Origin of the sequence: Massilia mucilaginosa, from assembly GCF_011682145.1 — a bacterium.
In the GTDB taxonomy this organism is placed as follows: Bacteria; Pseudomonadota; Gammaproteobacteria; order Burkholderiales; family Burkholderiaceae_D; genus Telluria_A; species Telluria_A mucilaginosa.
Window position 1 is genome coordinate 1 of sequence record NZ_WHJH01000056.1, and the last position, 47,599, is coordinate 47,599.

Below are 47,599 nucleotides of genomic sequence, written 5' to 3' on the forward strand. Positions count from 1 at the left end.
TCTTGTCGGACTCGGAAAGCTTGGAAAGGTCGGGACGCGGGAGCTTGTTTGCCATGCCGCTATGATGAACGAAGCGTCCGGCGTTTACAACATGTATATTTCATCGTCACTCAGGCTGAACAGTTACAATCTAAAGAGGGTAAGCCATTCGGCGACATGGGGGTTATTCTTAAGCGCGTCGACACGCCATGAGAATAAACTGAATATAGCTTATTAACAGCCGCATTTTTACTTGTACATCATGGTACGACCTCGTTTGCGCAAGACTGCCCGCTAACAAAACACTCAATATTCCCAAACGTCACCTCCGCAATCTCGCGCATCGCCTCCACAGTAAAGAAGCCCTGGTGCCCGGTCACCAGCACATTCGGAAACGTCAGCAAGCGCTGAAACACATCATCCTCGATGATATCGCCCGAGCGGTCGTGGAAAAACAGCGATCCTTCCTGCTCATACACATCGATCGCCAGAAACCCCAGCTGGCGCGATTTGAGCGCCTCGATCACGGCCGGCGTATCGATCAGCGCCCCGCGCGAGGTATTGACCAGCATCGCCCCGCGCTTCATGCCGGCCAGGCTGTCGCGGTTGATCATGTGCCGGGTCGCGTCCAGCAGCGGGCAGTGCAGCGAGACGATGTCCGACTCGGCCAGCAAGGTCGGCAGGTCCACCGCCGTTCCCAGCGCGGCAAACTCGGGCGCCGGAAAAGGATCGTGCCCCAGCACGCGGCAGCCGAACCCCTTGAGAATGCGCGCCGTGGCGAGCCCGATCTTGCCGGTGCCGACCACACCCGCCGTCTTTCCGTGCAAATTGCTGCCCAGCAGCCCGTCGAGCGCGAAGTTTCCTTCGCGGACACGCGCATACGCCCGGTGCGTGTTGCGGTTGAGCGTCAGGATCAACGCCAGCGTGTGCTCGGCGACCGCCTCCGGCGAGTAGGCCGGCACGCGCGCGACGAAAAATCCCAGCCGGTGCGCGGCCTCGATATCGACATTGTTAAACCCCGCGCAACGCATCAGCACCGCGCGCACGCCCAGCTGGTGCAATGCCTCCAGCACCGGTGCATCGAGCCGGTCGTTGACGAATGCGCACACCGCATCGCAGCCCTGCGCCAGGGCCACCGTATGCAGCGCCAGCGCCGCTTCCTGATATGCGAGCGCGATATGGCGGCGCTCGTCGCGCGCCGCCAGCGCTTCGTCCAGAAAACGCCGGTCGTAGGCCTGGGTGCTGAAAATGGCAATTTTCATGGTGATCGGTTCCCGCTTGATGAAGATGGACCATCATAGCCCGGCCAGGCCGGCATCTCCACTGCGCGCGCGGATAAATAGAATGCTGCATGGCATGCGCTGTGCGCGCATCAGCACGCGTATGATTGGCTGGCTCCCAACTCATCTTCCGCGCCGCCCATGCTGAAAATCGATCCGGAATTACTGAATAATGCCAGCCTGTCGCCGCACCGGCGCGCCCTGGAGCAGGGATATCGCTGGCTGCGTTTCGAAGACGGGTTGGAACAGCAATTCCAGGCATTTTATCTGGAGAGCCAAGCCGCGCGCGTGCGCATGGCCGCGTATGTGTGCATTGTCCTGTTTATCATGTTCGTGATTCTCGACCTGACCACCTTGCCGGCCTTCGTGTCGATCCGCACGGCCAGCATCCGGATCGCGCTGATTATCCCGAGCTTTATCGTGGTGCTGCTGGCCAGCTATCGCGCCGCCTGGCGGCCGTATCTTGGAACGGCAGTGTTTTCGGCAGCGCTGGTCACGGGACTGAGCACCGTGGCGGTCATCGGCAGCGCACTCGATGCCGGCTACCAGATCCCGTACGAAGGCATCTTGCTGGTGGCCTTGTTCATCTACCTGATCGCCTGCCTCGCATGGCGCCGCGCGCTGCTGGCCAATATGGTGACCCTGTGCGCCTTCGTGATCATGGAATTCTGGCTGCAAAAGGATGCCCAGGCGCGCTTGTACCAGATCGTCTTCATGTGCGCGGCCAATGGGGTGGGCGCGTACGGCGCCTACTTCCTCGAACACAGCATCCGCACCACCTTCCTGGTCAATACGCTGCTGCACGAACTGGCCGCGCTCGATGGCCTGACCGGATTATCCAACCGGCGCACCCTGAATATCCATCTGGAGCGCGTCTGGCGCCAGGCCCTGCGCGACCGCCAGGCGGTGGCGATCGCGATGATCGATATCGATCATTTCAAGCGCTACAACGACCGTTATGGACACGCGCGTGGCGACGCGGCCCTGAAAGCGGTGGCCGACGTCATCGCCGCCCAGGCGCGCCGCCCGCTCGACCTGACCGCGCGCTACGGCGGCGAAGAATTCGCCGTGATCTGGCACAACCCGGTTCCCGGCGAATTGCAGGCCATGGGCGAAGTGCTCACGGCGGCGGTGGCGGCGCTGCGGATCGAGCATCCCGACAGCGACTCGGGCAGCCTGAGCGTCAGCGTCGGCGTGACGATCGGCCTGCCGTGCGCCGGCGACGATGCCGCGGCCCTGCTGCGCCTGGCCGATCATGCGCTGTACCAGGCCAAGCACCAGGGCCGCAACCGGGTCGTGGTCAGCGAGCCGGTGGCGGCATTGGTGTAGCGAAGAAAAGACACAATCCATCCGGCAACTGCCTGTTTAAGCGACCCTTGAGCGGATATGTTTACCGCAATTACTTTTTGTTATAGTGTCGGCATTATTTAATCAGCGGAGATTTGCACATGAATGGAGCAGGCGGAACCAGCGGCGGCACGGGGCAGTTTTTTCTCGGCCTGATCATGATGTGCGGCGGCTTCTATTTACTGCTTAACGGGATCGTGGTCAGTTCGAGTTTCGGATTCAGTTCGCGCCTGTTCGGCTTCGGTTCCGGATTCGGTATCAGCGGCGGCATGATCATGATCCCGATGATGATCGGGATCGGGATGGTTTTCTATAATTCGAAGAATTACCTTGGCTGGCTGATTGCCTTATGTTCGTTCGCGGCGCTGATTTTCGGCGTGATTTCGTCGGTCAGCATGAGCCTGCGCACGATGTCGGCCTTCGAATTGATCTGCATCCTGGTGCTGGCGATCGGCGGACTCGGTTTGTTCCTGCGCTCGCTCAAGCCGGCGCAGCCTGCACCGCCGCGCGGCCAATAACGCGGCGGCCATGCGCATCATGGCGCATGGCTCCCCGCATCAGCCCGCGCCGGTACGCATGCGCAAGCGCGCGCGCCAGGCCCCCAGGGCCGATAAGGCAGAATGAAATTCGCGCTCGATCAGGTCCGCTTCTGCGCTGGTGACGACGCCATCCATCAGCGCCTCCGACACGGCTTCGGCCACGGCTCCGACTTCGCTCATGACCCGGCACACCGTCTGCGACAGGTCGTCGCGGCCTACCTGTTCCGGTTGCGGCACGATGAAGGCGGCCATGCCGTGCCGGTTCAGCAAGGCATGCAGCGGCATCATCGCTTCCTGCACGCCGGCCTTGTGGCAATGCTCGACGATGATGGAAACTTCCTCGAACGAGGGGTAATGTGATGAAATGGTGGGCGAGAGCTTGTTGCGCAGCACATTGGCGGAAATGCCGATGTCCTTGGCCAGCATCTCCAGGCCGCCGGGATAGCGGCGCGCCACGCTGTACAGCGCATCGTGCTGGTTCATGTCCAGATATTTACGAGTCATGGTAAATCTTGCCTTTTTTTACCGGTGCATGCGCAGCCGATGTGCTGTTATGCTTCTTTCAACCTTCAATCCGGCCAAATAAAAATGAAGTCAACTCAGATTATGTTGCTGCTGGCTCTGCTGCTACCCGCCGCAACCACGGTCACGGCCGCAGCGAAGCCGTCGTCAAGTTCGAGTTCGCGCTCGAGCTCCAGCTCGAGCTCGTTCAAGAGTGGATTTTCCTCCCAAAAATCCAGTCCTACAAGTAGCAATCGGTCAACATCGTCGAGGAACTCGTCGTTTGGCTCGTTCGGCAGCCGTTCGTCGTCGGCGTCTTCGCCGCCGCCGGCGCCACCCCAGCGCTCCGGGTCGTCGTGGTCGCAGCGCTCGCAAGAGAGCGCGCCGCCACCGCAAAGATCGGGTTCGTCGTGGTCGCAGCGCTCGCAAGAGAGTGCGCCGCCGCAAAGGTCGGGTTCGGCATGGTCGCAGGGCAGCACGGCCGAGTCGGGCGCTGCGGAGAAGAAGAGTTCGTACGGTGGTTTCGGTTCCTTCGGCGGGGCGCCTGCGCGGCAGGACGGCGGCGCCCAGCCAGTGCAGCAGAAGCCGGGTTCGGTGCTGTCGCAACGCTTGAACAAGGGTAACGCCGAAGCGAATGCCTTGCGCACGCTGGAGGCGCGCCGGGCGGCGGAGCAGGCGGCGAATGCGCCGCGCGATATGCGGCCGGTGCCGCCGATCCAGCCAGGCGGGCAGTACGGATCGGGTAATGCGGGCCAGTATGGGAATACGAACAGCGGGCAGAATGCGGGGCAATACGGCGGCCAGTACAACGGCAACCGGAATGGCCAATATAACGGCAACTCGATGCCGGCGCCGATTATCGTGCCGCAGAATGGCAATAGCGGCATGGGCAGTGCGATCCTGGGGTTTTTACTGGGCCGCGCGACGTCCAATTCGCATGCGCATACCGGTTATCCGGGCAATACGAACAATAGCGGCATGGTCGGCGCCACGCCGGGCGGCAGCGCCAGTATTCCCGCTCCGGCGGGAACGGTCGAGGCGCCGCCGGAACGCTCGCTCGGTAAATCGCTGTTGCGCACGTTTGTGTGGCTGGTGATTCTCTCGGTACTCGGCTGGATCGCTTATCTGGGATGGAAGTTTTTAAGGCGCGGCAAAGCGCCGAGCACCGCAAACTATTCTTTTGATCGGAATTGAGATGGGCTGGAAGAACGCATTCGATTATATGCGCGGCATTGCCGGCAACCATGGCGCCGATGGCAAAGCGCGGCGCGAAGACGATGGCTTGCCGATGGGCGCGCGCATCGGCGGCATGCTCAAGCTGCAGATGTCGCCCCTGATCCGGGCCCAGGCCAACGGCTCGCTGATCGCCATGCCGCGCGACGCCGATACCCTGATCCAGGCGGTATCGCAGATCAAGCTCAATCTGGCGGGCGGGCTGTATCGGTATTACCTGGCCAAGGGCGACGATGACGCCAAGGAAAAGTTTTTACAGCTGTACGCCGATGAAAAAGGCCAGGTCGCCGAGATCATGTACTGCACCCAGCTGGCCCGGGTGATTCCGGAAACGGAGGAAGACCAGGACGCCTATACCGGGCGCGCCGGTTTCGGCCTGGGCGACCAGACTTATACCTTGTGGCGCGAGCAGCTCGATGATGTCGGCCTGTCCGACGACGAACTGGCCACGGTCTTCGGCGACAGCGACCGCCTCGATTATGTGCGCGATGCGGGCGACCGCAACGCCAGTTTTGTCAGTCCGTTCACGGGCACCGAAACCCGGATCGACGACGCCGGCGGCGCCAACGGGCTCAAGCAGGAAATGTATTTCATGCCGTACGTGCGCGAATTGCCGGGCGGCGGCAGCGAATTTTTGCTGATCACCACGGAGATTCTCTCCAGCGTGAATGGCGATCACTCGAAACGCGGTATCCATGTCGATTTCGTCATTGGCTTACCGGTGGAGCAAGAACGGGTCGTTATCCAGTAACGGTTCGGTAAAGGCAGTTTTACTTAACAACGAAAGGGATTCAAGATGAGCAATGCAAGTGGATGGGGACTGACGGCGCGTTTGATTTCGAAGCACTTCGGCGTGCTGGGCGACCGTATATCGTCAGCGATCGCCAATTTTGACCCTGAAACGGCGACCGAAGCCGACCGCGACCGCCTGGCGGACACCCTGCGCGCCACCGCGCAAGTGCTGGCATCGGCGCGTTCCTCTTTCGAGAAGGAACACAAGGACGTGGTCAGCCTGCGCGAACTGATCGCCAACGACGAAAAAGCCACGGCAACCTTGGCTGAGCGTCTGGCCGCCGGCAAGATTTCGGAAGCCACCGTCACCATGTTCTGCGACGAACTCGAAGCGAACAAGAGCCGCCTGCCGCAAGAAATCCAGGAAGAAGCCGACGCCAAGGCGTACATGGACGAGCTGCAAAAGATCATCGACGCGCTGTCCAAGCAGCTCGCCGAGTTCGACGCCCAGGCCAAGAAAGCGCTGCAGCAGCTGGCAGCGGCCCAGGCGCAGAAGGATCTGCAATCGATGCGCGCCGAGCGCCAGAGCCAATTGGCTGGCCTGACCGGCATGAAAGGCAATTCGACCGCCTTGAATGCCCTGACGCGCCGCGCCCAGGAAGTGAGCAACGAAGCCGAAGGCATGCGCATCGTCGCCGACATCGGCCAGAAGCCGCTCGACCAGGCTGCGGAAATCGATGCGATCCGCAAATCGGTGCAGAACGATACCAGTGGCGAAACGGCCCTGCAACGCCTGCAGCGCCTGTCGGGTAAACCCGCCGCCGCATAAGCGTCGGGCCAGCCGGCTGCCATGCGCATGGAGCTTGCGGCAGACATGAAAACGGCCTCTTTCGAGGCCGTTTTTTATACTGCTACCAAAGCGCGCATCAGAAATCGACGGTAAAACCGGCGCCGACCGAGCGCTGCGAATAGTTATAGTCGACCAGGCTTTGTCCGTAGCCCGAAAACACCTGCACATAGCCCTTCAGATTGGTCGCCAGCGGATACGCCACGGCAGCCTGGATCGCGCCATGATCGGTCGACATATTCCGGCGCGCCATGATCGAATACTCGTAGCCATCCTTGCGATAACTGGCGCGCACGTCGCCGCGCGCCAGGTAATCGGTGATGTCCGGATTGTCGTTGTTCGACTTGGCGTTATCCAGGCGGCGCCACAGGCGCGCGGTCAGCGCGAAATTGCCGTTATCGACACCGACTTCGGTATACAGCCGGTTCCAGCTGCGCGACAGCGTCGAGGTTTGCCCGTTCGACTGGTGAATCAGGCCAAAATTGACGAAACGCAGATTCATGCCGCCGAACGATTTATTGATCGGCACCACCGCCATGATTTCAGGCTGGTAGTTGGTTTCGCGGAACGGGCTCGAGGCTGCGCGGTTGTACGCCTGCCAGAAACTCTGCTGGGTGTAGCCGAGCCAGATATCGACCGGCAAGCCGGCGACTTTCTCGGCTGCCTTCATTTTCAGGCTGAGCTGATAGGTCAGCTCGACGCGCTTGGTTTTCAGGCCGGACGGGGTGAATTCGCGGTACGGCGCGTCGTTCGAGGAGCTGCTGTAATTGGCCACCAGCAGGTAGTTTTCGCGGTGCGGACGCACGGCAAAGGTACCGCGGCGCGACGCATCGCTCAGTTCCCACAACTGCTCCAGGCGCGAAATCGGCGTTTCCGGCGGCGCCGGGGTGTTGGATGCCACCGCCGGGATCGGCTTGGCTGGCTCGGCGGCGGTCGCTGCCGCTGCCGCCCTCTTGACCGGGTCGACGGCGACGGTGGCGTCCGGCGTTGGATTGCCGGCAACGGTCTCGGCCGTGGCGGCCTTGGTCAGCGTGTCGAAACATCCCAGTCGCGCGCTCGGGTCGCCAAGCACGGAGCAGCGCAGCATTTGCTGTTCGAGCTCGCCGGCCTGGGCGACGCCGGCGGAAATGAAGAGGGTGGTCAGGAGGAGGGGCAGTCGGGCGGCGTGCATGTAGTGATGTTTCTAAAATGACAAAAAGGTGGTTACTGTAGCGCAAGATGAGAAAAGATGTCGCGCTGCATGTATTGATGCGTGTAAAACGGACTCAACTGTTGTTTGACGGGTCGATATACACGGCGTATTCATTCAGAACGCTGTCGGGCACTTCGAGCACAAGGCGGTCGAGTTTTTCGTACAGCGCCAGGCGGAATTCGTCGCGGTCCAGCGACAGGTGGCAGCGCCGGTGGCAATTCGGGCACAGCGCGGCGCAGTTCGAGGTGGTATCCGAGCCGTGGCTGGCCAGCGGCATGATGTGGTGCACTTCCAGGTACGGAAAGCCGTCGGTGCCCGTGAATGGTGCCGCCATGTCGCAGCCTTCGCAGATGCCGTCGGCGACCTTGAGCACCCATGCCTTGACCGCCGGATCGCGCACGTAGCGCAGGCTGTGCGTCATCACCTGGGCGGGCGCGGCCGATCCGGCGGGCACGCCGCCGTTGCCGGGCTGGCGCAGTAGTGCCGTCACCTTGCGCGCCAGTTCGCGCTCGTCGGCGGTGCGCTGGTACATCGTCAGCGTTTCCAGGCCGTTCGCTTCCAGCATCTGACCGATGCGCAGCTTGACGCTGCTGCCGACATTGCGGGCGGGACGATAACCGATGATGTGCGGCAGGCGCAGGTCGAACAAAGTCGACGAAATATTCTGCATGCGCAATTCGACAGCGGACTCGGTACGTGCGGCCAGGGCCGTTTCGCGCAACTGCCGGTTGACTTCCGCCTTATTGATTGGCTCGCCAGCCAGCTCGCTGCGCAGCATCGCCACGTAGGCGCGCACCGACGCCGCCAGTTCCTCATCGGTCCAGTTTTTACTTGCGGTCGATGCCTCGGGCGGGGAAGAAACAGGCATCTGGACGAGTGGGCGCGATCGATAAGGGAACGCGACCAGTGTACCAGGTGTTCAATTTCTTTTGTATACGACTAGCGGCGACCTCGACCGAGCCCGAGCGTTTTTCAGGCGATCAGCTTCAGTCCCGGCGGCAGCGATTCGCCCAGGATCCAGCGTTCGGTCGCCTGGTCCAGCTGCACCACCTGCTGCACCATGGTGATGGTGGCCGGCGGCGCATTGATCGCCAGCAAGCGCTGGACGATGCGTTCGCGCAAGGCCAGCGGCAAGTCGCGCGAACGGTCGTCAGTCATGCGCGCCAGATGCACGGCGGCAAAGGCGGCCGACTCGACCTTTTTCCAGTCGAGCGCCAGGATGGCTTCAAGCCAGCCTTCGACCACCTCGGTCGGCACCACGTCGTGCGTGCTGCCGTGGAAGGGCTGGCGCGCGCCGATGCGGCCCAGCGCCCACAGGTAGCGGCTGGCGCTGGTGTTGTCCCTGGCGGGTACGGCTGGCGCTGGCTGCTCGATGCGCTCCAGCAGCCAGCCGCCGATTTCGGCCTTGTACGCGACCGGAATGCGTTCGAGCGAGGCGCCCAGGCGCAACATGTCCTCGTCGCTGCCGGCCACCACCGTGGGGCTGGCCTCGCCGCCTTCCTTATTGGTTTGCAGATTGAAGGCGAAGTCGTCGAGCAGGCGCAACTGTTCGGTGGCGCCCAGCCCGCCCGCGACACGGCGCCACAGAGTCCACCATTCGGCGCGCGCTTGTTTATCGTCGGCATGGCGCACGCCGGCTTCGAACAGGGTCCACAATTGTTCCAGCCGCCAGTCGTCGAGCGCATGGCCGAAACCCGGCCGCAGGCAATAGCCGGTCAGGTTCAGCCACACGCGCTCATGCTCGGCGGACCGGCGCCGTCCGCGCGCGCGTTGCCACAGGGCGTCGAACAGCTGGCGCAGCAGGGAGGTTGTCCATTGCTCGCGCTCGCCCAGCAGTTGCTCCAGTTGCGCGCGCAGTTGCTTGACTTCCTTGGCCGTCACCTGTTGCGGACTCTTGCCGAAGATGCGGTCGATCTTGTCGATCGCGGCCGTCAGTTGCGGCGATGGCGCGCCCTCCGGCTGGTCGCTCGCGCCGGCGGCGTTGTATTGGCGCAGGTCGAATTCCAGCAGCCAGCGCTGGCTGGCGTCGCTCAGGTTGACGCAGTGCATTTCCAAGGTGCCGACCTCGGTCAGCGCGGTGGCCAGCTGGACGGCGGTTTCCTGCTTGCTGCCTGCGGATTTGGCGCCTTGCAACACCGTCGCAATCGGCGGCAGGCGCACGTATTTCGGATCGTCGAGGTCGACCAGCTCGCCTGGCGCGGCATCGGCGCCGTCGGCGTTCGACGTCATCACATGGAAGCGCACCGGTTGCCCCAGGCGCAGGGCGAAGGTGCGGTCGGCGAGCAGGATTTCACGGCCGCTTTCGCTGCCGCGCGGCAAGATGCAGATGCCGCGCTTCGGCCCTTTCGCCTCGTCCAGCACCAGGAAATAGCTGCGCGCCGCACCGGCGTCGATGCGCGGCGCCTGGCCTTGCAGCGCCAGCGCATACGCCACCGCGCCACGGGCCACGGCCACGTCCGGATTGTCGTTGTGCAGCAGGCGCAGCGGTGCGCCGCGCCAGTTGCCCAGGGTGTGCTGCAAGCGTTCCACCAGCGCGGCGGCGCGGAATACGCCGCCGTTGAGCAGCAGGGTGTCGGGCATGGCCGTGCCGTCTTCCTGCGCCGCTTGCAGGGCAGTGGCGTGCTGCTGCAAGAAGTCGGCGATGTGGCGGGTGACGGCGGCGTCGCGCGCGTACGGTAAGCCGAATTCGACGATGCCGGCGCGCGCCTGCTGCACCCGCTCCGCAGCTGCCACCAGCGGGAAAAAGCCATCGACGATGATGCTGCCGACTTCCTCTTTCGTCAGCGCCACCGAGCGCATGCCGCCGATCATGCGCGAGCCGGACCCGAGCAAGGTCACCTGCGCCTGCCCGGGCGCGTCGGCCGCCAGCAATTGTTCCTTGGCGGCGCGGCAGCGTTCCATCAGTTGCGACAGGGCGCCCGAGGACAGGCGCGGCTGCTCCGTGCCGGCCATGTGCGCCATTTTCGCTTCCGTCACATGGGCCAGCGCCAGGTCCATATTGTCGCCGCCGAGCATCACGTGGTTGCCCACGCCGATGCGCGTTAGTTGCGGCTGCCCATCTTGCAGGTCGACCTTGATGAGGCTCAGGTCGGTGGTGCCGCCGCCGACGTCGCACACCAGCACCATGCGCGTGTGCGCCAGTTCCCCAGTCAACTCGCCGCGATGGCGGAACAGCCAGTCGTAGAACACGGCCTGCGGTTCTTCCAGCAGGCGCAGCTGATGCAGTCCGGCCTGGCGCGCCGCGGCGAGGGTGAGGGCGCGCGCGCCTTCGTCGAAGGAGGCCGGCACGGTCAGCACCAGTTCCTGCTGCTCCAGGGGATGATCGGGAAACTTGCTGTTCCAGGCCGAACGCAGGTAAGCCAGGTAGCTGGCGCTGGCCGCCACCGGCGACACCTTGGGCACATCGGGCGCGGCGCCCCACGGCAGGATCGGCGCCAGGCGGTCGACCGCGGTGTGCGACAGCCAGCTCTTGGCGCTGGCCACCATGCGCCCCGGCACTTGCGCACCGAGCCGGCGCGCCAGCTGGCCGAACACGACCGGCTGGGTCTCGGCGGCATCTTGCGGCCACGGCAGCCGCAGATCGGCCGCCGGCAATTCGCCGTCAAGCGGGTGATAACGTACCGACGGCAGCAGCGGCAGGGCGGCGACTTGCCCCGGCGCTACTAGTTGCTCGATTTCAAACAGGGTAATGGCGGCGCGCCCCTCGGGTGCATCGACAGGCGCATACGCGACCACCGTATTGGTGGTCCCGAGGTCGATACCGACGATGTACTGGCGCGCCACGCCGTGCCCTAGTTGTTGCCGCGCACGTCGAACTCCACCTTCCAGCGCTCCTCGCCCTGGACGGCTTGCGCCACCAGTTCCAGGGTGCCGGTATCGGTGGCGACGGCGGCCAGGGTCACGGCGACCACGTCACCGGCCTGGCGCCCTTCGGCAGGCAGGGTGGCCTGGATTTCGCCGACTTCCTGCATCTCGTCCGGATGCCAGAAGTCGAGCAGCTCGCCCAGGCGGTCCTGGCGCCGTACCGACGAGCCGAAGAAGCGCAGGGTGATGGCGTGCCCGACCACCAGGCCGAACTGCTGGGTCTTGAGCTGGGCTTCGATGCCTTCTTCCATGCCGAACGGCGCCACGCACAGCAGCTGGATCGGTGGTTCGAAACCGGGCACGGCCGGCATCGACGATTCGATCGCGACGTAATAGGCGCGCGCGGTGCCGCCGCGGATGCGGATGCCCTTGCCGCGACGCACGTAACCGTAGTACGCGGCGCCGCGCGCCACGGCCAGGTCGAGGTCGGCCCCGGTGAGCATGCGCGCAGCTTCCGCGCCTTCGCCGGCCAGCCAGTCGTTGAGGGTGCTGAGGGTGCGTTCGGCCAATACATCCGACTTGAACACGCCGCCGTTGAACAGCACGGCGGTCGGGTGCAGGAAGCTGGCGGTCTCGCTGACCTTGCCGGCGAAGCCTTCCAGCTCGGCCGTGGCGCCGGCCTGGCGGCCCAGCAGGGCGGCCAGGTGACGGGTCACGCCGGCATCCTGCGCATACGGCAGGCCCAGCTGCACCAGGCCGCCGCGTGGACGGCTGACCGGGCGCGCGGCCGCTTCCACCTGCGGGAAGAAACCGTCGAGGATGGTGGCGCGCACTTCTTCCTGGGTCAGCTCGGTGCGGATCGAACCGCCGATCAGCTTGGAGCCACGGCTCGGCACAACGATCGGCTGGGTGGCCAGGTTGGCATCGCTGAGCAGGTTTTCCTTGGCCGCGCGGCAAGCATAGGCCAGTGCGCGCATTTGCCAGGCGTCCAGCTGGGTGCCGGTGGCGGCGACCTTGCGCGCCACCAGGTGCGCCAGCGCCAGGTCCATATTGTCGCCGCCCAGCAAAATGTGGTCGCCCACGGCGATGCGGTGCAGTTCCAGGTTGCCGTCGCGCTCGAGCACGGTGACCAGCGAAAAGTCGCTGGTGCCGCCGCCGACGTCGATGACGAGGATGATGTCGCCCGGCTTGGCATCCTTGCGCCAGCGCCCGCCGCTGTTCTGGATCCAGTTGTAGAGTGCCGCTTGCGGCTCTTCCAGCAGGGTCAGGTTGACGTAGCCGGCCGCCTTGGCCGCTTCCACGGTCAGCTCGCGCGCGGCCGGGTCGAACGAGGCCGGGATGGTGACGGTGATGTCCTGCTCGTCGAACGGCGCTTCCGGATGGGCCGCGTTCCAGGCGTTGCGCAGGTGCGCCAGATAGCGGGTGGAGGCTTCCAGCGGCGACAGTTTGCTCACTTCCGGCGGCGCGTCGCTCGGCAGGATGGGCGCGCGGCGGTCCACGCCCGGGTGGCACAGCCAGCTCTTGGCGCTCGACACCAGGCGGATCGGGGTCTGGGCGCCGCGCGCGCGCGCGAATTCGCCGACGGCGTAGTCCTGGGTGCTGGTCCATGGCAGGTTCAGCGCGCCGGGCGGCAATTCGTCGCCGTGCGGCATGTACAGGAAGGATGGCAACAGGTGGCCGTTGCCGACTGCGCCGGCGTCGACCAGTTGCGGAATCTCAAGGACGCCGTGGGACGTTTTTTCGCCATCGCTGGCGGTCAGGTCCACATAGGCCAGGGCGCAATGGGTGGTGCCGAGATCGATGCCGATCGAAAAGTAGGCGTTGCTCACAGTTCCACCTCCGCCTGGGCCAGCACGGTGGCGTCGTGGCCGGCGGCCAGGGTTGGCAGGCGTACCTCGGCCGCGCGCCAGCCGCGATGGCTGATGCTGCCGTTGAACGGGGCCTTGCCGACCACGTTGCCGGTCAGGCGCACGGCGCGGGCGTCGAAGCCCTCGTTCAGGGTGACGCGGCTGCCTTCGGCTTCGTCGCGCACGGGGACGATGGTGAAGTGTTCGCGCAGCACCTTGGCGCAGCCTTCGTGCACCACGCGCGCGGCGGCGCCGATGTCGGCGTCCGAGAAGCCGCTCAGGTTTTCCTGGGTAAAGTCGATCAGGCGCGCATCGCGCTGGAGCAGGGACAGCAGCTGCAGGGCGGTGTCGGGCGTGGGAGCGGGCGGTTTTGGCGCTGGCGCTGGAGCGGCGGCGACCGGGACGACTGCTGCTGGAGCCGGCGTTGGCACGGGCATGCCATCACGCACCCGCTCGATGCGGCTGGCGAAACCGGCATCCGACAGCGCGCCAAAGAAAGCGCCGAACGCGATCGGAATACGGCGCAGGAAAGAAGGCGGGTTGTTGTCGTGGGACGGGTGATTCGAATTCGGCGACGAGTCGATCATCAATTACTCCTGAGTATGCCGGCTGTATGTCGGACTGATGTGGTTGGCCGGGCTAGTGAGCCGCAGGGCCGGAACCGGGATTGTATGCTGTATAAGGCCTGAATCTGTGCAAGGCCTGAATTTATGCTGCGCGGCAGTATAAATCATTTGGTGGCGCCACTGCGTGAAGCGGCTGTTTGCCGTGAATGCAAAAACCAGGCGCGCGGCCTGGTTTTTGGTGCTGCCGATGCGCGGCTCAGCGCGCCGGGGGGCTTATCGGGCGTCCTTGACGGTTTTGACGCATGCCTTGAATTCATTGATGCACGACGAATATTCCGATTTTTCCGGTTTCACGCCCGGATTGATGGCGCGGGCATTGTCGAGGATGGTTTTTTTGCAGCCCGCGTAGGTGGCCTTGCATGCGCCTAAGGGCGTGCTGTCGACCAGCGGTTGCACATCTTCGCTGACGCACTGTTTGTATTCCACTTTGCATTCGATTTTGGCGGCTTTGGGATCGGCCGTGGTATCGGCTTCCGCAACGCACAGATTCATCTCGGTCTGGCAATTGAGTTTGGCCGATTTGATTTTTGTGCTCGTATCGATGCCCAAAAATCCCGGCATCTCGGACGACAGGAAATTCACGCACGATTGGGTCGCCACCTTTTGTTCGGCGGCGACGGCGTCGTAGTCATTGGCTTTCCATGCGCTCAGCGTGAGCGGCTTGGAGACATAATGGCATTCCCGGACGGTGTCTTGTACTTTGCGGAAAAAGCTGTCGGTCGCCCCTTCGGGACGCTTGTTGAAACGGGCGGCGAGACGCAGCACGTACTCGTCTTCATGCCCTTTATCGGCCATGAGCTCGTTGTACAGCAGATGCCGGCCGAGCGGCGTGATGGTCATGGTGTTCTTGCGTTTCGGGGCGCCGCTGCCTTCGCTCTCGGCCAGCACGGCGATCAATTTTTCGTCGAGGGCTTTGGGCAGCTCGGTCTGGAACGGGCTGGCCAGGTTGCTGCGTTTCCGGTAGTCGGTGATGTGATCTCCCAGATACGCTTCCTTGCCGTGCGCGCCTGCGATCCGGGCAGCAGGAGGCGTGCGATATTGCCAGCTAACACATTCGAGCGATGCACGATGCGCAGGTAGGTCAGGTCGTCGCCCAAGGTGTCGACGTACAGGGAGACGGGACCTTTTTCGATGTAACGCAGTCCGGGAACCGCCGCGGGACTTGCCACAGGCTGCGCGGTGACGGCAGGGGCGCTCGTTGCAGCGTTGCCTTGTGCGAAGGCGGTGCTGGCGCTGGCGGCGACGGAAAGGGCAAGAAGGAGCTGACGGAGCATGAGGTTCATTGTTGGCAGTGATTGTTCGACGCGTCGCCGTCGTGCAGTACAGCGGATCGGGGAAATGGCGCTTGTCTGATGCGCTGAGAAAAGCAGGGCGCATGGAATCAGAGTGTACTTACATTATAGAACAAAGACTTAACCAAAGGTAATTGCTGGCCGCCCGCACGTTGCTTCTGTTGTGAACGCGACACCGGCAAGCCTGGGTCGGTCACAGCGCCAGGAACCGCAGTTTGCACACTGCGGTGCACGGATGCCTGCGCCATGATGTCTTCATTCCAGTAAAGATCGCTCATGTTGTGGCGTGCATGACAAGCTTCAGGAAATCGCTGGCTCTTTTTCGGAATGCTGCGGATGGCATTTGATCGGCCAGAGAGACTGCCATGATCCCTTCGAAAGAAGCAAAGATCAGCTCTGCGAGAGCGTGCTCGCTGACGCCGGCCGCCAGCCGCAATGGACCTTTGCTCTTGCGCAGAATGCGCTCCAGCCAGTCGACATTTTGTTTGACAAAGAGCCGCAACTCGTCAACGCCCGCTTGCTGCTGAAATGACGGTTCTCGTACCAGCATCAGGTACATGCAAGGGCGACTGCCATCGTCCAGCATCCCGGCAAACAGCTCGGCGTACATCCGAAGCTGCTCGTTGACGTCGCCTGTTGCCTCAATTGCGAGCAAGCGGGCGGCCTGGCTCTCCCGATACAGCTGCAGCGCCTGGCGGGCCAGGTCTTCTTTCGAGGTGAAATGGTGGTACAGGCTGGGGGCTTTTATTTGCAGGCAATCGGCGATCTGGCGCATGCCAAGCCCGCTGAATCCACGTTCCTGAAACAGGCCGATCGCGGCGCCGAGAATGGTTTCTCGGTTTAGGGGCGGATGATTCTTTTTCGCAGACGTCATCGCTTACTCCAGCATATCGATGCCGCCATGGTGGGCGACGAACAGCAGCGTTTCCTCCAGAGCGCAGGCTTCATGTATATCGCTTCCCTCAACCTGCAGCACATCCCCTGCGCGCATCTCGACGTCGTTAAAGCGAATCGCGCCAGCGACCACGAAGATTTGCTCCCATCCATGATGCGCATGGGTGGGAAAGCGTGCACCAGCCTGAAATTTGGCCAGGTAGCCGCCATCGCCGTCCTTGCCGGTCCAGGTCGAACAGGTCTGCAATCCAGCAATGCCTGAATCGCCCCAAATGCGTCCTTCTAGTCGAGCCAAAATCATGGGATAACTCCTTAGATAATCAGAAGATCGAACTCTAACTAACGTTCGTTAGTCTGTCAATCGTTATCGCATATGGGTCGGCAAGCAGGGGCGCGTCAGTTATTGCGCGTCAGTCTCGTGGACCAGCTTGCGATTGAGCGCCATCCAGAATTTGTCATGTTCGCTCTCGCTCTGGAAAGCGCGTTTTGGAATCACAATCGCAGTAAGCGAAGTCGTGTAAATGACCATATATCCGTGCCTGCGGGCCGCTTTTTGAATTCCGGGCCAGAAGTGATAGGACCTGGCAAACCTGGATTCTTCATACAGCGCATCGTGGTGGAGTTCGACCACTTTATGCGTGAGCATCGTCCGATTGTTTCCTACCCGAAGATAGGCTGCCAGGAAGATCAATTGTATGAGCCAGGACGCCAGATAGGCAAACACGGCCGTCAGAGAAGTAACGAGGATGTCTTCTTCGTCATCGGCGAAGAGGAATATCAGGAGCAGGCCGAACGCATAAAACAGATGCAACATCACCGAGCGGAGCTGGTGTGCTATGTTGAATATCAAGTGGTCCCTGAACTTTAACTCGAACTCGACACGCAAGCGGGCTCCTGATTGTGAACTGCAACGGTGTTCATCAGGCCAGCCTCAGACTGGTCTGATGAACACGATCATGATGGTTGCAGCCAGGATATGGACCTGCTTACTGCGAGTTTATGCGTCGATATTGCCGGCACGCAGCGCATTCGATTCAATGAAGTTCCTGCGCGGCTCGACCTCATCCCCCATCAAGGTGGTGAAAATCTGATCCGCCGCAATCGCGTCATCGATCTGCACCTTCAGCAAACGGCGCACGGTCGGGTCCATTGTGGTTTCCCACAGCTGCTCCGGATTCATCTCGCCCAGCCCTTTGTAGCGCTGCTTGGTCACGGTGCGCTCGGCTTCGTCGCGCAGCCATTGCATCGCGTGGTGGAAGTCGTCAACCGCCGATTCCTTCATGCGCTCGCCTTCGCCGCGGCGGATGAACGCGCCTTCGCCAATCAAACCCTGGAACGTCGCCGCCGCACTGGCCAGGGTCGAATAATCGGCCCCCTGCACAAAATCGGCATCGATCGAACTCACCTGGATATTGCCGTGGTGCATGCGCTCGATGCGCAGCGCGTGTTTTTCGCTCAGGTCGTCCGAACGCACGCTCACCTTGACGGCTTTGTCGTCGATCATCTTCTCCATCGCGGCAGCCGAGACGCCGGCGTTGTCCAGCGTGCTCAGGTCCAGGGTCACGCCGGTCATGATGGCGGTCAGCGCGGCGCGGTCGATCACGCGCGTCAAACGCATCATGATCGCGTTCGACAGGTTGAACTGGCGTACCAGTTCAGCCAGCGGTTCGCCCGAAATCGCGTCGCCGCCTTCACGCGGCATCAACACGGCGCTGTTTAAGGCCACCGTCATCATGTAGCTCGCTTCTTCCACGTCATCCTTCAGATAGCGCTCGTCGCGGCCAGCCTTGACTTTATACAGCGGCGGTTGCGCGATATAGATATGGCCGCGTTCCACCAGTTGCGGCATCTGGCGATAGAACAGGGTCAGGAGCAAGGTGCGGATGTGGGCGCCGTCGACGTCCGCATCGGTCATGATAATGATGCGGTGATAACGCAGCTTGTCGACGTTGAATTCGTCCGGTCCGATCGAGGTACCCAGGGTCGCGATCAGGGTCGTGATCTGTTCCGACGACAGCATCTTTTCGAAACGCGCTTTTTCCACGTTCAGCACCTTACCGCGCAGCGGCAAAATGGCCTGGAATTTACGGTCGCGCCCTTGTTTTGCCGAGCCACCCGCCGAATCACCCTCGACGATGTACAGTTCGCACAGCGCCGGGTCTTTTTCCTGGCAATCGGCCAGTTTGGCCGACAGGCCCAGACCGTCCATGATGCCTTTGCGGCGGGTCAGGTCGCGTGCCTTGCGGGCCGCTTCGCGCGCGCGCGCCGCTTCCACGATTTTGCCGCAGATGATCTTGGCGTCGTTCGGCTTTTCCATCAGGTAGTCGGTCAAGGTCTTGGCGACGATTTCTTCGACCGGGCCGCGCACTTCGCTCGATACCAGCTTGTCTTTGGTCTGCGAGCTGAATTTCGGTTCCGGTACTTTGACCGACAGCACGCAGGTGAGGCCTTCGCGCATATCGTCGCCGCTGATTTCAACCTTGGCTTTCTTGGCGAAATCGTGCTCGTCGATATATTTGTTGATCACGCGCGTCATCGCGGCGCGCAGGCCGGTCAGGTGGGTGCCGCCGTCGCGCTGCGGGATGTTATTGGTGAAGCACAGGACTTGTTCGTTGTAGGCGTCGTTCCATTGCATGGAGACGTCGACGCTGATATTGGTGCCCTGGTCCGACAGGCGCTCGCCGGTGGCCTGGAACACGGTCGGGTGCAGCACCGTCTTGGCTTTGTTGATGTATTCGACGAAGCCGCGCGTGCCGCCTTCGAAGGCGAAGATTTCTTCCTTGCCGGTGCGCTGGTCGGTCAGTTTGATATTGACGCCGTTATTCAGGAACGACAGCTCGCGGATCCGCTTGGCCAGGATTTCGTAGTGGAATTCGACGTGCGTGAAAATCTCTTCGTCGGCCCAGAAGTGGACGTCGGTGCCGCGCTTGTCGGTTTCGCCGATGACCTTGATCGGGGAAACAGCCACGCCGTCGATCATGTCGATTTCGCGGTTTTGCGGCACGCCGCGCACGAATTCCATGTAATGGACCTTGCCGTCGCGGCGGATGGTCAGTTTCAGCAGTTTCGACAGGCCGTTAACGCAGGAAACGCCGACGCCGTGCAGACCGCCCGAGACTTTGTACGAGTTCTGGTCGAACTTGCCGCCGGCGTGCAGTTCGGTCATGACGATTTCGGCCGCGCTGCGCTTTGGCTCGTGCTTGTCGTCGAATTTGAGGCCGGTCGGTACGCCGCGGCCGTTATCGGTGATCGAAATCGAATTGTCCGAGTGGATCGTGACGTGGATTTCGGTGCAGTGGCCGGCCAGCGATTCGTCGATTGAGTTGTCCAGTACTTCGAACACCAGATGGTGCAGGCCGGTGCCGTCCGAGGTGTCGCCAATGTACATGCCGGGGCGCTTGCGCACCGCTTCCAGACCTTCGAGGATCTGGATTGAGGAGGCTCCGTATTCTTCGATCTTGGCGGGGATTGCTGGTGTGTTCTCGGACATGGACTGCTTTCTCAAAAAACGATGTATCGGGTGCTAAATGTGGAAACTCCCCGCCGCTGCCGCCACTGGCGGAATCGACGGGGAACAGGTTTCCGGGTATTGCTTGTCTTAAATCCGCATCGGCATGACGACGTACTTGAAGTCCGCGTTGTCCGGAATCGAAATCAGTGCCGACGAATTCGAGTCGCCCAGCGCGATGTTGATCTGGTCGCACTTCAAGTTGTTCAACACGTCCAGCAGATACGTCACGTTGAAACCGATGTCGACGCTGTCGCCGCCGTAGTCGATTTCGAGTTCTTCAACCGCTTCTTCCTGGTCCGCATTGGTCGAGCTGATTTTCATGCTGCCCGGGCTGATGATGCAGCGCACGCCTTTGAACTTGTCGCTGGTCATGATCGCCGCGCGTTGCAGCGAACGCAGCAGTTCGTCGCGGCCGATCGTGAAGTCGTTCTTGTAGCCCTTCGGAATCACACGCGTGTAATCCGGGAACTTGCCTTCCACCAGCTTCGAGACCAGCTCGATGTCGGCGAAGGTCAGCTTGACTTGCGAAGTCGAAATGTCCAGCTGGACCGTCTCGTCGCTTTCTTCCAGCAAACGCTGCAGTTCGATAATCGTCTTGCGCGGAATGATGACTTCCTGGCGCGTGAATTCGTGCTCGGTCTCGACCTGGCAAAACGCCAGGCGGTGGCCGTCGGTGGCCACGGCGATGACGTTGCGGCCGTCGAGCACCAGCAGCAGGCCGTTCAGGTAGTAACGGATATCCTGTTGCGCCATCGAAAAGTGCACCATGTTGAACAGGTGCTTGAGCGTCTTTTGCGGCAGGGTGACGGTGGCGTTGTAGGTGTCCGCGACCGAGACGGTCGGAAACTCTTCCGCCGCCAGGGTTTGCAGCGCGAAGCGCGACTTGCCGGTTTGTACCGTCAGGCGCTTGTTGACCAGGGTCATCGTGACGTCGCCCGATTCGGGCAGGGCGCGCAAAATGTCGAGCAGCTTGCGCGCGGCCACGGTGGTACCGGCCACATCGGCACCCGAGCCGATGCTGGCGTGCGTGGTGATCTGCACTTCGGTGTCCGTCGACAGGAACGAGACATTTTCGCCGTCCTTGCGGATGAGGATATTGGCCAGAATCGGCATAGTGTGCCGACGCTCGACAATACCGCTCACGATCTGCAGTGGCCGGAGAAGGGTATCTCGGGTGGTTTTGACCAATTGCATAGTAATCCTCGATAGAGTTGTCAGAAATGTACTGTATGGCCCGCTAAGCAGTGCCGCCACGCCCGCCGCCCCCGGCAAGCAGGCTTGCTCCGGGGCTGACAACGCAACAACAGGGCCACGGTAACCTTGCTGCTAATGCTATATTTTGCCAGAAATTGCCGTTCGCACATTAATTTGAACTTTAGCCCTTTAAAGTCTGTTCCAGGACATGCAGCTCGTGGTTGCATTCGGCGTTCTTGGTGCGGTCGAGGGCGATCTTGCGCACCGCGTGCAGTACCGTGGTGTGGTCGCGTCCGCCGAACAGTTCGCCGATCTCCGGCAAGCTCTTCTGGGTCAGTTCCTTGGCCAGGTACATCGCGATCTGGCGCGGCCGCGCAATATTCGCGGGGCGGCGCTTGGAATACATGTCGGCCACCTTGATGCTGAAGAAGTCGGCCACCGTTTTCTGGATATTTTCCACCGAGATCTGGCGGTTCTGTACCGACAGCAAATCCTTGAGCGCTTCTTTCACCACATCGATGGTGATGTCCTTGCCGTGGAAGCGCGAGTACGCCAGGATCTTGCGCAGCGCGCCTTCGAGCTCGCGCACGTTCGAGCGCAGGTGCTTGGCCACGAAGAAGGCCACGTCGTCCGAAAACGTCACGCCTTCGGACTGGGCTTTTTTCAGCAGGATCGCCACCCGCATTTCCAGCTCCGGCGGCTCGATCGCCACCGTCAGGCCGGAATCGAAACGCGAGATCAGGCGGTCGTCCATGCCGGTGATTTCTTTTGGATACGTATCGCTGGTGATGATGATCTGTTTCTTCGCGGCGATCAGGGCCTCGAACGCATAGAAAAACTCTTCCTGCGTGCGGCTCTTGCCGCCGAAAAACTGAATATCATCGATCAGGAGCATGTCCAGCGAATGGTAGTAATGCTTGAAGTCGTCGAAGCCCTTGCGCTGATAGGCGGTGACGACGTCGCGTACATACTGCTCCGCGTGGATGTAGCGAATCTTGGCGCCCGGCTGGTCGGCCATTACCTGGTTGCCGATCGCGTGGATCAGGTGGGTCTTGCCCAGGCCCACGCCGCCGTAGAAGAACAGCGGGTTGTAGCTCACGCCCGGATTGTTGGCCACCTGGATCGCGGCGGCGCGCGCCAGCTGGTTGGCCTTGCCGGTCACGAAGCTGTCGAAGGTCAGGTCGGTGTTGACGCGGCTCTGCTCGCGGCGCGGTGAATTGCCGATGTTGAACATCTCGGGCGCGGCCGGATTGTCCGCAGGACCGTTGCCATTGCCGGGACCGTTGTTGATGGTGCCCGGCAGCGGGCCGTCGTTCGGGGCCGGGTGCGGCGCCACCGGTTTTTTCGGCAGGGCATTACGCGGGTCGAGCACGAACTGCACTTCGGTCGGCGCTTCCCAGTATTGGGAGGCCAGGGCCGTGATGCGGTTGGCGAACTGCGACTTCACCCAGTCCAGCTTGAAGCGGTTCGGTGCTGCGATGCGCAACTTGCCGTCCTCGTAGTCGAGGGCAACCAGCGGTTTGATCCACGCACTGAATTGTTGCGGCGTCAGCTCCAGTTCCAATTGCGCGGAACAGGTCTGCCAAAAATTTTCCATGAATCTTCTGTCTGAATAAGGTGTGGAGGGGCGGTTCGATGATGCTTCGCTAGCGGGGGCCTCGAAAACCCTACTGCGCGGCGCAATTTTCGCCCGGGACACGAAAGTCCGGCGATGCTCACCGTACCTTCGTACGGCTGCGCTTCTCGGACTGCGCGTCCCGGACGAAACTTGCGCTGCTCGTTACGGTTTTTCGAGGCCCCCTGACGCATGCGTCGCCAGCGGTTCGCCACACGTAACACGCTATTCTACCCGCGAAGGCCCGAGTTATCCACAGGCACGCCGCTTATTTTACGTGCAGGGGCGACCTGGCAGAGCGGAAATGGGTGGAAAGTAAGTTGTCGTAAAGCTACGTTGTTCTGCCGCCGCTTCTGCTCGTGCATTACGTCAAGGCTGACCGCGTCACCAAATCCGTCGTTCCCGCGCAGGCGGGAACCCAGTTCCGTACCAAAGCCGCTAGCTGCGCAACAAACCGGGGTTCCCGCCGGTGCGGGAAGTCGGGTCTGGCAATGTCAGAGACGACGAGGTATGGGGTGGCGGGCGCGGCGGTGCTGTGCTTTCCACCCCACATTTGCCGCCTGAAAACACGCCGATCCGGCCGCCAAACCACAGCCTTCCTTGACAAAGGCCAGTAAAATGCGTTCTAATCCAAGGTTCCCCGCCCGTACTCCGTGCAAATGAGTCATGTAAGAGTGACTGATAGCTGTGGCTTAGCGGGTAAATATGAGTATTTTTGCTGTGGCGTGACGCTGGCTTAACATCTGCGAAATGTCATTGGCGCCGAAAACTGACGGGACGTCAGACCCGATTTTGCATTTTATTTTGCTTTAAGCGAGACCACCATGAAACGTACTTACCAACCTTCCGTCGTTCGTCGCAAGCGTACGCACGGCTTCCGCGCACGTATGGCAACCCGTGGCGGTCGCGATGTGCTCAATGCACGCCGCGCCAAGGGTCGCAAACGCCTGGCTGTATAAGTCTGGCACTTACTGCCCGATCGCGGTTGGCTATGACTAGCGAAGGTTCACACGACTTCGCGCGCGTTCGGCGTATCGTTAAAACGGATGAATTTTCATCCGTTTTTCGTTTGCGCCCCGCCCAAAAAACGGCCCATTTCGTGCTCTACACCCGCTCGAACGACTTGCCGCATGCGCGGCTCGGCGTGGTCGTGGCCAAGCGCTTTGCGCCCCGTGCCGTGACCCGCAATACGATCAAGCGCGTGACGCGCGAGCTGTTCCGCATGGCGCCGCTGCCTGCCGTCGACTGCATCGTGCGCCTCGCGCGCCCGGTCAATACCAAGCAAGGCCCGGCCACCACCGCCGCGCTCAAGGCGATCCTGCGCGCTGAAATTGCGCGTCTGTTCTCGTCTCAGGCGTCACATAGTGCGCCACGTAGTGCGCCGGATGGTGCGTCACCTGGTGCGCCGCCCGATGGCACGCCCGCAGCGACGCCCGATGGGACGCCCGATGGGGCGCGAGAGCCGAAAGCATCACCATGAATACCCTGCTCGTCTGGTTATTGCGTGCTTACCAGCTGATGTTATCCCCGATGCTGGGACAGCGCTGCCGCTTTTACCCGACCTGCTCCAATTATGCGATCGAAGCGATCCGCACCCACGGCGCCGCCCGCGGCAGCCTGCTGGCCGCGCGCCGCCTGTGCCGCTGCCATCCGTGGGATGATGGCGGATTCGATCCGGTGCCGCCTGCGCACCCGAAGAATTCTTCTACAGCCGCTTGCGGTTGCAACCACTCCTGACCAATACCTCAATGGAAATCAATAAACGTACTATCCTGTGGATCGTGTTTTCCGTATCGCTGGTGGTTCTCTGGAACGACTGGATGGTATCGAACGGCAAACAGTCGATCTACCCATGGGCGCCGCCGGTGAAGACGGCCACGGTCGCCAACACCGCACCAGCGACCGGCCTGCCGACCGCTGCCGCCGGCAGCGCCGCCGTGCCTGGCGCGCCTGGTGCCGCCGGTTCCACCGCGCCAGCTTTCAAGAACGAAATCATCACCATCACCACCGATGTCATGAAAGTCGACATCGATACCATGGGTGGCGTGATCAAGCGGCTTGAATTGCTCAAGTTCAAAGATGCCCACGACAAGACCCGCAACCAGGTCCTGTTCGATGTCACCCCGAAGGGCGCGTATGTGGCCCAGACCGGCCTGGTGCGCAATGCGCCGGGCGAGCCGGTGCCGACCCAGTTCACCGGTTTCGTCGCCAAGTCGGGCCCGCGCGCGCTCGACAGCGCCAACGAAGTGCAACTCGTGCTCGAAGCCGAGCAGGGTGGCATGAAGCTGACCAAGACCTACGTCTTCAAGCGCGGCGACTACCTGATCGACATGCGTCACGACATCGCCAATACCGGCGCCACCCCGGTCGCGCCGTCGCTGTTCGTCGAACTGCTGCATCATGGTAACAAGCCGGAGGGCGAGTCCTACTTCAACTCCAGCTACACCGGTCCGACCATGTATACCCCGACCGATCACTATCAGAAGCTGCAGTTCGAAACCATCGAGAAAAAAGGTACGGCCGAGCACGCCAAGCAGGCCAACGACGGCTGGGTCGCCATTTCGCAGCACTATTTCGTCTCGGCTTTCCTGCCGCCGGCGAACATGCCGCGCGAGATCTACACCAAGAAAGTGGCGTCCAATCTGTACGCCATCGGTACCCTGATGCCGGTGGGCGCCATCGCACCGGGCGCGAGCGTATCGAACCAGATCAGGCTGTATTCCGGTCCGCAGGACGAGAACAAGCTGGAAAAGATCGCCCCCGGCCTGGAACTGGTCAAGGATTACGGTTTCCTGACGATTATCGCCAAGCCGATTTTCTGGGTCATGGACCAGATCCACAAGGTCCTGGGCAACTGGGGCTGGACCATCATCGCCTTTACCATCCTGATCAAGCTGCTGTTCTTCCCGCTCTCGGCCGCCGGCTACAAGAGCATGGCGCGCATCAAGGTGGTCACGCCGAAGATGCAGGCGATCCGCGAAAAGTACAAAGGCGACCCGGCCAAGATGAACCAGGCCACCATGGAACTGTACAAGACCGAAAAGATCAATCCGATCGGCGGCTGCCTGCCGATCCTGGTCCAGATGCCGGTCTTTATCGCCCTGTACTGGGTGCTGCAGGCGTCCGCCGAAATGCGCGGCGCCCCGTGGATCGGCTGGATCACCGACCTGACCGCACCGGACCCGTACTTCATCCTGCCGGTGCTGTACGCGATCTCGATGTTCATCACGACCAAGCTGAACCCGGCGCCAGCCGATCCGATGCAGGCCAAGATGATGTTGTTCATGCCGCTGGCGTTCTCGGTCATGTTCATCTTCTTCCCGGCCGGCCTGGTGCTGTACTGGGTAGTGAACAACATCTTGTCGATCGCGCAGCAATGGGTGATCACCAAGAAATTCGAAGACGCGGCAGCCAAGAAGTAAGCGTTCGCCGCGACCTGAAAAAGCCCGTGTTCCGCACGGGCTTTTTTATATCCGCGCGTGGCAACAGATGCCGCCAGCCTGTTGCGGCAATTAAATTACAATCACACCTATGAAACTCGATACTTCCCCCATTGCCGCGATCGCCACCGCCCCGGGCCGCGGCGGCATCGGCGTCGTGCGCGCCTCCGGCAAGTCGCTCGCGCCCTTGCTGGCCGCGCTGTTCCCGGATGTCGCCCTGAGCCCGCGCCGCGCCACCTATATTCCCTTCAGGCAGGCCGATGGCGCCGTGATCGACCAGGGCATCGCCCTGTATTTCAAGGGACCGAACTCGTACACCGGCGAAGACGTGCTCGAGTTGCAGGGCCACGGCGGGCCGATCGTGCTGCAGATGCTGCTCGCGCGCGTGCTCGAAGCGGGCGCCGAATCGGGCCTGCGCCTGGCCGAGCCCGGCGAATTCACCCGCCGCGCCTATCTGAACGACAAGCTCGACCTGGCCCAGGCCGAAGCGGTCGCCGACCTGATCGACGCCTCCACCGAAGCGGCCGCCAAATCGGCCACGCAGTCGCTGTCGGGCGCATTTTCCAAGACCATCAATACCCTGGTGGAACAAACCATCGGCCTGCGCATGCTGGTCGAAGCGACTCTCGATTTCCCGGAAGAAGAAATCGACTTCCTCGAAAAATCCGACGCGCGCGGCCAGCTGGCCGTGATCGTGGCCTCGCTCGAACGCGTGTTCCAGCAGGCGGCCCAGGGCGCGCTGTTGCGCGAGGGGCTGAACGTGGTGCTGGTCGGCCAGCCCAACGTGGGTAAGTCTTCACTCCTGAACGCCCTGGCCGGGGCCGACGTGGCCATCGTCACCCCCATCGCCGGCACCACGCGCGACAAGGTCAGCGAAACCATCCAGATCGAAGGCATTCCGCTCAACATCATCGACACCGCTGGCATCCGCACCATCGACGACGCCGTCGATGTCGTCGAGCGCATCGGCATCGAGCGCACCTGGGGCGAAGTGGCCAGGGCCGACGTCATCCTGCACCTGCTCGATGCCGACCAGGGACCGACCCGGGCCGACGACGGCATCGTCGCCGCATTCCCGGCCGGGGTACCGGTGCTGCGCGTGTGGAACAAGATCGACCTGTCGGGCCACAAGCCCTCGGTCGACCCGACCGGGGAAGCGACCAATATCTATCTGTCGGCGCATGAGCACATCGGCATGGACTTGCTGCGCGCCGAATTGCTGCGTATCGCCGGCTGGCAGCAAACCGGCGAATCGCTGTTTCTGGCGCGCGAACGGCATTTGATCGCCCTGCGCTCGGCCCAGAAACACCTGGCGCTGGCGGGCGAGCATGCCGCGCAAAACGACCAGTCGCTCGACCTGTTCGCCGAGGAATTGCGGCTGGCGCAGGCGCAACTGTCGAGCATCACCGGCCAGTTTTCCTCGGATGACTTGCTGGGCGTGATCTTCAGCCGCTTTTGCATCGGCAAATGAGCCCCCGCGCGCCCTGTCAACTTATTGTCATCGTTTGATCACATGGAAAGTCGTTAACATGGCCTTGCCCAACACACTGGAAGAATTGCGCGGCCGTTTCAACGCCGGCGAAGCGTTCTCGTTCTTGCATTTCTGGGGCCACACCCCGCCCAAGGATGGCCTGATCACGCGCAGTTGCTTCAGCCAGTGGTACCAGGCGCCGTTCGAACTCGACGGCGACCGCTATCCCACCGCCGAGCATTTCATGATGGCCGAAAAGGCGCGCCTGTTCAAGGACGAGGCCAACCGCGCCAAGGTACTGGCCGCGCCCACGCCGGGCGCCGCCAAGGCGCTCGGCCGCAGCGTCGCCAATTTTGTCGAGGCCGACTGGCTGGCGCATCGTTTCGACATCGTCTGCCGCGCCAATGTCGCCAAATTCGGACAAAACCCGGCCCTGCGCGATTTCCTCACCGGCACCGGCAAGCATGTGCTGGTGGAAGCCAGTCCGCTCGACCGCATCTGGGGCACCGGCCTGGCGGCGGACGATCCCAGGTCGAACGACCCCAACTTGTGGGAAGGCCCGAACCTGCTCGGCTTCGCCCTGATGGCGGCGCGCAGCCAATTGCAACTGGCATAAACAAGCGGCCCGCGCCGGGTCGCACAGTGCGCGCATGAGCCCGCTGATTTGATATAGTGGCTATTCGCCGCACTTTCAGAACTGGCCGCCTCATGATCCCCATTTGCCCCGCCGACGATGCCCACGTCAAGCCGGTTCCGGCCTGCGTCCAATGCAGGAACAACGACGAACTCGGTTTCGATTTCGACTACGCCTACCAGCCGATCATTCATTTGCGCCAGCGCGCCATTTATGCGCACGAGGCGCTGGTGCGCGGTCCGCATGGCGAATCGGCGTATTCGGTGCTGTCCAAGGTGAACGACAGCAACCGCTACATGTTCGACCAGGCCTGCCGCGTGCGCGCCATTCGCGGCGCGGCCGACTTGGGCATCAAGGAACTGCTGTCGATTAACTTCCTGCCGAATGCCGTGTACCGGCCCGAAGCCTGCATCCGCAGCACCTTCAATGCCGCGCGCGAATATGGCTTTCCGATCGAGCGGATTATCTTCGAGGTCACCGAAAGCGAACAGGTGATGGACCGGCCGCACCTGGTCAATATTTTCGAACAATACCGCCGCTTCGGTTTCCGCACCGCGATCGACGATTTCGGCGCCGGGTATGCCGGTTTGAACCTGCTGTCCGAATTCCAGCCCGATATCATCAAGATCGATATGCAACTGGTGCGCGATATCGATACCAGCCCGGCCAAGCAAGCCATCGTGGCCGGCATCGTCGGCATCTGCGCCAGCCTGGAGATCGCGGTATTGGCCGAAGGCATTGAAACCCCGGGCGAGCGCAACTTCTTGCGCGATGCCGGCGTCGACCTGATGCAGGGCTACCTGTTCTGCAAGCCCGCTTTCCGCGCGATCGGCGTCATCGATCCCACGTCCTGGTAACAAGCCGGCCGGTCAACTAAAAAATAGTTCAACAAGCTGTCGATTTCACGCCAGCTGCAACGTCGTCGTAATAGCAACCCACTCTTCAAGGAGAAGCGCTATGCCCGGCACGCCGTTCATCACCCGCACCGACCTTCCGGCGCACGGAACTTCCGCAGCCCTTGACTGACTAACCCTTAACGCCAAGGAGACATCACCATGAGCACACCCGCTGTCGAACGTATTCCTTCGGACATGCACACCGTCACGCCGCATCTCGTCTGCGCCGACGCCGTGTCCGCCATCGATTTCTACATCAAGGCCTTCGGCGCCACCGATACCGGCAAGTTGCTGGCGCCCAATGGCAAGCTCATCCACGGCATGATCCGCATCGGCGACTCCGCCATCATGCTGGGCGAGGAAACCCCGGAATGGGGCGCCATCGGGCCCTTGACCCTCAAGGGCACGCCGGTCACCCTGCACCTGTACGTGCAGGATGCCGACGCCGCCTTCCAGCGCGCCGTGGATGCCGGCGCCACTGCCGTCATGCCGCCGGCCGACATGTTCTGGGGCGACCGTTACTGCATGGTCAAGGACCCGTACGGCCACAGCTGGTCGATCGCCCATCATGTGCGCGACATGAGCACGGAAGAAATGCAGGCCGCCGCGATTGCGGCCGAGAGCTGCGGCAACCCCGGCGCCTGACAGGAGACCACACCATGAAATTCATGATTATCGTCAAGGCCACGCCCGAGTCCGAAGCTGGAAAAATGCCCAGCGAACAGTTATTGACCGAGATGGGCAAATTCAACGAAGAGCTGGTCAAGGCCGGCGTGATGCTCGCGGGCGAAGGCCTGCACCCGAGTTCGCGTGGCGCGCGCGTGCAATTCTCGGGCAACAAGCGCACCGTGATGGACGGGCCGTTTGCCGAAACCAAGGAGTTGATTGCCGGCTTCTGGCTGATTCAGGTAAAGTCGAAGGAAGAGGCGATCGAATGGGTCAAGCGCTGTCCGAATCCGATGGAATCGGACAGCGAGATCGAAATCCGGCAAGTGTTTGATGCCGATGACTTCGGCGCCGAATTCACGCCGGCGTTGCGCGAGCAAGAAAAGCGCTTGCGCGAGCAGATGTAAATCGACGCCGTTCCCGTCCCGTCCGGTGCGGGAACGGCGTTGCAAAGGCACCATCCGGCCACTGCGCCAACCTGGAGAACACCATGCGCTACATGCTCTTGCGACGATCCGACCCGGTCCACGAAGCCGGCCAGCCGCCATCGACCGCCGCGCGCGAGGCACTGGCCGCGTACACCCGCCAGATGGCCGACGCCGGCATCCTGCGCGGATGCGAACATTTTCTTCCCAGCGCCGGCGGCGTGCGCCTGTCCCTGGCCGACGGCCGTGCCACGGTGGCCGACGGCCCCTTTCCCGACACGCAAGAATTGATCGCCGGCTTTGCCGTCATCGATGTCGCATCGAAAAACGAGGCCCTGGACTGGGCGGCGCGCTGGCCGTCCGGCGCCGCAGGCGCGGCCGAGGTCGAGGTACGGCTGAGCGGCTGCCCTGGCGGCTGTGCCGAGGTGGCCGCCGCCGGCGAGGCAGATGCCGGGGGAGCGCGTTTCGCCATCCTGCTGCGTTCCACCCGCGCGCTGGAAGACGAAGCCGCGGTCGCCCGCGAACGTCTCGATGCGCTCGACGCCCATAACGCGGCCGAGGCGCGCGCCGGTGTGCTGCTCGGCGCCGACGGACTGCGTTCGAGCGCCTTCGGTGCGCGCGTCAAGCTGGCGTCCGGCAAGCTGACGGTGGTCGACGGCCCTTTCACCGAAATCAAGGAGATGATTGCCGGCTACTGGCTGATTTGCGCCCCGACCTTGCGCGACGCCATTGCCTGGGCCACGCGCAACCCCTATCCCGACGGCCCGCCGGTCGAGGTGGAAATCCGCCAGCTGGCCGAACGGCCCGACGCCGGCGCCTTCGCGCCCGCCGCGCGCACCGACGGACAAGCCCTGCGCGCCCAGCCGGCGAGCGGCGTGCCGGTGCCGCGCGCCGCGACGCGCTAGCCGCCCACCAGGCGACGCGCCAGCCAATGCCGGGACAGGAATCAAAGGACGCCAGGCAGGCCGCCGCGCGCGTCATCGAAGGTGTCTGGCGCATCGAGTCGGCGCGCATCATCGGGGCGCTGGCGCGCATGCTGCGCAATGTCGGCCTGGCCGAGGAACTGGCGCAAGATGCCCTGGTCAGCGCGCTCGAACGCTGGCCCGAGGCCGGCATTCCCGACAATCCCGCCGCCTGGCTGATGACGGTCGCCAAACACCGCGCGCTCGACCACTTGCGCCACGCCACCTTGCAGCGCAACAAGGAACCCGAGCTGACCTACGAGATCGAAACCCTGCTGCGGGATGCCGCGCCCGATCTCGAGGCCGCCCTGGAAGACGATATCGGCGACGATCTGCTGCGGCTGATGTTCATTTCCTGCCATCCGGTACTGTCGACCGAGGCGCGCGTGGCGCTCACCCTGCGCCTGCTGGGCGGGCTCAGCACCGATGAAATCGCTCATGCGTTCCTGGTGTCCGAAGCGACGGTGGCGCAGCGCATCGTGCGCGCCAAGCGCGCACTGGCCGAAGCGAAGGTGCCGTTCGAGGTGCCGCGTGCCGGCCAGCTGGTGGCGCGCCTGGCGTCGGTGCTGCAGGTCATCTACCTGATCTACAACGAGGGCTATTCGGCCAGCGCCGGCGGCGACTGGATGCGGCCCAAGCTGTGCGACGAAGCCTTGCGGCTGGGGCGCATCCTGGCGGGCCTGTTGCCCGATGAACCGGAAGTCCATGGGCTGGTGGCCTTGATGGAAATCCAGTCCTCGCGCGCGCGTGCCCGGCTCGGAGCGCAGGGCGAGCCGGTGTTGCTGCTCGACCAGGACCGCAGTCGCTGGGACCAGTTGCTGATCCGGCGCGGTCTGGCGGCGCTTGAGCGGGCCGGGCAGTTGGGCGAGTACGGTCCGTACGCGCTGCAGGCGGCGATTGCCGCTTGTCACGCGCGCGCCTTGACGCCGGAGCAGACCGACTGGCAGCGCATCGCCGCGCTGTACGATGCACTGGCTCAACTGATGCCCTCGCCGGTGGTCGAGCTCAACCGCGCGGTGGTGCTGGGGATGGCGTACGGGCCGGCGCTGGGGCTGGAACTGGTCGACGCCCTGATCGCCAGCGACGCGCTGCGCAACTATCACCTGCTGCCGAGCGTGCGCGGGGATTTGCTGGCGCGTCTGGGGCGCATGGAGGAGGCGCGCGCCGAGTTCGAGCAGGCCGCGGCGCTGACCAACAACCTGCGCGAACGGGCGTTGCTGCTGGCAAGGGCGCAAGGATGCGGCGAGAAGGCGGGGCAGGGGGATGACGGTCTTTAGCGTGGTGGCCGACGCTGCGGATAGCGATCCGGACTCTCAAGGACCATCGTCGAGGCGCTCCATCGCCTGGCCCTCCACCCCGGCGTCCACCGCGCCCGAATTATGCTAGCCTTCCCCCCATGAAAAACCTCCTCCGCACCTGCGCGCTGCTGGCGCTGGCCGGCAGCCTGCTGGTCTCCTGCGCCAGCGTGATCGGCCCGCGCCAGATCGAATTGCCGCTAACTAAACTGCAAGCCGGCATGGACCGGCGCTTCCCGATCAGCAACCGGGCGCTGGAAGTGATCGACATCCAGCTCAACCGACCGCAACTGTCGCTGGCAGCCGGCAACGGCCGCGTCGGCGTCACCCTCGACGCGGCGCTGTCGTCTCCCTTCACGCGCCAGTCCTGGCGCGGCAGTCTGGCCATGTCCGGGCGCCCCTATGTCGACGCGGCGCGCAATGCCGTGCTGATGGCCGAGCCGCGCGTGGACCGCTTCGCCATCGACGGCATCGACGACGCGCGCCAGCGCCAGCTCGCCGCCGCCGCCAATGTGCTGATGAACAAGGTCGTCGCCGATGTGGCCGTCTACAGCTTCCGGCCCGAGGATCTGCGTTATGCCGGCGTGCAATTCGTGCCGACCCGCATACAAACCACGGCAACTTCCCTGATCGTCACGGTCGAGCCGGCCAAGTAAATCCGGCGCCGCGCCGTCCTCCTCCCATCCCTTCCCGCCAGCGCGGCCGGTTTGCGCCTCGCTGCCTCGTTCTTACGCACTGTCGGGTATCTCCGTGGTTGTTGCGTCGCAACGAAAGCGTGTTTTCCCTTGATTGCGGCAGCCGCATATTGCGTGCAAACTTGGGATTGATCGCGGCCGTTTCACCGAATGCCCCAGGACTTGCGAATTCTCATGTCCGAAGTATTCCGCTAAAGTAATCTTGCTTTGAGAATTCGCTGTGCTGCCATTTTGGGGGTGACTTGTGGGAACGATAGAGGATGATTTTCCGGAAAAGGACGCGCGGGCCGAGCATCCGTCCGATGCGCAGTCGGCCCCGGTGCGGCCGCGCCAGGCCTTGCCGCCGAAGGGCTCGTGCTGGTACTGCGAAAAGCCGCTTGACAGCGTCAAGCGCTTCTGCGGCAAGCCGTGCGCCGACGCCTTCGACGAAGAAGCCGAATACACGCGCTGAAGCGCCCTGACGGCTTAGTCCGCCGCTTGCCTCAGGGCGCGCAGGGCGCCGTCGAAATCGAAGTCATTCACCGCCTTTGTCACTTGCGCCAGTCTGGCCTCGCCCAGGATTACGCGCAGGCTCGCTCCCGACTCTTCCAGCAGGTCGACCGCCGCGCCGTCGGCCGCGACCAGTAGTTGCACCAGCCGCGCCAGCAGGACCGGGTCCTGCATCAGGGAGCGCTGCGGCATGTCCAGCACAAAGCCGTCCGGCGCGCCGCCCGCCAGCACCTGGTCGAGCAGGCGCAGGACCTGGTCGAAGTGAGCGGCCAGCGCCGCCAGTGCCGCCTCCTGCGCCGCCGGATCGGTGCGGATCGCCAGTTCCAGCGTGCTGGCATGCTGGTGCAGGCGGTGCGCGCCGATCAGGCCGGCGGTGCCTTTGAGGGTATGGGCCAGGCGATGCGCCAGGATGGTGTCGCCATCGGCCAGCGCCGCACCGATCGGCACCGTCCCGTGCGCATAGTCGCTGCGAAAACGCTTGAGCATGCGCGCATACAGCGCGCGGTTGCCCATGATGCGGTCGATGCCGTCGGCCATGTCGAGCACCTCGCGCGTGGCGGCGTCGGCGCGCAATGCGACGGGGACGGGAGGCTTCTCTCTCGCTGGCATGGATGGGCTTGCGTTCCTTGTCTAAGAAATCACACGATAGCAGACTTGCGCGGGCAAACCGCGGCGATCACGTTCTATTTGCTGGTAAAAGTCCAGGTTTTTGTGAGCGGCACGTTGTCGATGGTGCCGGAAAAATTCACCTCGTATACCGTGCGCGCGGCCAGCACGGTGAGCGGAATGATGGCCGCCGCCGACTTGGGCGTGTGGCTGTCCACCCCCAGCTTGAGCAGCTTGACGTCGAGCAGCGCTCCGCCGCGCGGACGCACCGTGAAACTGTGCACCGTCAGGGTGGCGTCGAGGTCGGCGTGCACGCTGATCGGGTAGCCCACTTCGTTCAGGTTCTCGACCGGGTCCGGCTCTTCGTAGTTGCTGAAGAAATTCGGCGTGACGCCGGTCTGGCCATCGCCCGGCCAGGTGGCGATATTGCCGCGTCCCATACCTTGGCCGAAGCCATTGTTAGCGGTGAAGTTGCTGGTGAAGTAGATGTAGCCGCTCGCGTTGGCTGCCGCGCCGGTGCCGATTTCCTTGAACTTGGGTTCGAACATCACGAAACGGTGATAGATCGCCGTGATCAATTCTTCCGCCATGTAAAAGCCGGACGCGTTCGAGGTCGCCGAGATCACCTCGCCATAGGCGCGCTCGGCGGGCGCGAACAGATAGCCGGCGCCGGTCAGGCGGTCGCTCAGTTGCGCGCCGGTGAAGCCGGCGGCGCCGCTGGCCTGGTCGTGCGTCACCTTGTTGTTGATCTTCTGATAGTCGGAATGGCCCTGGGCGGCGCGGTCGATACTCGGGTTGCGCGCCAGCGTCGGCATGCCGATCTGGGTGCGGCGGAAATTGATCCAGTTCAGGCCGTCGATGGCGGTATTGTTGGTGGCGAGCGGCGCGCCCGGCACCTGGGCCAGCGCGGCCGAGGCAGTGCTCTGGGTCGGCGTCGGCTGGTTGCCGCCGTTGTCGCCATCGCCGCCGCAGGCGGACAGCAACAGCGCGCATGACAGCGCCGCAGCCATGTTCGAGCGTTGAAATCCGTTCATCCCGAGTTCTCCGTGCAGAAAAATGCGCTAAAAATTGATTCTAGGGGAATTTGAAAATCGGTGAGGTTTGTTTGCCCTGGATTGATCTGGCGCAGACAGGATGACGCTGTAAAATACCAACACTATTCCTGATGCGATTGCGAAACCACTTGAAACCCACACGCCAGCAGCGCCTCGCGCGCGCCAAGTTTGCCCTGCCGAGCTTTGTCACGCTGCTATCGATCGCGTGCGGCTTCGGCAGCATCGTCATGTCGGTCGACAACGCCCACGTCGGCCTGGCCGCCGACTACCGCATGTCGGCCATTCTGCTGGTGCTGGCCGGCGTGTTCGACGCGCTTGACGGCTTTGTCGCGCGCGCCACCAATACCTCGTCCGAATTCGGCATGCAGCTCGACTCGATCGCCGACGTCATGAACTTCGGCTGCGCCCCGGCCATGCTGCTGTACTGCTACGGTTTCGTGCAACTGGGCGTCGATCATCCGACCCTGCTGCGTGCCGGCGGCCTGGCCTGCTTCGTGTTCGTCGCCTGCGGCGCGCTGCGCCTGGCGCGTTTCAACGTGAACGTGGGGCGCACCGACCCGCGCTACTTCGTCGGCATGCCGATCACCGCCGGCGCGGCCTGCGTGGCCGCCGTCGTGGTGGCCTGGCCGGCGCCGTTGACCACCGTCGTGCAGGGCTACCTGGTGATGGCCCTGATGGTGGGCGTGGGCACGCTGATGGTCTCGACGGTGCGTTTTCCGAGTTCCAAGCAGCCGAAAAGCGTGGGGCTGTTGGTCGTCATCGGCGTCGGGCTGGGCTTGCTGGCCTGGCTGCAAACGCGCTTCTTCGTGCTGTTTTTCGTGTTGTACATCAGCTTTACCCTGCTGCTCAATATCGCATGGCAGCTGGGCTGGCGCGGCGTGCCGGCGCCGGCTGTCTACGAGGACTGATTAAGTAAGTGCGCATAAATTCTTGTAATTTCTAGCTTCCATAAGCGGCGCCTTGCTGCGTTGCCCACCGCTAGCAGTGCTCGCACTGCGTCGCGGCGCGCGCCTTGCCAGGCATCCGCTTCTGTTCGCTATAAATGACAATAATTTCTGCACACTTACTTAGGCGAACTTATCGAGCATGGCGGCCAGCTTGCTGGCGCTGGCCTGCGCCTCGGCCAGGCTGGTGGCGTTGGCGCTCTGGGTCTGCATGGTATTGGTGAGCAACTGGACGAACGAGCGGTCGAGCGCCTTGCGCGCCGCCGCCATCTGCTGGGCCACGGCATCGAAATCGGCCGGCGTGGCCGCCAGCGCGACCAACTTCTGCACCCCGCGCAACTGGCCCTCGATGCGCGCCAGGCGGTGCAGCAACTCCTTCTTTTGCAAGGCGCTCAGGGCGCTGCTTTCGACCATCTCCGACATACGCTGCTCCCGGCGCCGGCCTATGCCACTTCGTGGCCGCGCGCGGCGCGCAGGATGGTGAACCAGTCGTCGCGGCTGAGCGTGAAGCCGGTTCCGGCCACGGCCACCGCGACCGCTTCGATGCGGCCGGTGCCGGTCAGCGGCAGCGGGCGGCATGGCAACTGCATGATCCACGCGAACACCACGCTGGCGAACGGTTGATTGAGCGCGTCGGCGATGCCCTTGATCACCAGGCGCAGGCGGTCGGCATTGTCGTCGCTGCTGGCGAACAGGCGCCCGCCGGCCAGCGGCGACCAGATCATCGGCGCCACGCCCAGGTCTTGCAGGCCGTCGAAAGTCTGGTCGAACATCGGCGTGGTGTGCAGGGGCGAGAACTCGACCTGGTTGGTGGCCAGCTCGATGCGGCGGTTGAGCGACTCGAACTGGTGGCGCGAAAAATTCGACACGCCGAAGTGCAAGACCTTGCCAGCCTGGCGCAGGCGGTTGAAGGCGGCGGCGATCTCGTCGAACTCCATCAAGGGGTCGGGACGGTGGATCAGCAGCAGGTCGAGGCGGTCGGTGTGCAGCTGGCGCAGCGATTCCTCGACCGAGGCCACGATGTGGGCGGCGCTGGTGTCGTAATGCTGGATAGTATGCTGGGGGCGTTGCGGGGAGAGCAGCTTGATCCCGCACTTGCTGATCAGCTCGATGCGGTCGCGCAGCGAAGGTTGCAGGCGCAGGGCCTCGCCGAACAAGCCTTCGACGCCGTAGTTGCCGTAGATATCGGCATGGTCGAAGCTGGTGACGCCGAGCGCGACGCACTGCTCGATGAAGGCGACGCGCTGCTCGGCCGACATGCCCCACTCCCCCATGCGCCACATCCCGGCCACGATGCGCGACAGCGCGGGGCCATGGAGACGGGTGTTCACGCGCGGGCAAAACAGGTCGGCGGGCAGGGCTGCGGTCATGGTTTTCTTTCTTTATATGGAGTATTAAGTAGCCAGGCTAGAACGCTGACCTCCATGCCGTCGCCCCCGCGCAGGCGGGGGTCCATAGCACGTATGATCAAAGGTGCTATGGACCCCCGCCTGCGCGGGGGCGACGGATCGTAAGTTAACGCATTGGGGGCTGTCCCCGGTTTTGCAACTTTTACAGCTTATTTAAGCCAGAGGCGCATCGAGTCCCAGGCGCGGCCGAAGATCGAGGCTTGCGGCACTTCTTCCAGGGCCACCACCGGCAGTTCCAGCACCGGCTTGCCATCGACCATCATCTTCAGGGTGCCGACTTTGCTGTTGAGCGGCAGCGGGGCCACCAGCGGGTCGTTGCGCTCCAGGACCGGCTTCATCTTGCCCGCCACGCCTTTCGGCACCGTCACCAGCACGTCGCTGTTAAAGCCGATCTTGACCGAATTGGCCGAGCCTTTCCAGACTTCCGGGGTCTGGATCGCCTGGCCCTTGGCGTACAGCTTGACCGTGTCGAAATTCTGGAAGCCCCAGTTGAGCAGCTTCTGGCTTTCCTGGGTCCGGGCCTGGTCGGAGTTGGTGCCGAGCACGACCGAAATCAGGCGGCGCTGGCCGCTGCCGTTGGGACGGCGCGCCGAGGCGATCATGCAGAAACCGGCCGCTTCGGTGTGGCCGGTCTTCATGCCGTCGACCGTCGGGTCGAGCCACAGCAGGCGGTTGCGGTTCGGCTGGGTGATCTTGTTGTAGGTGAAGCTTTTGACCGAGTCGATCTTGTAGAACTCGGGGTAGTCGGCGATCACGCGCGCGGCCAGTACCGACAGGTCGTGCGCAGTGGAGAAATTGTCGGGATGCGGCAAGCCGTGCGGGTTGGCGAAGCGCGTGTTTTTCAGGCCCATGCGCTGGGCTTCGCGGTTCATCAGGAACACGAACGCGCTTTCGTCGCCGGCCACCGCTTCGGCCAGGGCCACGGCGGCGTCGTTACCGGACTGCACCATCAAGCCGTGCAGCAGGTCGTCGACCGACACCGGCGTGGCCGGGTCGATGAACATCTTGGAACTGCTGGCGTCGACTTTCCAGGCCTTGACCGAGACGTTGATCATCTGGTTCAGGGTCAGCTTCTTTTCCCTGAGCGCGGCAAAGGTCAGGTAGGCCGTCATGATCTTGGTCAGCGAGGCCGGTTCGATGCGGGCATTGGGGTCTTGCGAGGCGATGACTTGCCCGCTGGTGGCGTCGAGCAGCAGCCAGGAGCGCGCGGCGACGGTCGGCGGCGGCATGGTTTGCGCAACGGCGGTCGATAGCGCCAGGACACTGGCAGCCAGTGCGGCAATAAGTTTTCTCATGGGAATCAGTACTCAAAAAAGGTGGTGCAAAAAAAGGGCGTCCAATTATAGTGGCTATAGTGGAGTTGCACCCTCACGCCGCCACAGTTGGACCACCAGTGTCTTGATGTGGGCCAGCTTGCGGTGGAAGAAATGGTCGGCGCCGGGAATGACGATGACCGGAATGTCTTGCGGCCGCGCCCAGTCCAGCACCTGCGTTAATGTAATGGTGTCGTCGACTTCGCCGTGGATCAGGATGGTGTCGGCCGGTACCTCGGGCATCGGCCATTTGCCGGCGGCGGTGCCGACCAGCACCAGGCGCTCGGCCGGACGGCCTTCGCCAATCAGGCGCTGCTGCAATTGGGCTTGCACAAAGGTGCCGAACGAGAAGCCCGACAGCGCCACCGGCAGTCCCGGATACTGCGCTTGCATGTGCGCCAGCATCAGCGCCATGTCGTCGGTTTCGCCGACGCCGTCGTCGTGCACGCCGCCCGAGGCGCCGACGCCGCGGAAGTTAAAGCGCGCCACCGCGTAGCCGAGCGCGACAAACGTGCGCGCCAGGGTCTGGGCCACCTTGTTGTCCATGGTGCCGCCGTACAGCGGATGCGGATGGGCGACCAGGGCCACGCCGCGCGGTGCGCCCGCGGGCAGGTCGAGCAGGCATTCCATCGGTCCGGCGCCGCCGGCCAGGGTGAATTTTTCGGCGTTCTTGTTCAGCAAATTATGGGTGGCAGTAGTCATGGAACCAGGTAATCAAGAAGAAGGCGGTCAGATTTTGAGGCGGTCGACGACTTTGCCGCCAACCAGGTGGGAGTCGATGATCTCATCGATGTCGCTGGTGTCGACATAGGTGTACCAGGTGCCTTGCGGATAGACCACCAGCACCGGGCCTTCGTCGCACCGGTCGAGGCAGCCGGCCTGGTTGATGCGCACTTTGCCGTGCCCGTTCAGGCCGAGTTCTTTCATGCGGCGCTTGGCGTGCTTCTGCGCCACTTCGGCGCCGAGCTTGCCGCAGCACTGGCGTCCATCCTCGCGCACGTTCATGCAGATAAAGACGTGCTGTTCGAAGTAGGGGGTATCGCTCATGGTGGTTCCCGTTTCTGTTATGGCTGGCGCAATGATACGCGTTCTTCGCGCCGATTGAGTTTATGCGACGGCAGCAGCAGGAACCAGATCGCAAAAAACGGCCACAGCAAGGAGAGGAATTGCGCCGCGCCATTGAAGTTAAGAAACTTTCCTTGGACCCAGCCTTGCAGCGTGGCACTAAAGTAGGGGTTGACCGGGATCGTGTTCACCACCAGCAGGCTCAGCACGAGGGTCAGGACCGCCAGCCGCCGCTGCGCCTTTTCGGGAGCGAACGCCAGGCCCGCCAGCATGATCAGGCCGATCAGGAAGCCGCCCTGGGCGCCGGGCGTGATCCAGGCCAGCGCATTGTCGGGCTTGAACAGCAGGGAGCTGGCCAGGGTCTTGGTCAGCAGGGCCGCGCCGAGCATGGCGCCGATCAGCAGCAGGCGCGGGGCGCCGCGCCGCAGCAGGCACAGCATGGTCAGGACGGCGCCGGTCATGCCGCAGGCGGTGATGATGGTTTCCGACAGCCAGTATTGTTCCACGCTCATGGCGGCGCCGGGACGCAGCATGGTCACCAGGTCGATGTCGGTATCGAGCCAGGCCGACAGCCATTCCGAAAAAATCGGCAGCAGCTGGCCGTGGCCGAACATGTAGCCGAGCGGGTAGATCTGCGCCAGCGGCCACAGGGCCAGCAGTACCAGGCCCTGGCTGGCGTGCGCCGCGAACCAGCGCTGGCGCAGCTTGTACAGGCGGCTCTGGTCGAGGAAGGAGCGCGCGCCCAGGGCGCCGATGATGGCGCCCGCCAGCGCGCCGGCCGAATTGGTGATGAAGTCCAGGCTCGATGGCACGCGGCTGGGCAGGTAGGTTTGCACCGCTTCCATGGTGCCCGAGACCAGCACCCCGCACACGGCGGCCAGCAAGACCGCCCACACGCCGCGCACGCGCGGGTACATGGCCAGCACCAGCAGGGTGCCGAGCGGGATGTAGCCGATGATGTTGACCATCACGTCGAAGCCGGTCCAGTACTGCGGCATCGACAGGGTCAGGAAAATGAAGGGCGACAGGCCGCTGCCGCGCCAGCCCGAAAACGGAAACCAGCTGGCGTACACGATCAGCAGCATGTAGGCCAGCAGCGAGGCGCGCGCGACGGGCGAGCCGCGCACGGCGGCCGTCAGCGGCGCTGCTGCGGGAACTGGCCCTGGCGCGTCCGGCGCGGTCATTCTTTTTTGAGCGGCAGCGTGGCGAGCCAGGCGATGAGGTCGGAGGCGACCGTGTCGGTGGCGCCGGCCAGCGCGCGCGCGCCGCCGCCGGCATCTGGACTGGTGGCGACGGTCTTGCGGTCGAAGGTTTTCTGGTCGATCAGTTTATGGCCCTGGAACAGCGAGGCGCGCAGCACCAGCTGGCCGTGGCTGTCGGCCTGGCTGTCGAAGTGGTGGCTGAAGTCGTCGATTTCCAGGCGCAGGATCGGCACGCCGTCGGAGGCGTCGCTCACGCTCAATACCTTGGCGCCCGACTGCGCGATGCGCGATTTCAGGCGCTGGGTCACCATCTGCAGCGGCGTGGCGGCCCAGCGGCTGTTGGCGTAGGCGCGCGCCTGCAGCGGATCGCTGTAGTTCAGGCGGTAGAACATGCGTTCGCTGTCGAGGGCCGCCGAGCCGGTCACGTCGCCCACCACGATGGCGGCGATCGGCGCGCGCGCGGCGGCGGCTGCGGTAGTGGCGGCCGGGCCGAAGTCGAAGGTGGTGTTCTGGGCCGGTTTTTCGCTGGCGCAGCCGGCCAGCAGCAGGGCGGCGCCGGTGCCGGCCGCCAGCAGCAGGCGGCGTACGGTGGCAGGCAGGGTCGGGGTGTGGGTCGGGGTGTGATGCACGGTGGTCCTCATTTGGTCGGTGCGGTAAAACCTGGTTCGCCCGGCCCCGGGGTCGGGGGCGCGGCGCCGAACAGCAGGCTTTGCGGACGGTCGTTGAGCGAATTCATGGTGCGCCGCACGGCCCGCAGCGAGGTGCGCGCTTCGTCGGTCATGGCCACGAAGTGCGGCAGGGTCTGCATTTCGAGATCGGTGGTGACCGCTTCGAGCGAGCCGCCGACCCGGTCCACGGTGCTGTTCAGGCGCGCAATGGCGCCGTTGGGCGACTGCAGGTCGTCGGCCAACTTGGTATAGCTGCGCGTCATGCTGGTGGCGCTGGCGGTGAAGGTGTCGAACGAGGCCAGGCTCTGGTCGGCCCTGGCCGTCAGCTGCGGCAGGCGCGCCAGGGTCGGTTCGAGCTTGGCCGGGATCGCGGCGTAGGCATTGGCCGCCTTGCTCACATCGGCGAAGGCGTCGAGGATGATCTTCTGGTTTTCCGGCGAGGCCATGGCGTCCAGGCGGGTGGCCAGTTCTTCGGCCTTGTCGAGGATGACCAGTCCGCGTTTTTCGAGCTGGTCGAGCAGGCCCGGACGCAGCGGGATGCGCGCCAGTTTCTCTTCGGTGCTGGCCATCAGGGGCGAGCCGGTCTTGTCGTCGTCGAGCTGGATGAAGGCGATCCCGGTCACGCCCTGGTAGCCGAGGGTGGCGAAGGTGGTGCTGGTGACCGGCGCTTCGGCGTCGACCGCCAGGTGGATCAGGATCTGGCCGGGAATCTTTGCATCGAAGTTGATGGCGTCGACCTTGCCCACTTCCAGCCCGCGGTAGCGCACCGCCGCCTGCGGGTTCAGGCCCGGGATCGACTGGATGGTGGCGATCTGGTAGGGCACGCGCTCGACCCGGTCGCGGTTGAACCAGATGCCCGCCAGGACCGTGGCCACCAGCAGTGCAATCGTGAAGAGTCCTGTCATCAGGGCGTGCGATCTGTTTTCCATATGCTAGTGCTCCGGTGCGTGCTCGGCGTCGTATTCGTCGAGCACTTCGAGGGCGCGCTGGCCGCGCGCACCCAGGAAGAATTGTTTGATGAAGGGGTGGTCCACTGCCAGCACGTCGCGCGTCGGTCCGATCGCGATCACGTGTTTTTCGGCCAGCACCGCGATCCGGGTCGAGAGCGCGAACAGGGTGTCCAGGTCGTGCGTGACCATGACCACGGTCAGGCCCAGTTCGCGGTGCAGCGATTGAATCAGGGCGACGAAGGCGTCCGACAGGTCGGGGTCGAGGCCGGCGGTGGGCTCGTCGAGGAACAGCAGTTGCGGTTCGAGCGCCAGCGCGCGCGCCAGCGAAGCGCGCTTGATCATGCCGCCCGAGAGATCCGACGGCATTTTCTTGGCGTGCTCGATGCCCAGTCCGACCATGTTCATTTTGAGGAGCACGGCGTCGTGGATCACGTCTTCGGGCAGGGCGCGCAGTTCGCGCAGGGGCTGGGCGATGTTGTCGAACACGGTCAGCGCCGAGTACAGCGCGCCCTGCTGGAACAGCATGCCCCAGTGGTTGCGCATGCGCTGCAGCTGGTCGGCGTCGGCCTCGCTGATGTCTTCGCCGAACACGCGCACGCAGCCTTTGGCGGGCGTCTCGAGGCCGAGCATCTGGCGCAGCAGCACCGTCTTGCCGGTGCCGGAGCCGCCCACGATCGACAGGATCTCGCCCTGGTAAATATCCAGGCTCAGGTCCTGGTGCACCACGGTGCGCCCGAACTTGGTCCACAGCTTGGTGATCTGGACCACCGGCGGGCCGACATCTTCGTCGGGCCGCATGTTCAGTTGCTGGCGTTTGGGTTCCGTCTTTTGCTCGTCCATCAGAAACCGACTCCGCTGAAAATAATGGCAAACACCGCGTCGGCCAGGATCACCACCGTGATCGCGGTCACGACCGAGGTGGTGGTGCCGCGCCCGAGGCTTTCGGTATTCGGTTTGATGCGCAGGCCGAAGTGGCAGGATACCAGCGCGATCAGCATGCCGAACGTGGTCCCCTTGAGCAGGCCGATGATGTAGTTCGACAGCGGCACCGCGTCCGGCAGTTTTTGCAGGAAGTAGCGCGCCGACAGGTTCAGTTCGACCTTGGCCGAGACCATGCCGCCGATCAGGGCCATGGCGTCGGTCCACACCACCAGGAGCGGCATCGAGATCGCCAGCGCCACCACCTTCGGCATGATCAGGCGGTAGCCGTGCGAGATGCCCATGACCAGCATGGCGTCGAGTTCCTCGGTCACCCGCATCACCCCGAGCTGCGCGGTGATCGAGGAGCCGGAGCGGCCGGCCACCAGGATCGCGGCCAGCAGCGGCCCCAGTTCGCGGATCACGCTCATGCCGAGGATGTTGACCAGGTACATATCGCCGCCGAACATGCGCAGCTGCTGGGCCGACAGGTAGGACAGCACCACCCCGATCAGGAAGCCCACCAGCGCGGTGATGCCGAGCGCCTGGAAGCCGGAGTGGAAGATATTGGCCGACACTTCGCGCCACGGCCCGGTCATCGGATGGCGGATGAAGCGCCCGATATCCTGCACCACCTGGCCGATCAGGCGAATGAAGCCCTGCACGTGCTCGAAGAAGTTGAGCATGCCCGCGCCCAGCGTCATGACCCAGTTGAAGCGGCTGGCGCGTGTGCGCGGCAGCTGCAGCTTGCCCGCTTCTTCGATGCGGTTGAACAGTTCTTCCTGTTTTTCGGCCAGTTGCAGCTGGCCGGGGCGCTGCTTGCCCCAGGCGTTCCAGAACATCTGGGCGCCGATGTGGTCGAGGCGGACGATCTGGCTCAGGTCCCAGCTCAGGTCCGGTTTGTCCTTGAGCGAGGCGAGGGTGGCGTTGATGGTCTTGATCGCGCCGCACTGGGCCAGCGCGTGGACCTGCCAGGTCCCGTTGGCGACGACCGATTGGGGCGAGCCTGCATCAGGCGGTTTTAGGGTTAAAGTTGGCGCATTTTCAATCTGCATTGCGCCAGTGTAAAAGAGAATCGCCGCGGCCGCTATAGGAGTTCGTGCGCGGATCGGCGCGGCGCGCGTAATCGTTTGTTTACATGGTCGTTGTATGCACGCCGCATCGGTTCGCCGCGCATGCCGTCCGCTTACGCCGCCAGATGGCGCGCCTGGCGCTGCGGCACGCTCGCCGCCGGCCTGGTTTTCTCGGCCGGCGCGTCGACGCGGCCGGCGTAATCGCTGCCGACCAGCGCTTCGGCGTCGCTGCGTGGCATGCCGCGCGTCTCGAGCCACTGCGTGACCAGTTTGGCCAGGCGCTCGAGCGCGATGCGGTGGGTGGCATCGGTCTTGGCGTAGATCCAGTCCGAGAAGGCCATGAAATTGGCGAACGGCGACTCGCCCAGGATGTGCGCAAGCGTATGCGCGAAGCGTCCCGAGTTGGCCACCAGGTCCCAGTAGCGGGCAAAGCGCACCAGGCGCTGCATGGTCTGGAAGTCGATCAGTTTGGTGGCCAGGATGGTGTACGGCGGGTAGGGATCGAATACCAGGGCGTGTTCTTCGGTGTGGCGGATGATCGGGGTGCCGCGCAGGCGTTTCAGGATGCCGAACTGGATCTCGTGCGGTTTGAGCGCGACCAGCTGGTCGAAGCCGCGCGCGAAGCTGTCCATGTCTTCGCCCGGCAGGCCGGCGATCAGGTCGACGTGCAGGTGGGCGTGCGACTCTTCGCACAGCCAGCGGATGTTTTCGGCGGCCTTGGCGTTGTCCTGGCGCCGGCTCACCAGCGCCTGGACCGCCGGGTTGAAGCTCTGGATGCCGATCTCGAACTGCAGCGCGCCGGGCGGGAACTTGCGGATGCCTTCTTTCAAGGCGTCGGGCAGGTGGTCGGGCACCAGCTCGAAGTGGGCGTAGACCGGGTCGTCCGGATTCGCTTCGAGTTTGTCGAGGAAGAAATGCATGATCTTCAGGCTGGTCTTGATATTCAGGTTGAAGGTGCGGTCGACAAACTTGAACAGGCGCGCGCCGCGCGCGTGCAGGGTTTCGAGCTCGCCCAAAAAGGTGTCCAGGCCGAAGGGCCAGGCGGTCTTGTCCAGCGCCGACAGACAGAACTCGCATTTGAAGGGGCAGCCGCGCGAGGCTTCCACATAGAGAGTGCGGTTGGCGATGTCGTTATCTGTATACAAGGAGTAGGGCATCGCGATCTCGGCCATGGGCGGCTGCACGCCGGCGTGGATCTTCATCAGCGGCTTGGGACCGTGCAGGATCTCGCCGCACAGCTTGGGAAAGGTGACGTCGCCCCAGCCGGTCACCAGGTAGTCGGCCATCCGCACGATCTCCTGCTCGCCCGGCTCGTGCGACACTTCCGGTCCGCCCAGCACGATGGTGACCTGGGGCGCCACGCGCTTGAGCATGGCGACGACCTTGGTGGTTTCTTCCACGTTCCATATATAGATACCGAAACCGACGATGCGCGGCGACTGCGCCAGCAAGCGTTCGACGATTTCGGTGGTCTTGGCGCCGATCACGAATTCGTGCAGGCTGGTCTGCTCCTGCAGCGGTCCCATGTTTGCCAGCAGATAGCGCAGCCCCAGCGATGCGTGGGCGTAGCGGGCGTTCAGGGTCGAGAGCAGGATGGTCATGGCGGGCGCGGGTTCGGCAAAAGCTGACATTCTACCTGCGCGCGCGGCGCATGCCCGGCATGTGCCAGATGGCGTTGCTCTCACGTAACATATTCAGGCATAAAACTTGCATTCAAATGCTATTGAGAATCAAGTTGTTGTGTTTTAGTTTAGAAAGGTGCGTTTAGGAAATATGTTTACGCATCTCGCCCCCATGCTACGTTAGTATATGAATCGGTTGCCATCGCGTGAAGTGTTACGCCATTTTTTGTCACATGAATAAATTACAGCCCATTTTTGTCATCGCCGCTACGCTGATCTGCTGCGCCGCGTCTGCGCAGCAGTTGTACAAGACCGTCGGTCCGGATGGGAAAGTCACGTTTTCGGACCGCCCGCAAAATGGCGAGAAGCTCAAGGTCAGCGTGATGAAGGGATCCGTGCTGCGTCCGGTGGAAGGCCCGGTGCCGCCCGTGCCCAAGATTGGGCCGCCGTCGAAAGGCACTGGCGCCCACGGGGCGGGCAATGGCATCTCGGCCGCCGGCGTCCCATCGCCCGAACTCCAGCATGCGGTGCTGGTGGTGTCGCTGATGTCCGAAGTGGCCGCTAAGTTCGAGCCGGTGTGCTCGCGGGCGGCGCCCCAGAACAAGAAATTCGTCACCGCGGCCAATGGCTGGACGCAGCGCAACAGCAGCTTTATCGAGAAGCAGCGGCGCGCGCTGGCCGACATGGCGCCCTCCCGGCGCACCGCATTGCAGGGTGAGGTGGCGGCCAAGATTCACGAAGCCATGACCGACGTCCTGGCGCAGGGCGCCGCGGGCCAGGTGCGCTGGTGCGAAAAGGCGACCATCGACATGTCGGGTGGCGCCAATGACGTCGTCAATAATGCGGAGGTCGCCATGCCGCTGATCACCTACAAGCCGAAGTAATTTGGCGAAGGTGGCTTGTGGAAAATCCGCCGCTTTGCTATAGTTCGCCTCCCCGCTGAAACGCTAGCGAAATCAAGTAGTTGGCAGGACAGTCCAGGGGCGTTTCGAAAGAAACGAAGTAACAAAAAGAGGTTGACGAAAAACGCGAAACGCTGCATAATCTCACCTCTCTGCTGCAACGAACACAACGCTTCGTACCATGCGGCAAGATTGAAATACCGAACAAGTTCTTTAACAATTAACAGTCGATAAGTGTGGGCGTTTGATGAAGGTGCCAACAGAGCGCAAGCGATGTTGAATACTTAAATTATCAAATGTTCACAAAAAAGAAATATAGGCGCTTCGCAAGAAGTGGCCTGTCAGTATTTTGAGTGAGCGATCTGTCCGCAAGGACATTAAACAGAGATTGAACTGAAGAGTTTGATCCTGGCTCAGATTGAACGCTGGCGGCATGCCTTACACATGCAAGTCGAACGGCAGCGCG

At 63.1% G+C, this 47,599-nt stretch carries 48 protein-coding genes, 1 rRNA gene and 1 pseudogene; 21 read left to right on the forward strand and 29 right to left on the reverse strand.

Translation table 11 applies throughout. The annotated features are described in order from the left end of the window. Positions 1-239 precede the first annotated feature (239 nt). Positions 240-1,241, reverse strand: a complete 1,002-nt coding sequence (locus F2P45_RS28460; protein WP_166881589.1) for a 2-hydroxyacid dehydrogenase — start codon at positions 1,239-1,241, stop codon at positions 240-242. A 159-nt stretch (positions 1,242-1,400) separates the two neighbouring features. On the opposite strand from F2P45_RS28460, the gene F2P45_RS28465 reads away from it, so the two are divergent. Both F2P45_RS28465 and F2P45_RS28470 read left to right on the forward strand, forming a co-directional pair. Further along, entirely contained in the window at positions 1,401-2,588 is a 1,188-nt protein-coding gene (locus F2P45_RS28465; RefSeq protein ID WP_166881590.1) for a GGDEF domain-containing protein, read from the forward strand. Positions 2,589-2,707: 119 nt separating this feature from the next. Further along, the gene (locus F2P45_RS28470; RefSeq protein WP_166881591.1) at positions 2,708-3,124 is read left to right on the forward strand and encodes a hypothetical protein; all 417 of its coding nucleotides are present in this window, start codon (positions 2,708-2,710) and stop codon (positions 3,122-3,124) included. 39 nt (positions 3,125-3,163) lie between these two features. Here the strand turns inward: F2P45_RS28470 and F2P45_RS28475 are convergent, their stop codons facing one another. Then, the gene (locus F2P45_RS28475; RefSeq protein ID WP_166881592.1) at positions 3,164-3,649 is read right to left on the reverse strand and encodes a phage regulatory CII family protein; all 486 of its coding nucleotides are present in this window, start codon (positions 3,647-3,649) and stop codon (positions 3,164-3,166) included. 95 nt (positions 3,650-3,744) lie between these two features. Continuing rightward, the gene (locus F2P45_RS28480) at positions 3,745-4,263 is read right to left on the reverse strand and encodes a hypothetical protein (RefSeq protein ID WP_166881593.1); all 519 of its coding nucleotides are present in this window, start codon (positions 4,261-4,263) and stop codon (positions 3,745-3,747) included. Here F2P45_RS28480 and F2P45_RS28485 point away from each other — a divergent pair. Genes F2P45_RS28485 through F2P45_RS28495 form a run of 3 tightly spaced genes read left to right on the forward strand, consistent with a single transcriptional unit; the run spans position 4,241 to position 6,440 of the window. Then, entirely contained in the window at positions 4,241-4,840 is a 600-nt protein-coding gene (locus tag F2P45_RS28485; RefSeq protein WP_223164849.1) for a hypothetical protein, read from the forward strand. The genes F2P45_RS28480 and F2P45_RS28485 overlap by 23 nt on opposite strands. 1 nt (position 4,841) lies before the next feature. Continuing rightward, positions 4,842-5,630, forward strand: a complete 789-nt coding sequence (locus F2P45_RS28490; protein WP_166881595.1) for a DUF2491 family protein — start codon at positions 4,842-4,844, stop codon at positions 5,628-5,630. A 45-nt stretch (positions 5,631-5,675) separates the two neighbouring features. Continuing rightward, complete coding sequence (locus F2P45_RS28495) at positions 5,676-6,440, forward strand: hypothetical protein (protein ID WP_166881596.1); 765 nt, start codon at positions 5,676-5,678, stop codon at positions 6,438-6,440. A gap of 97 nt (positions 6,441-6,537) precedes the next feature. Here the strand turns inward: F2P45_RS28495 and F2P45_RS28500 are convergent, their stop codons facing one another. From F2P45_RS28500 to dnaA, 13 genes are all read right to left on the reverse strand, one after another. After that, positions 6,538-7,629, reverse strand: a complete 1,092-nt coding sequence (locus F2P45_RS28500) for a phospholipase A (RefSeq protein ID WP_166881597.1) — start codon at positions 7,627-7,629, stop codon at positions 6,538-6,540. A 94-nt stretch (positions 7,630-7,723) separates the two neighbouring features. Continuing rightward, positions 7,724-8,518: an HNH endonuclease gene (locus F2P45_RS37070; protein WP_166881598.1), complete on the reverse strand. Its 795-nt coding sequence runs from the start codon at positions 8,516-8,518 to the stop codon at positions 7,724-7,726. Between the two features lie 104 nt (positions 8,519-8,622). Then, positions 8,623-11,433, reverse strand: coding sequence for an Hsp70 family protein (locus tag F2P45_RS28510; protein ID WP_166881599.1), 2,811 nt, complete (start codon positions 11,431-11,433; stop codon positions 8,623-8,625). Positions 11,434-11,441: 8 nt separating this feature from the next. After that, complete coding sequence (locus tag F2P45_RS28515; protein WP_166881600.1) at positions 11,442-13,283, reverse strand: Hsp70 family protein; 1,842 nt, start codon at positions 13,281-13,283, stop codon at positions 11,442-11,444. Then, positions 13,280-13,888 carry a DUF2760 domain-containing protein gene (locus tag F2P45_RS28520; protein WP_166881601.1) on the reverse strand — a complete coding sequence of 203 codons (609 nt, stop codon included), beginning with the start codon at positions 13,886-13,888 and terminating at the stop codon, positions 13,280-13,282. Before F2P45_RS28520 ends, F2P45_RS28515 begins: the two co-directional genes overlap by 4 nt. A 252-nt stretch (positions 13,889-14,140) precedes the next feature. Further along, positions 14,141-15,304 carry a hypothetical protein gene (locus F2P45_RS28525; protein WP_166881602.1) on the reverse strand — a complete coding sequence of 388 codons (1,164 nt, stop codon included), beginning with the start codon at positions 15,302-15,304 and terminating at the stop codon, positions 14,141-14,143. Between the two features lie 4 nt (positions 15,305-15,308). Then, positions 15,309-15,497: a hypothetical protein gene (locus tag F2P45_RS28530; RefSeq protein WP_166881603.1), complete on the reverse strand. Its 189-nt coding sequence runs from the start codon at positions 15,495-15,497 to the stop codon at positions 15,309-15,311. Then, on the reverse strand, positions 15,494-16,093 hold the full coding sequence (locus F2P45_RS28535; protein WP_166881604.1) for a TetR/AcrR family transcriptional regulator: 600 nt from the start codon (positions 16,091-16,093) through the stop codon (positions 15,494-15,496). The genes F2P45_RS28530 and F2P45_RS28535 overlap by 4 nt, the downstream gene beginning before the upstream one ends. 3 nt (positions 16,094-16,096) lie before the next feature. Beyond that, entirely contained in the window at positions 16,097-16,414 is a 318-nt protein-coding gene (locus F2P45_RS28540) for a cupin domain-containing protein (protein ID WP_166881605.1), read from the reverse strand. Between the two features lie 99 nt (positions 16,415-16,513). Then, positions 16,514-16,999 (reverse strand): YcxB family protein, encoded by a 486-nt coding sequence (locus F2P45_RS28545; protein WP_166881606.1) that lies wholly within the window; start codon positions 16,997-16,999, stop codon positions 16,514-16,516. A gap of 111 nt (positions 17,000-17,110) precedes the next feature. Then, a complete protein-coding gene (gyrB, locus tag F2P45_RS28550) occupies positions 17,111-19,603 on the reverse strand; it encodes a DNA topoisomerase (ATP-hydrolyzing) subunit B (RefSeq protein ID WP_166881607.1) in 2,493 nt (830 codons plus the stop codon). Positions 19,604-19,711: 108 nt separating this feature from the next. Further along, positions 19,712-20,818 (reverse strand): DNA polymerase III subunit beta, encoded by a 1,107-nt coding sequence (gene dnaN, locus F2P45_RS28555; RefSeq protein ID WP_166881608.1) that lies wholly within the window; start codon positions 20,816-20,818, stop codon positions 19,712-19,714. A 181-nt stretch (positions 20,819-20,999) separates the two neighbouring features. Next, the gene (gene dnaA / locus F2P45_RS28560; RefSeq protein ID WP_166881609.1) at positions 21,000-22,415 is read right to left on the reverse strand and encodes a chromosomal replication initiator protein DnaA; all 1,416 of its coding nucleotides are present in this window, start codon (positions 22,413-22,415) and stop codon (positions 21,000-21,002) included. A gap of 842 nt (positions 22,416-23,257) precedes the next feature. Between dnaA and rpmH the strand changes: the two genes are divergently transcribed. The 13 genes and pseudogenes from rpmH to F2P45_RS28625 all read left to right on the forward strand — a co-directional run bounded on the left by rpmH (position 23,258) and on the right by F2P45_RS28625 (position 33,368). Next, positions 23,258-23,392, forward strand: coding sequence for a 50S ribosomal protein L34 (gene rpmH / locus F2P45_RS28565; RefSeq protein WP_010401996.1), 135 nt, complete (start codon positions 23,258-23,260; stop codon positions 23,390-23,392). Positions 23,393-23,424: 32 nt separating this feature from the next. Next, a pseudogene (gene rnpA, locus F2P45_RS28570) lies at positions 23,425-23,808 on the forward strand (ribonuclease P protein component); the annotation flags it as partial. 101 nt (positions 23,809-23,909) lie between these two features. After that, entirely contained in the window at positions 23,910-24,170 is a 261-nt protein-coding gene (gene yidD, locus F2P45_RS28575; RefSeq protein ID WP_166881611.1) for a membrane protein insertion efficiency factor YidD, read from the forward strand. 11 nt (positions 24,171-24,181) lie between these two features. Further along, entirely contained in the window at positions 24,182-25,855 is a 1,674-nt protein-coding gene (gene yidC, locus F2P45_RS28580; RefSeq protein ID WP_166881612.1) for a membrane protein insertase YidC, read from the forward strand. A 109-nt stretch (positions 25,856-25,964) separates the two neighbouring features. Beyond that, positions 25,965-27,344 carry a tRNA uridine-5-carboxymethylaminomethyl(34) synthesis GTPase MnmE gene (mnmE, locus tag F2P45_RS28585; protein WP_166881613.1) on the forward strand — a complete coding sequence of 460 codons (1,380 nt, stop codon included), beginning with the start codon at positions 25,965-25,967 and terminating at the stop codon, positions 27,342-27,344. A gap of 58 nt (positions 27,345-27,402) precedes the next feature. Then, positions 27,403-27,960 (forward strand): riboflavin biosynthesis intermediates N-glycosidase, encoded by a 558-nt coding sequence (ybiA, locus tag F2P45_RS28590; protein WP_166881614.1) that lies wholly within the window; start codon positions 27,403-27,405, stop codon positions 27,958-27,960. A gap of 92 nt (positions 27,961-28,052) precedes the next feature. Then, on the forward strand, positions 28,053-28,835 hold the full coding sequence (locus F2P45_RS28595) for an EAL domain-containing protein (RefSeq protein WP_166881615.1): 783 nt from the start codon (positions 28,053-28,055) through the stop codon (positions 28,833-28,835). A gap of 198 nt (positions 28,836-29,033) precedes the next feature. Continuing rightward, positions 29,034-29,519: a VOC family protein gene (locus F2P45_RS28600; protein WP_166881616.1), complete on the forward strand. Its 486-nt coding sequence runs from the start codon at positions 29,034-29,036 to the stop codon at positions 29,517-29,519. 14 nt (positions 29,520-29,533) lie between these two features. Further along, positions 29,534-29,947, forward strand: a complete 414-nt coding sequence (locus tag F2P45_RS28605; protein ID WP_166881617.1) for a YciI family protein — start codon at positions 29,534-29,536, stop codon at positions 29,945-29,947. An 83-nt stretch (positions 29,948-30,030) separates the two neighbouring features. Then, on the forward strand, positions 30,031-30,870 hold the full coding sequence (locus tag F2P45_RS28610; RefSeq protein WP_166881618.1) for a YciI family protein: 840 nt from the start codon (positions 30,031-30,033) through the stop codon (positions 30,868-30,870). A 26-nt stretch (positions 30,871-30,896) separates the two neighbouring features. After that, positions 30,897-32,204 (forward strand): RNA polymerase sigma factor, encoded by a 1,308-nt coding sequence (locus F2P45_RS28615; protein WP_166881619.1) that lies wholly within the window; start codon positions 30,897-30,899, stop codon positions 32,202-32,204. 119 nt (positions 32,205-32,323) lie between these two features. After that, positions 32,324-32,878 (forward strand): DUF1439 domain-containing protein, encoded by a 555-nt coding sequence (locus F2P45_RS28620; RefSeq protein ID WP_166881620.1) that lies wholly within the window; start codon positions 32,324-32,326, stop codon positions 32,876-32,878. 283 nt (positions 32,879-33,161) lie between these two features. Then, on the forward strand, positions 33,162-33,368 hold the full coding sequence (locus F2P45_RS28625) for a hypothetical protein (protein WP_166881621.1): 207 nt from the start codon (positions 33,162-33,164) through the stop codon (positions 33,366-33,368). Between the two features lie 14 nt (positions 33,369-33,382). Here the strand turns inward: F2P45_RS28625 and F2P45_RS28630 are convergent, their stop codons facing one another. Both F2P45_RS28630 and F2P45_RS28635 read right to left on the reverse strand, forming a co-directional pair. Continuing rightward, complete coding sequence (locus F2P45_RS28630) at positions 33,383-34,015, reverse strand: Hpt domain-containing protein (protein ID WP_166881622.1); 633 nt, start codon at positions 34,013-34,015, stop codon at positions 33,383-33,385. Between the two features lie 74 nt (positions 34,016-34,089). After that, positions 34,090-35,046: a CAP domain-containing protein gene (locus F2P45_RS28635; protein WP_166881623.1), complete on the reverse strand. Its 957-nt coding sequence runs from the start codon at positions 35,044-35,046 to the stop codon at positions 34,090-34,092. Positions 35,047-35,195: 149 nt separating this feature from the next. Between F2P45_RS28635 and pssA the strand changes: the two genes are divergently transcribed. Then, the gene (gene pssA, locus F2P45_RS28640; protein WP_229505352.1) at positions 35,196-35,975 is read left to right on the forward strand and encodes a CDP-diacylglycerol--serine O-phosphatidyltransferase; all 780 of its coding nucleotides are present in this window, start codon (positions 35,196-35,198) and stop codon (positions 35,973-35,975) included. Positions 35,976-36,134: 159 nt separating this feature from the next. Here pssA and F2P45_RS28645 read toward each other — a convergent pair whose 3' ends face one another. The 11 genes from F2P45_RS28645 to F2P45_RS28695 form a co-directional block, all read right to left on the reverse strand. Next, positions 36,135-36,434 carry a metal-sensitive transcriptional regulator gene (locus F2P45_RS28645; protein WP_166881625.1) on the reverse strand — a complete coding sequence of 100 codons (300 nt, stop codon included), beginning with the start codon at positions 36,432-36,434 and terminating at the stop codon, positions 36,135-36,137. Between the two features lie 20 nt (positions 36,435-36,454). Continuing rightward, positions 36,455-37,381 (reverse strand): aldo/keto reductase, encoded by a 927-nt coding sequence (locus F2P45_RS28650; protein WP_166881626.1) that lies wholly within the window; start codon positions 37,379-37,381, stop codon positions 36,455-36,457. 188 nt (positions 37,382-37,569) lie between these two features. Further along, a complete protein-coding gene (locus F2P45_RS28655) occupies positions 37,570-38,715 on the reverse strand; it encodes a D-alanyl-D-alanine carboxypeptidase family protein (RefSeq protein WP_166881627.1) in 1,146 nt (381 codons plus the stop codon). Positions 38,716-38,769: 54 nt separating this feature from the next. Then, complete coding sequence (locus F2P45_RS28660; RefSeq protein WP_370663321.1) at positions 38,770-39,435, reverse strand: alpha/beta hydrolase; 666 nt, start codon at positions 39,433-39,435, stop codon at positions 38,770-38,772. 27 nt (positions 39,436-39,462) lie between these two features. Then, positions 39,463-39,780 carry a (2Fe-2S) ferredoxin domain-containing protein gene (locus tag F2P45_RS28665; RefSeq protein ID WP_126074683.1) on the reverse strand — a complete coding sequence of 106 codons (318 nt, stop codon included), beginning with the start codon at positions 39,778-39,780 and terminating at the stop codon, positions 39,463-39,465. A 17-nt stretch (positions 39,781-39,797) separates the two neighbouring features. Then, positions 39,798-40,982 (reverse strand): VanZ family protein, encoded by a 1,185-nt coding sequence (locus F2P45_RS28670; protein ID WP_166881628.1) that lies wholly within the window; start codon positions 40,980-40,982, stop codon positions 39,798-39,800. Further along, the gene (locus tag F2P45_RS28675; RefSeq protein ID WP_370663322.1) at positions 40,979-41,629 is read right to left on the reverse strand and encodes an ABC-type transport auxiliary lipoprotein family protein; all 651 of its coding nucleotides are present in this window, start codon (positions 41,627-41,629) and stop codon (positions 40,979-40,981) included. The genes F2P45_RS28670 and F2P45_RS28675 overlap by 4 nt, the downstream gene beginning before the upstream one ends. Positions 41,630-41,637: 8 nt before the next feature. After that, a complete protein-coding gene (locus F2P45_RS28680) occupies positions 41,638-42,597 on the reverse strand; it encodes an MlaD family protein (protein WP_166881630.1) in 960 nt (319 codons plus the stop codon). A gap of 3 nt (positions 42,598-42,600) precedes the next feature. Further along, positions 42,601-43,416: an ABC transporter ATP-binding protein gene (locus F2P45_RS28685; protein ID WP_229505355.1), complete on the reverse strand. Its 816-nt coding sequence runs from the start codon at positions 43,414-43,416 to the stop codon at positions 42,601-42,603. Between the two features lie 41 nt (positions 43,417-43,457). Then, positions 43,458-44,591 carry an MlaE family ABC transporter permease gene (locus F2P45_RS28690; protein ID WP_166881632.1) on the reverse strand — a complete coding sequence of 378 codons (1,134 nt, stop codon included), beginning with the start codon at positions 44,589-44,591 and terminating at the stop codon, positions 43,458-43,460. Between the two features lie 131 nt (positions 44,592-44,722). Continuing rightward, complete coding sequence (locus tag F2P45_RS28695) at positions 44,723-46,210, reverse strand: B12-binding domain-containing radical SAM protein (protein WP_166881635.1); 1,488 nt, start codon at positions 46,208-46,210, stop codon at positions 44,723-44,725. 254 nt (positions 46,211-46,464) lie between these two features. Here F2P45_RS28695 and F2P45_RS28700 point away from each other — a divergent pair, with 254 nt between their 5' ends. Together F2P45_RS28700 and F2P45_RS28705 are read left to right on the forward strand one after the other, a co-directional pair. Further along, positions 46,465-47,115 (forward strand): DUF4124 domain-containing protein, encoded by a 651-nt coding sequence (locus tag F2P45_RS28700; protein ID WP_166881633.1) that lies wholly within the window; start codon positions 46,465-46,467, stop codon positions 47,113-47,115. Between the two features lie 408 nt (positions 47,116-47,523). Continuing rightward, positions 47,524-47,599, forward strand: a 16S ribosomal RNA gene (locus F2P45_RS28705); the annotation flags it as partial.

Excerpts from the sequence above, each read along its gene's own strand:
- F2P45_RS28500 (WP_166881597.1), bottom strand. The coding sequence starts at position 7,629 with ATGCACGCCGCCCGACTGCCCCTCCTCCTGACCACCCTCTTCATTTCC.
- F2P45_RS37070 (WP_166881598.1), bottom strand. The coding sequence starts at position 8,518 with ATGCCTGTTTCTTCCCCGCCCGAGGCATCGACCGCAAGTAAAAACTGG.
- F2P45_RS28655 (WP_166881627.1), bottom strand. The coding sequence starts at position 38,715 with ATGAGAAAACTTATTGCCGCACTGGCTGCCAGTGTCCTGGCGCTATCG.
- F2P45_RS28535 (WP_166881604.1), bottom strand. The coding sequence starts at position 16,093 with ATGACGTCTGCGAAAAAGAATCATCCGCCCCTAAACCGAGAAACCATT.
- F2P45_RS28660 (WP_370663321.1), bottom strand. The coding sequence starts at position 39,435 with ATGACTACTGCCACCCATAATTTGCTGAACAAGAACGCCGAAAAATTC.
- F2P45_RS28525 (WP_166881602.1), bottom strand. The coding sequence starts at position 15,304 with ATGCGCCCTGCTTTTCTCAGCGCATCAGACAAGCGCCATTTCCCCGAT.
- F2P45_RS28530 (WP_166881603.1), bottom strand. The coding sequence starts at position 15,497 with ATGAGCGATCTTTACTGGAATGAAGACATCATGGCGCAGGCATCCGTG.
- mnmE (WP_166881613.1), top strand. The coding sequence starts at position 25,965 with ATGAAACTCGATACTTCCCCCATTGCCGCGATCGCCACCGCCCCGGGC.
- F2P45_RS28615 (WP_166881619.1), top strand. The coding sequence starts at position 30,897 with ATGCCGGGACAGGAATCAAAGGACGCCAGGCAGGCCGCCGCGCGCGTC.
- F2P45_RS28460 (WP_166881589.1), bottom strand. The coding sequence starts at position 1,241 with ATGAAAATTGCCATTTTCAGCACCCAGGCCTACGACCGGCGTTTTCTG.
- yidD (WP_166881611.1), top strand. The coding sequence starts at position 23,910 with ATGAATACCCTGCTCGTCTGGTTATTGCGTGCTTACCAGCTGATGTTA.
- F2P45_RS28665 (WP_126074683.1), bottom strand. The coding sequence starts at position 39,780 with ATGAGCGATACCCCCTACTTCGAACAGCACGTCTTTATCTGCATGAAC.
- F2P45_RS28495 (WP_166881596.1), top strand. The coding sequence starts at position 5,676 with ATGAGCAATGCAAGTGGATGGGGACTGACGGCGCGTTTGATTTCGAAG.
- F2P45_RS28470 (WP_166881591.1), top strand. The coding sequence starts at position 2,708 with ATGAATGGAGCAGGCGGAACCAGCGGCGGCACGGGGCAGTTTTTTCTC.
- F2P45_RS28635 (WP_166881623.1), bottom strand. The coding sequence starts at position 35,046 with ATGAACGGATTTCAACGCTCGAACATGGCTGCGGCGCTGTCATGCGCG.
- ybiA (WP_166881614.1), top strand. The coding sequence starts at position 27,403 with ATGGCCTTGCCCAACACACTGGAAGAATTGCGCGGCCGTTTCAACGCC.
- F2P45_RS28490 (WP_166881595.1), top strand. The coding sequence starts at position 4,842 with ATGGGCTGGAAGAACGCATTCGATTATATGCGCGGCATTGCCGGCAAC.
- F2P45_RS28695 (WP_166881635.1), bottom strand. The coding sequence starts at position 46,210 with ATGACCATCCTGCTCTCGACCCTGAACGCCCGCTACGCCCACGCATCG.
- F2P45_RS28540 (WP_166881605.1), bottom strand. The coding sequence starts at position 16,414 with ATGATTTTGGCTCGACTAGAAGGACGCATTTGGGGCGATTCAGGCATT.
- F2P45_RS28620 (WP_166881620.1), top strand. The coding sequence starts at position 32,324 with ATGAAAAACCTCCTCCGCACCTGCGCGCTGCTGGCGCTGGCCGGCAGC.
- rpmH (WP_010401996.1), top strand. The coding sequence starts at position 23,258 with ATGAAACGTACTTACCAACCTTCCGTCGTTCGTCGCAAGCGTACGCAC.
- dnaA (WP_166881609.1), bottom strand. The coding sequence starts at position 22,415 with ATGGAAAATTTTTGGCAGACCTGTTCCGCGCAATTGGAACTGGAGCTG.
- F2P45_RS28465 (WP_166881590.1), top strand. The coding sequence starts at position 1,401 with ATGCTGAAAATCGATCCGGAATTACTGAATAATGCCAGCCTGTCGCCG.
- yidC (WP_166881612.1), top strand. The coding sequence starts at position 24,182 with ATGGAAATCAATAAACGTACTATCCTGTGGATCGTGTTTTCCGTATCG.
- dnaN (WP_166881608.1), bottom strand. The coding sequence starts at position 20,818 with ATGCAATTGGTCAAAACCACCCGAGATACCCTTCTCCGGCCACTGCAG.
- F2P45_RS28595 (WP_166881615.1), top strand. The coding sequence starts at position 28,053 with ATGATCCCCATTTGCCCCGCCGACGATGCCCACGTCAAGCCGGTTCCG.
- F2P45_RS28645 (WP_166881625.1), bottom strand. The coding sequence starts at position 36,434 with ATGTCGGAGATGGTCGAAAGCAGCGCCCTGAGCGCCTTGCAAAAGAAG.
- F2P45_RS28520 (WP_166881601.1), bottom strand. The coding sequence starts at position 13,888 with ATGATCGACTCGTCGCCGAATTCGAATCACCCGTCCCACGACAACAAC.
- F2P45_RS28690 (WP_166881632.1), bottom strand. The coding sequence starts at position 44,591 with ATGCAGATTGAAAATGCGCCAACTTTAACCCTAAAACCGCCTGATGCA.
- F2P45_RS28650 (WP_166881626.1), bottom strand. The coding sequence starts at position 37,381 with ATGACCGCAGCCCTGCCCGCCGACCTGTTTTGCCCGCGCGTGAACACC.
- gyrB (WP_166881607.1), bottom strand. The coding sequence starts at position 19,603 with ATGTCCGAGAACACACCAGCAATCCCCGCCAAGATCGAAGAATACGGA.
- F2P45_RS28680 (WP_166881630.1), bottom strand. The coding sequence starts at position 42,597 with ATGGAAAACAGATCGCACGCCCTGATGACAGGACTCTTCACGATTGCA.
- F2P45_RS28600 (WP_166881616.1), top strand. The coding sequence starts at position 29,034 with ATGAGCACACCCGCTGTCGAACGTATTCCTTCGGACATGCACACCGTC.
- F2P45_RS28475 (WP_166881592.1), bottom strand. The coding sequence starts at position 3,649 with ATGACTCGTAAATATCTGGACATGAACCAGCACGATGCGCTGTACAGC.
- F2P45_RS28610 (WP_166881618.1), top strand. The coding sequence starts at position 30,031 with ATGCGCTACATGCTCTTGCGACGATCCGACCCGGTCCACGAAGCCGGC.
- F2P45_RS28605 (WP_166881617.1), top strand. The coding sequence starts at position 29,534 with ATGAAATTCATGATTATCGTCAAGGCCACGCCCGAGTCCGAAGCTGGA.
- F2P45_RS28685 (WP_229505355.1), bottom strand. The coding sequence starts at position 43,416 with ATGCGGCCCGACGAAGATGTCGGCCCGCCGGTGGTCCAGATCACCAAG.
- F2P45_RS28700 (WP_166881633.1), top strand. The coding sequence starts at position 46,465 with ATGAATAAATTACAGCCCATTTTTGTCATCGCCGCTACGCTGATCTGC.
- F2P45_RS28630 (WP_166881622.1), bottom strand. The coding sequence starts at position 34,015 with ATGCCAGCGAGAGAGAAGCCTCCCGTCCCCGTCGCATTGCGCGCCGAC.
- F2P45_RS28670 (WP_166881628.1), bottom strand. The coding sequence starts at position 40,982 with ATGACCGCGCCGGACGCGCCAGGGCCAGTTCCCGCAGCAGCGCCGCTG.